General features: G+C 56.8%; 57 protein-coding genes and 1 pseudogene (2 of these 58 only partly in view). 28 read left to right on the forward strand and 30 right to left on the reverse strand.

Annotated features, from left to right (window positions below):
- On the forward strand, positions 1-934 hold the 3' portion of the coding sequence (locus tag ACR6A7_RS04275) for an EAL domain-containing protein (protein WP_434123571.1). It extends 848 nt beyond the left edge of the window; the window shows 934 of its 1,782 coding nt (coding positions 849-1,782); the start codon falls outside the window, past its left edge; the stop codon is at positions 932-934.
- A gap of 48 nt (positions 935-982) precedes the next feature.
- Here the strand turns inward: ACR6A7_RS04275 and pdxR (ACR6A7_RS04280) are convergent, their stop codons facing one another.
- Positions 983-2,461, reverse strand: a complete 1,479-nt coding sequence (gene pdxR / locus ACR6A7_RS04280; RefSeq protein WP_434123573.1) for a MocR-like pyridoxine biosynthesis transcription factor PdxR — start codon at positions 2,459-2,461, stop codon at positions 983-985.
- 102 nt (positions 2,462-2,563) lie between these two features.
- Here pdxR (ACR6A7_RS04280) and puuE point away from each other — a divergent pair, with 102 nt between their 5' ends.
- Together puuE and ACR6A7_RS04290 are read left to right on the forward strand one after the other, a co-directional pair.
- Positions 2,564-3,829, forward strand: a complete 1,266-nt coding sequence (puuE, locus tag ACR6A7_RS04285) for a 4-aminobutyrate transaminase (protein ID WP_434123574.1) — start codon at positions 2,564-2,566, stop codon at positions 3,827-3,829.
- A gap of 259 nt (positions 3,830-4,088) precedes the next feature.
- On the forward strand, positions 4,089-5,003 hold the full coding sequence (locus tag ACR6A7_RS04290; RefSeq protein ID WP_434123575.1) for a sugar ABC transporter substrate-binding protein: 915 nt from the start codon (positions 4,089-4,091) through the stop codon (positions 5,001-5,003).
- Between the two features lie 57 nt (positions 5,004-5,060).
- Here ACR6A7_RS04290 and ACR6A7_RS04295 read toward each other — a convergent pair whose 3' ends face one another.
- Positions 5,061-5,441, reverse strand: a complete 381-nt coding sequence (locus tag ACR6A7_RS04295; RefSeq protein WP_434123576.1) for a winged helix-turn-helix transcriptional regulator — start codon at positions 5,439-5,441, stop codon at positions 5,061-5,063.
- Positions 5,442-5,539: 98 nt separating this feature from the next.
- On the opposite strand from ACR6A7_RS04295, the gene ACR6A7_RS04300 reads away from it, so the two are divergent.
- Both ACR6A7_RS04300 and ACR6A7_RS04305 read left to right on the forward strand, forming a co-directional pair.
- Entirely contained in the window at positions 5,540-6,268 is a 729-nt protein-coding gene (locus tag ACR6A7_RS04300; RefSeq protein ID WP_434123577.1) for an SDR family NAD(P)-dependent oxidoreductase, read from the forward strand.
- Between the two features lie 58 nt (positions 6,269-6,326).
- Positions 6,327-6,503, forward strand: a pseudogene (locus ACR6A7_RS04305) (transcriptional regulator); the annotation flags it as partial.
- 31 nt (positions 6,504-6,534) lie between these two features.
- Here ACR6A7_RS04305 and ACR6A7_RS04310 read toward each other — a convergent pair.
- The 4 genes from ACR6A7_RS04310 to ftrA form a co-directional block, all read right to left on the reverse strand.
- Positions 6,535-7,650 carry a mechanosensitive ion channel family protein gene (locus tag ACR6A7_RS04310; RefSeq protein ID WP_434123578.1) on the reverse strand — a complete coding sequence of 372 codons (1,116 nt, stop codon included), beginning with the start codon at positions 7,648-7,650 and terminating at the stop codon, positions 6,535-6,537.
- A 270-nt stretch (positions 7,651-7,920) separates the two neighbouring features.
- Positions 7,921-8,289, reverse strand: coding sequence for an MmcQ/YjbR family DNA-binding protein (locus ACR6A7_RS04315; RefSeq protein ID WP_434123579.1), 369 nt, complete (start codon positions 8,287-8,289; stop codon positions 7,921-7,923).
- Positions 8,290-8,437: 148 nt separating this feature from the next.
- Complete coding sequence (locus tag ACR6A7_RS04320) at positions 8,438-8,713, reverse strand: DUF2569 family protein (RefSeq protein ID WP_434123804.1); 276 nt, start codon at positions 8,711-8,713, stop codon at positions 8,438-8,440.
- 214 nt (positions 8,714-8,927) lie between these two features.
- Positions 8,928-9,920, reverse strand: coding sequence for a transcriptional regulator FtrA (ftrA, locus tag ACR6A7_RS04325; RefSeq protein WP_434123580.1), 993 nt, complete (start codon positions 9,918-9,920; stop codon positions 8,928-8,930).
- A gap of 95 nt (positions 9,921-10,015) precedes the next feature.
- Here ftrA and ACR6A7_RS04330 point away from each other — a divergent pair, with 95 nt between their 5' ends.
- From ACR6A7_RS04330 to ACR6A7_RS04345, 4 genes are all read left to right on the forward strand, one after another.
- Positions 10,016-10,450, forward strand: a complete 435-nt coding sequence (locus ACR6A7_RS04330) for a rhodanese-like domain-containing protein (protein ID WP_434123581.1) — start codon at positions 10,016-10,018, stop codon at positions 10,448-10,450.
- 152 nt (positions 10,451-10,602) lie between these two features.
- A complete protein-coding gene (locus ACR6A7_RS04335) occupies positions 10,603-11,877 on the forward strand; it encodes a nucleoside permease (protein WP_434123582.1) in 1,275 nt (424 codons plus the stop codon).
- An 11-nt stretch (positions 11,878-11,888) separates the two neighbouring features.
- Positions 11,889-12,917, forward strand: a complete 1,029-nt coding sequence (locus tag ACR6A7_RS04340; RefSeq protein WP_434123583.1) for an ADP-ribosylglycohydrolase family protein — start codon at positions 11,889-11,891, stop codon at positions 12,915-12,917.
- Positions 12,904-13,884 (forward strand): PfkB family carbohydrate kinase, encoded by a 981-nt coding sequence (locus ACR6A7_RS04345; RefSeq protein ID WP_434123585.1) that lies wholly within the window; start codon positions 12,904-12,906, stop codon positions 13,882-13,884. Before ACR6A7_RS04340 ends, ACR6A7_RS04345 begins: the two co-directional genes overlap by 14 nt.
- On the opposite strand, the gene ACR6A7_RS04350 is transcribed toward ACR6A7_RS04345, so the two are convergent.
- Together ACR6A7_RS04350 and ACR6A7_RS04355 are read right to left on the reverse strand one after the other, a co-directional pair.
- On the reverse strand, positions 13,871-14,611 hold the full coding sequence (locus tag ACR6A7_RS04350; protein WP_434123586.1) for a GntR family transcriptional regulator: 741 nt from the start codon (positions 14,609-14,611) through the stop codon (positions 13,871-13,873). The genes ACR6A7_RS04345 and ACR6A7_RS04350 overlap by 14 nt on opposite strands.
- A 265-nt stretch (positions 14,612-14,876) precedes the next feature.
- A complete protein-coding gene (locus ACR6A7_RS04355; protein ID WP_434123587.1) occupies positions 14,877-15,197 on the reverse strand; it encodes a hypothetical protein in 321 nt (106 codons plus the stop codon).
- Positions 15,198-15,374: 177 nt separating this feature from the next.
- Here ACR6A7_RS04355 and fetA point away from each other — a divergent pair, with 177 nt between their 5' ends.
- Positions 15,375-16,043, forward strand: coding sequence for an iron efflux ABC transporter ATP-binding subunit FetA (fetA, locus tag ACR6A7_RS04360; protein ID WP_434123588.1), 669 nt, complete (start codon positions 15,375-15,377; stop codon positions 16,041-16,043).
- Positions 16,030-16,809, forward strand: coding sequence for an iron efflux ABC transporter permease subunit FetB (gene fetB, locus ACR6A7_RS04365; RefSeq protein WP_434123589.1), 780 nt, complete (start codon positions 16,030-16,032; stop codon positions 16,807-16,809). The genes fetA and fetB overlap by 14 nt, the downstream gene beginning before the upstream one ends.
- A gap of 147 nt (positions 16,810-16,956) precedes the next feature.
- Here the strand turns inward: fetB and ACR6A7_RS04370 are convergent, their stop codons facing one another.
- From ACR6A7_RS04370 to ACR6A7_RS04400, 7 genes are all read right to left on the reverse strand, one after another.
- Positions 16,957-18,012, reverse strand: a complete 1,056-nt coding sequence (locus ACR6A7_RS04370) for an acyltransferase family protein (protein ID WP_434123590.1) — start codon at positions 18,010-18,012, stop codon at positions 16,957-16,959.
- Between the two features lie 623 nt (positions 18,013-18,635).
- Entirely contained in the window at positions 18,636-18,932 is a 297-nt protein-coding gene (locus tag ACR6A7_RS04375; RefSeq protein WP_434123591.1) for a hypothetical protein, read from the reverse strand.
- 179 nt (positions 18,933-19,111) lie between these two features.
- Positions 19,112-21,301, reverse strand: a complete 2,190-nt coding sequence (locus tag ACR6A7_RS04380; RefSeq protein WP_434123592.1) for a TonB-dependent siderophore receptor — start codon at positions 21,299-21,301, stop codon at positions 19,112-19,114.
- 25 nt (positions 21,302-21,326) lie between these two features.
- A complete protein-coding gene (locus tag ACR6A7_RS04385) occupies positions 21,327-22,652 on the reverse strand; it encodes a lysine N(6)-hydroxylase/L-ornithine N(5)-oxygenase family protein (protein ID WP_434123593.1) in 1,326 nt (441 codons plus the stop codon).
- Entirely contained in the window at positions 22,649-24,376 is a 1,728-nt protein-coding gene (iucC, locus tag ACR6A7_RS04390; protein ID WP_434123595.1) for an aerobactin synthase IucC, read from the reverse strand. The genes ACR6A7_RS04385 and iucC overlap by 4 nt, the downstream gene beginning before the upstream one ends.
- Positions 24,373-25,320, reverse strand: a complete 948-nt coding sequence (locus ACR6A7_RS04395) for a GNAT family N-acetyltransferase (protein ID WP_434123596.1) — start codon at positions 25,318-25,320, stop codon at positions 24,373-24,375. Before ACR6A7_RS04395 ends, iucC begins: the two co-directional genes overlap by 4 nt.
- Complete coding sequence (locus tag ACR6A7_RS04400) at positions 25,320-27,062, reverse strand: IucA/IucC family protein (protein WP_434123597.1); 1,743 nt, start codon at positions 27,060-27,062, stop codon at positions 25,320-25,322. Before ACR6A7_RS04400 ends, ACR6A7_RS04395 begins: the two co-directional genes overlap by 1 nt.
- A 164-nt stretch (positions 27,063-27,226) precedes the next feature.
- Here ACR6A7_RS04400 and ACR6A7_RS04405 point away from each other — a divergent pair, with 164 nt between their 5' ends.
- Complete coding sequence (locus ACR6A7_RS04405; protein ID WP_434123805.1) at positions 27,227-28,405, forward strand: MFS transporter; 1,179 nt, start codon at positions 27,227-27,229, stop codon at positions 28,403-28,405.
- 15 nt (positions 28,406-28,420) lie between these two features.
- Positions 28,421-29,308, forward strand: a complete 888-nt coding sequence (locus ACR6A7_RS04410) for a siderophore-interacting protein (protein ID WP_434123598.1) — start codon at positions 28,421-28,423, stop codon at positions 29,306-29,308.
- Between the two features lie 71 nt (positions 29,309-29,379).
- Here ACR6A7_RS04410 and gabP read toward each other — a convergent pair whose 3' ends face one another.
- A complete protein-coding gene (gene gabP / locus ACR6A7_RS04415; RefSeq protein WP_434123599.1) occupies positions 29,380-30,795 on the reverse strand; it encodes a GABA permease in 1,416 nt (471 codons plus the stop codon).
- Positions 30,796-30,972: 177 nt separating this feature from the next.
- On the opposite strand from gabP, the gene pdxR (ACR6A7_RS04420) reads away from it, so the two are divergent.
- The 5 genes from pdxR (ACR6A7_RS04420) (at position 30,973) to ACR6A7_RS04440 (ending at position 36,243) form a co-directional block, all read left to right on the forward strand.
- Positions 30,973-32,460, forward strand: a complete 1,488-nt coding sequence (gene pdxR, locus ACR6A7_RS04420; RefSeq protein WP_434123600.1) for a MocR-like pyridoxine biosynthesis transcription factor PdxR — start codon at positions 30,973-30,975, stop codon at positions 32,458-32,460.
- Positions 32,461-32,650: 190 nt separating this feature from the next.
- The gene (locus tag ACR6A7_RS04425) at positions 32,651-34,102 is read left to right on the forward strand and encodes a flagellin N-terminal helical domain-containing protein (RefSeq protein ID WP_434123602.1); all 1,452 of its coding nucleotides are present in this window, start codon (positions 32,651-32,653) and stop codon (positions 34,100-34,102) included.
- A gap of 49 nt (positions 34,103-34,151) precedes the next feature.
- Positions 34,152-34,601 (forward strand): YciI family protein, encoded by a 450-nt coding sequence (locus ACR6A7_RS04430; RefSeq protein WP_434123603.1) that lies wholly within the window; start codon positions 34,152-34,154, stop codon positions 34,599-34,601.
- A 612-nt stretch (positions 34,602-35,213) separates the two neighbouring features.
- Entirely contained in the window at positions 35,214-35,519 is a 306-nt protein-coding gene (locus ACR6A7_RS04435; RefSeq protein WP_434123604.1) for a hypothetical protein, read from the forward strand.
- 52 nt (positions 35,520-35,571) lie between these two features.
- Positions 35,572-36,243: a hypothetical protein gene (locus tag ACR6A7_RS04440; RefSeq protein ID WP_434123605.1), complete on the forward strand. Its 672-nt coding sequence runs from the start codon at positions 35,572-35,574 to the stop codon at positions 36,241-36,243.
- Between the two features lie 235 nt (positions 36,244-36,478).
- On the opposite strand, the gene ACR6A7_RS04445 is transcribed toward ACR6A7_RS04440, so the two are convergent.
- Positions 36,479-36,748, reverse strand: coding sequence for a hypothetical protein (locus ACR6A7_RS04445; protein ID WP_434123606.1), 270 nt, complete (start codon positions 36,746-36,748; stop codon positions 36,479-36,481).
- A 365-nt stretch (positions 36,749-37,113) separates the two neighbouring features.
- Positions 37,114-37,395, reverse strand: coding sequence for a VF530 family protein (locus tag ACR6A7_RS04450; protein WP_434123607.1), 282 nt, complete (start codon positions 37,393-37,395; stop codon positions 37,114-37,116).
- A 111-nt stretch (positions 37,396-37,506) separates the two neighbouring features.
- On the opposite strand from ACR6A7_RS04450, the gene ACR6A7_RS04455 reads away from it, so the two are divergent.
- Positions 37,507-37,815: a hypothetical protein gene (locus tag ACR6A7_RS04455; protein ID WP_434123609.1), complete on the forward strand. Its 309-nt coding sequence runs from the start codon at positions 37,507-37,509 to the stop codon at positions 37,813-37,815.
- Between the two features lie 51 nt (positions 37,816-37,866).
- On the opposite strand, the gene ACR6A7_RS04460 is transcribed toward ACR6A7_RS04455, so the two are convergent.
- Positions 37,867-38,199: a hypothetical protein gene (locus tag ACR6A7_RS04460; protein WP_434123610.1), complete on the reverse strand. Its 333-nt coding sequence runs from the start codon at positions 38,197-38,199 to the stop codon at positions 37,867-37,869.
- Between the two features lie 366 nt (positions 38,200-38,565).
- Here ACR6A7_RS04460 and ACR6A7_RS04465 point away from each other — a divergent pair, with 366 nt between their 5' ends.
- Positions 38,566-40,059, forward strand: a complete 1,494-nt coding sequence (locus tag ACR6A7_RS04465) for an alpha/beta hydrolase (RefSeq protein ID WP_434123611.1) — start codon at positions 38,566-38,568, stop codon at positions 40,057-40,059.
- Positions 40,060-40,259: 200 nt separating this feature from the next.
- On the opposite strand, the gene ACR6A7_RS04470 is transcribed toward ACR6A7_RS04465, so the two are convergent.
- Positions 40,260-40,892 (reverse strand): alanyl-tRNA editing protein, encoded by a 633-nt coding sequence (locus ACR6A7_RS04470; RefSeq protein WP_434123612.1) that lies wholly within the window; start codon positions 40,890-40,892, stop codon positions 40,260-40,262.
- A gap of 119 nt (positions 40,893-41,011) precedes the next feature.
- Entirely contained in the window at positions 41,012-42,190 is a 1,179-nt protein-coding gene (locus ACR6A7_RS04475) for a diguanylate phosphodiesterase (protein ID WP_434123613.1), read from the reverse strand.
- A gap of 413 nt (positions 42,191-42,603) precedes the next feature.
- On the opposite strand from ACR6A7_RS04475, the gene ACR6A7_RS04480 reads away from it, so the two are divergent.
- From ACR6A7_RS04480 to ACR6A7_RS04490, 3 genes are all read left to right on the forward strand, one after another.
- A complete protein-coding gene (locus ACR6A7_RS04480) occupies positions 42,604-42,912 on the forward strand; it encodes a hypothetical protein (RefSeq protein WP_434123614.1) in 309 nt (102 codons plus the stop codon).
- A gap of 289 nt (positions 42,913-43,201) precedes the next feature.
- The gene (gene ycgZ, locus ACR6A7_RS04485) at positions 43,202-43,429 is read left to right on the forward strand and encodes a regulatory protein YcgZ (RefSeq protein WP_033748467.1); all 228 of its coding nucleotides are present in this window, start codon (positions 43,202-43,204) and stop codon (positions 43,427-43,429) included.
- 107 nt (positions 43,430-43,536) lie between these two features.
- Positions 43,537-43,812, forward strand: coding sequence for a biofilm/acid-resistance regulator YmgB/AriR (locus ACR6A7_RS04490; RefSeq protein WP_434123616.1), 276 nt, complete (start codon positions 43,537-43,539; stop codon positions 43,810-43,812).
- Between the two features lie 233 nt (positions 43,813-44,045).
- Here ACR6A7_RS04490 and ACR6A7_RS04495 read toward each other — a convergent pair whose 3' ends face one another.
- The 4 genes from ACR6A7_RS04495 to ACR6A7_RS04510 form a co-directional block, all read right to left on the reverse strand.
- Complete coding sequence (locus tag ACR6A7_RS04495) at positions 44,046-44,303, reverse strand: hypothetical protein (protein ID WP_434123617.1); 258 nt, start codon at positions 44,301-44,303, stop codon at positions 44,046-44,048.
- Between the two features lie 80 nt (positions 44,304-44,383).
- Positions 44,384-44,845, reverse strand: a complete 462-nt coding sequence (locus tag ACR6A7_RS04500; RefSeq protein ID WP_434123618.1) for a YlaC family protein — start codon at positions 44,843-44,845, stop codon at positions 44,384-44,386.
- Between the two features lie 139 nt (positions 44,846-44,984).
- On the reverse strand, positions 44,985-45,878 hold the full coding sequence (locus ACR6A7_RS04505; protein ID WP_434123619.1) for a dihydrodipicolinate synthase family protein: 894 nt from the start codon (positions 45,876-45,878) through the stop codon (positions 44,985-44,987).
- A 31-nt stretch (positions 45,879-45,909) separates the two neighbouring features.
- Positions 45,910-46,512: a helix-turn-helix domain-containing protein gene (locus ACR6A7_RS04510; protein ID WP_434123620.1), complete on the reverse strand. Its 603-nt coding sequence runs from the start codon at positions 46,510-46,512 to the stop codon at positions 45,910-45,912.
- A 43-nt stretch (positions 46,513-46,555) separates the two neighbouring features.
- Between ACR6A7_RS04510 and ACR6A7_RS04515 the strand changes: the two genes are divergently transcribed.
- Positions 46,556-47,245: a B3/B4 domain-containing protein gene (locus ACR6A7_RS04515; protein WP_434123806.1), complete on the forward strand. Its 690-nt coding sequence runs from the start codon at positions 46,556-46,558 to the stop codon at positions 47,243-47,245.
- A gap of 16 nt (positions 47,246-47,261) precedes the next feature.
- On the opposite strand, the gene ACR6A7_RS04520 is transcribed toward ACR6A7_RS04515, so the two are convergent.
- The 5 genes from ACR6A7_RS04520 to ACR6A7_RS04540 all read right to left on the reverse strand — a co-directional run bounded on the left by ACR6A7_RS04520 (position 47,262) and on the right by ACR6A7_RS04540 (position 52,266).
- Positions 47,262-47,519: a hypothetical protein gene (locus tag ACR6A7_RS04520; protein ID WP_434123621.1), complete on the reverse strand. Its 258-nt coding sequence runs from the start codon at positions 47,517-47,519 to the stop codon at positions 47,262-47,264.
- 349 nt (positions 47,520-47,868) lie between these two features.
- Positions 47,869-48,054, reverse strand: a complete 186-nt coding sequence (locus ACR6A7_RS04525; protein ID WP_434123622.1) for a con-10 family general stress protein — start codon at positions 48,052-48,054, stop codon at positions 47,869-47,871.
- A 201-nt stretch (positions 48,055-48,255) separates the two neighbouring features.
- The gene (locus ACR6A7_RS04530) at positions 48,256-49,512 is read right to left on the reverse strand and encodes a mechanosensitive ion channel family protein (protein ID WP_434123623.1); all 1,257 of its coding nucleotides are present in this window, start codon (positions 49,510-49,512) and stop codon (positions 48,256-48,258) included.
- 188 nt (positions 49,513-49,700) lie between these two features.
- Positions 49,701-49,904 (reverse strand): hypothetical protein, encoded by a 204-nt coding sequence (locus ACR6A7_RS04535; protein WP_033748479.1) that lies wholly within the window; start codon positions 49,902-49,904, stop codon positions 49,701-49,703.
- A gap of 220 nt (positions 49,905-50,124) precedes the next feature.
- The gene (locus tag ACR6A7_RS04540; RefSeq protein WP_434123807.1) at positions 50,125-52,266 is read right to left on the reverse strand and encodes a TonB-dependent siderophore receptor; all 2,142 of its coding nucleotides are present in this window, start codon (positions 52,264-52,266) and stop codon (positions 50,125-50,127) included.
- 330 nt (positions 52,267-52,596) lie between these two features.
- Here ACR6A7_RS04540 and ACR6A7_RS04545 point away from each other — a divergent pair, with 330 nt between their 5' ends.
- The 4 genes in view from ACR6A7_RS04545 to ACR6A7_RS04560 are tightly spaced (at most 24 nt apart) and all read left to right on the forward strand, a layout consistent with a single transcriptional unit that may run on beyond the window.
- Positions 52,597-53,484 (forward strand): ABC transporter substrate-binding protein, encoded by an 888-nt coding sequence (locus ACR6A7_RS04545; protein WP_434123808.1) that lies wholly within the window; start codon positions 52,597-52,599, stop codon positions 53,482-53,484.
- Positions 53,481-54,407, forward strand: coding sequence for an amino acid ABC transporter permease (locus ACR6A7_RS04550; protein WP_434123625.1), 927 nt, complete (start codon positions 53,481-53,483; stop codon positions 54,405-54,407). The genes ACR6A7_RS04545 and ACR6A7_RS04550 overlap by 4 nt, the downstream gene beginning before the upstream one ends.
- A complete protein-coding gene (locus ACR6A7_RS04555; protein WP_434123627.1) occupies positions 54,400-55,161 on the forward strand; it encodes an amino acid ABC transporter ATP-binding protein in 762 nt (253 codons plus the stop codon). Before ACR6A7_RS04550 ends, ACR6A7_RS04555 begins: the two co-directional genes overlap by 8 nt.
- Positions 55,162-55,185: 24 nt before the next feature.
- Positions 55,186-55,375, forward strand: partial view of a molybdopterin-dependent oxidoreductase gene (locus ACR6A7_RS04560; RefSeq protein WP_434123629.1) — the 5' portion only. Its footprint extends 2,093 nt past the window's final position; the window shows 190 of its 2,283 coding nt (coding positions 1-190); the start codon lies at positions 55,186-55,188; the stop codon falls past the right edge of the window.

Raw genomic sequence — 55,375 nt, forward strand, 5'->3', positions numbered from 1 at the left:
GAGTACGCATACCGGGCAGGTTGATTTTACCGCAGGCTGCTGCAACGCTCAGGAAATTCTGCGCCGCGCCGCCAGCGCGCTGTATGAGGCAACAGGCAGCGGCACTCCCGCCATGGCCTATACCGAATCAGCGGATGTGCAGCAGGGTCGCGATTTTAAGCTTATGCGTGAGTTTGCTGCAGCGCTGCATCAGGAAGGGGGGCTTTATCTGGTTTATCAGCCCAAAATTTGCCTGAGAACCGGCGCCCCTGTCGGGCTGGAGGCGCTGATTCGCTGGTGCCACCCCGAACATGGCGAGCTGCTGCCCGGGGCTTTTGTGCCGCTGGCCGAGAAGACGGGACAGCTGCCGATGATGACAACCTGGGTTATCGATCGCGCCATTCTTCGCCTGGCGCATCTGCGCGATAAGGGTATCCAGCTGCCGATTACCGTCAATATCAGCCTCAATGATTTTGCGTGCGAAGGGTTTGCCGACGATCTTGAGAGGAAATTAAACCAGTATGGCTTGCCGCCTTCACTGCTCGGCATTGAGTGTCTGGAAACCGAGCGTATTCTGGAGAGTTCGCAGGCGATGCAGGGGCTTGAGCGGCTTAAGCAGCGCGGCTTTACTATTTCGCTCGATGACTTCGGCACCGGCTACAGCAATATCAGCTATCTGCGGCAGATGCCGCTGGATGTTATTAAGCTCGATCGCTCTCTGATTAGCAATCTTTCAACGGATACCGCCTCGCGAATTATCGCCTGCAGTATTATCAACATGCTCAAGGCGCTCGATTATGTCGTACTGGCCGAAGGCGTCGAGGACGCGGAAACGGGACGAATCCTCTCGGAATATGGCAGCGACCAGGCGCAGGGCTATTTTTATTCGCGGCCCATGGCTGAGAAGGCGCTGGACGCATGGCTGCTGAGGAAACGAGACGCGCTGACTGAATGAGTCGTGGCCAGCGTGCTGCGCGAGCGGTAAATCAACGCCTGGCGGGAGCTAAGGGTGTTGCGCTTCTTTGATCAGGGCGGCCAGCCGGTGGAACTGGGTAACGATTTCGCTCTCCGCCATGCTGGCAAAGCCCAGCAATAAACCGGCCTGACGCTTTTCGCCGACATAATAGCTCGACAGGGCGCGCACCAGGATGCCCTGACGATTAGCGCGCTGCGCCAGCGTAAGGTCGTCAACCCCCGCTGGCAGCTGCAAAATCAGATGCAGCCCGGCATTGCTGTTGTACTGGCCTAAAAAACTGCCGCCTAATTTGTCGTTGATTAAATTGACCAGAACCTGCCTACGTCGGCTGTATAACTGGCGCATTTTCCGTATATGCGCCGCGTAATAGCCTTCCCGGATAAAATCAGCCAGCGCTGCCTGGGTCAGCTGATGCCCGCCGCGATAGAGCTCGCTATGCACTCTTTTCAGCGGCGTTTTCAACTGCTCAGGCAGAACCATATAGCCGAGCCGGAGCGCGGGGTAGAGGGTTTTGCTGAAGGTGCCGACGTAAATCACCGGGCTGTTGGCCTCTAGCCCCTGTAATGCAGGAATAGGCTGGCCGGCAAAGCGAAACTCGCTGTCATAGTCATCCTCCACGATCCAGCTATGGGTTTTGCGCGCCTGCGCCAGCAGCTGCTGCCTGCGGCTCAGGCTCATCACCGATCCCAGAGGATACTGGTGAGAAGGCGTAACAAAAATCAGCCTGGGCGGAACGGCCACTTCGCCGTCGGGGATCAGCCCCTGCTCGTCCACCGGCATGGTGACGATCTCGACGCCGTTCATACGGAGGATATGTTTAATGCCCCAGTAGCCGGGCTCCTCTGTCCAGGCCCGCTCTCCAGGATTGCAGAGCGAGCGCGTCACCAGATCGAGCGCCTGATGAATGCCTTCGGTAATCAGGATCTGGTCCGGCGTGCACTGCACCCCGCGCGCCGTGCGCAGGTAATCGGTCAGCGCGGCTTTAAGCACCTCGGCACCGCCCGTGGTGTCATAGGTTAAAAGCGCAGGCGACAGTTGACGAGCCTGACGATCGTAGAATTTTTTCAGCACGCGGTGGGGGAAGTTCGCGACGTCGGGCACGCCGGGTAAAAAGGCTCCCCACTGTCTGGGGCTGGCGCTGGCGTGCGACAGCAACAGCAGGCCGCGCTCAGAGAGTTGGGAAGCGTCCTCTGCGGGCACCTCATCCTGACGTGCGGTCGGTCGCCCCCCGAGATTATCGAGCACGCTGTGCGTGACGACCGTTCCGCTGCCCGTACGCGAGGAGATATAGCCCTCCGCCTGCAACTGCTCATAGACCCGCAGTACCGTATTGCGCGACAGCTCAAGCTCACTGGCCAGATCGCGCGTCGGCGGCATGCGAGAAGAGGGCGTCAGATTGCCCGAAAGAATGGCGTTGCAAATAGCGCTATACAGTCGCTTATGCAGCTTTCCTTCCGTGCCGTTAAAAAATGCCTGTCTGATCACATCCCCAGCGAGTGAACGCATTTGGATCCTGCAAATAAAATGATTTGGCTCTCGAATAAGGTACCAAACGCTGACAGATTGTCTCCAACAGTTCAAATAAATTGTGAAGGGAAGGAGCTTACTATGCGTAATAACCATCTTCAGCAGCGTCGCCTGAATGCCACGCCGCGCGGCGTGGGCGTGATGTGTGATTTCTATGCTCACTCGGCCGACAACAGTACGCTGACGGATGTTGAGGGCAATCGCTATATCGATTTTGCTGCAGGCATCGCCGTGCTCAACACCGGCCATCGTCATCCTCGTGTGGTGCAGGCCATGGAGCAACAGCTTAAGGCCTTTACCCATACCGCCTGGCAGATCGTGCCTTATGAGAGCTACATTTCGCTGGCGGAGAAAATCAATGCCGCCGCGCCGATCCAGGGCGAACGGAAAACCGCTTTTTTTTCCACCGGCGCCGAAGCGGTGGAGAACGCGATCAAAATTGCGCGCGCCCATACCAGACGCCCGGGTGTCATTGCCTTCGGCGGCGGCTTCCACGGGCGCACCTATATGACGATGGCGCTAACGGGCAAAGTGGCGCCGTATAAAATCGGTTTCGGGCCTTTCCCGGGCTCGGTTTTCCATGTGCCTTATCCTGCCGAACGGCATAAGGTGACAACCGCTGATGCGGTCAACGCTATCGAGCGCCTGTTTAAGTGCGATATCGAGCCGACGCAGGTCGCGGCCATTATCTTTGAACCGGTGCAGGGCGAAGGCGGGTTTAATGTGGCGCCGCCAGAGCTGATTGCCGCGATCCGTACGATCTGCGACAAGCATGGCATCGTTATGATCGCGGACGAGGTGCAGAGCGGCTTCGCCCGCACCGGCAAGCTGTTTGCCATGGATCACTATCAGCACCAGCCCGATCTGATGACCATGGCGAAAAGCCTGGCGGGCGGGATGCCGCTCTCCGGCGTCGTGGGCAAAGCGGAGATTATGGACGCACCGGCGCCGGGCGGTCTGGGCGGCACCTACGCGGGCAATCCCATGGCGGTGGCCGCCGCACACGCCGTGCTGGATATCATTAAGGATGAACAGCTCTGTCAGCGCGCCGATGCGCTGGGCGAGCGCCTGCGCGTGGTACTGAGGGATTGTCAGGCGTGGTGCGCCGAGCTGGCGGAAGTGCGCGGTCTGGGATCGATGGTCGCGGCAGAATTCTGCGACGCGCGGACCGGCGAGCCCTCCGCCGCCGCGGCGCAAAAAGTGCAGAAGCTGGCGCTTGAGCAGGGGCTCCTGCTGCTGACCTGCGGGCAATATGGCAACGTGATCCGCTTCCTTTATCCCCTGACTATTCCAGACGCCCAGTTCGAAGCGGCGCTGAGGATCATCGAATCCGCGACGAAACAGTAGGCAAAAAGGTTATAGCGCGTTTATTCGCGCTATGGCCGAATAACAAAAAAGTGAGAGGCTGAGCTGTCAGCCATCAGGCAGCACGGCTTGTGTGAGAATCGTTACGCGGCAGCGAGTAATGTGTGCGCTTATCAGCAAAATCCACCGATATTGGTTGTCAGCATCGCAGGCGCCTCGTAGGCTGAAAACGATTTTATTAGTCCATTTTGTATCTCAATGAAAAAATCGTTTCGTTAAAAAGCTTACTCTGGAGTCCGCGATGAAAATGCTTAAGCCATTATTGTTACTGGGTCTGCTGTCTGTTTCCGCCACGGTATCGGCAGAGAAAATTGCCGTGTCGATGGCTTACTTCGATCAGAATTTTTTAACCATTATTCGCCAGTCGATTGATAAAGAGGCGAAAGCGCGCGGGCTCGACGTGCAGTTTGAGGATGCGCGCGGCGATGTCGGTCGCCAGACCGATCAGGTGCAAAGTTTTATCAGTTCCGGCGTGGATGCCATCATTGTCGATCCTGTTGATTCAGCCAGCACGCCGCAGCTGACCCGACTGGCGCAGCAGGCGAAGATCCCGCTGGTGTATGTAAACCGGACGCCGGGAGATAAAACGCTGCCGCAGGGCGTAGTGTTCGTCGGGTCTGACGAGCGGGAATCGGGCACCTTGCAGATGGAGGCGCTGGCGAAAATGGCTAACTACAAAGGCAACGTGGCGATCATGATCGGTAACCTGACCGACGCCGGCGCGCTGCAGCGTACCAAAGATGTAGAGCAGGTTGTCGCGAAATACCCGGGAATGAAAGTGGTACAGAAGCAACCTGCCAACTATGCGCGTAACGAAGGCATGGATCTGATGCTGAACTGGCTCGGCAATGGTGAAGATATTGATATCGTTGCGGCCAATAATGATGAGATGGCGATTGGCGCAGCGATAGCGCTCTCTAAAAGCAAGAAAAAGGTTCTGGTAGGGGGCATTGACGCTACGCCAGACGGGTTGAAAGCCCTTGCGCAAGACAAAATGCAGGTGACCGTTTTCCAGGATGCGGTTGGTCAGGGTAAAGCGTCTGTGGACGTGGCGCAAAAACTGATCAAAGGCGAGAAAGTCGATTCTCACCTGTGGATTCCGTTTGAGCTGGTCACCCGAGAAAATATGCAGAAATATGTGGAGAAGGGCCAGTAACGACGTAAAACAACGATCGGCTTGCCGCTGCAGGCCGATCGTTCAGGTCACCTCTTTTCACTCCGCTTCATCGGCACGCTGCGCGTCATAACCCGCCTGCGCCTGCTCAATCGCCGCGCCATATTCCCTGGCCCAGCCCACCAGCGCCACAAAAGGCGCCTGCAAGGTGCGGCCCAGCGGCGTGATGGCATACTCCACCGCCACGGGGGAGGAGGCGATCACGCGGCGGCTGACCAGACCGTTGCGCTCCAGTCGGCGCAGCGCCTCTGTCAGGGCCTTGTGCGTGATCGGATCAAGCCGGCGCCTGATGGCGTTGAAGCGCGCCGGTTCGCTGCACAGCACGGTCAGGATCAATACCGACCACTTGTTCGCCACCTGTTCCAGGACTGGGCGCGTGCTGTTGATCTCTGCCAGCAGGGCCGGGATATCGGTCGCCATCTAGTTTCCCTCTGTATATCTGGTATAGATTAAGTGCGTAATTGACACTAAATATACGAAATATATTATCTGGCTTCCACTCTATTTCTGGAGCAGCCATGTTGAAACTCAGAGGAAAGACCGCCCTGGTGACCGGCGGCGGCAGCGGTATCGGCTTTGCGGTCGCGCGCCGCTTTGTGCAAGAAGGCGCCCACGTTTTTATTACCGGCCGACGCGAAGCGCAGCTGGCTGAGGCGGTCAGGCTTATCGGCGGCAGCGTCGAGGCGATAGCCGGCGACCTCACTTGCGCCAGCGACCTGGCTCGACTGTTCGAAACCCTCCACGCCAGAGCAGGACGTCTCGACATTTTTGTCAATTCATCAGGCGTCTCCGAGCCTGCGAGCCTGGTCGATACCACCGGGGAGCATTTCGATCGCGCCTTCAACCTGAACGTGCGCGCCATGGTGTTTGCGGTACAGCATGCGGTTCAGCACATGGGCGAGGGCGGCGCTATCGTGCTGGTCGGTTCCATTGCCGGCAGCATCGCCAATCCAGGCTACGGCGCCTATTCCGCCAGCAAGGCCGCGGTACGCTCCTATGCCCGCACCTGGAGCACGGAGCTGGCGCCGCGCGGCATCAGGGTCAATACGCTAAGTCCCGGACCGACCGACACGCCGATGTTCGACCAGGCCAGCGACGATGTGCGGCTGACGCTGAGCGCCCGGATACCGGCCGGGCGTCTGGGAAATGCCGATGAAGTGGCGGCTGCCGCCTTGTACCTGGCCTCGGACGAAAGCCTTTACGTCAGCGGCGCAGAGCTGGTGATTGATGGCGGGATGACGGCGTGAGCGCCAGCCAGTGCGCAATGCCGCGCTGAGTGGAGGTTGCACGTGGAGGGCAGACCGCATCAGTAAATTACTGGCCAGTTCTGGGCGGATTGCGGTGTTTAAATGGCTGGAAAGCCCTGACGAAGCCTTTGCTGATTACGCTCAGCTCTGTTTCTGTGAGCAGTATGGCGTCTGTGCCAGTCTCATTCAGGACAAGGCGGGCCTGTCGCAGCCCGCCGTCTCGCTGTGTCTTAAGCGCGGTAAGCGGTGATATGCAGGCGGCCGCGCTAGACCTTCATCCCCCTGTTTTCAGCGCCCGCTTTGTCGCCTGCCGGGTTGTCCAGCGCGGGATCCGTCAGCGTTGCCCGCATGCGAGGGAGGCTGTGCGGATAGTTTTGCTGGACAAATTCAATCATCTTCTCCCGCACATGGCAGCGAAGATCCCAGGCCGTGGGGGAGTTTTGCGCCGTCATCAGGAGTCGGATGGTCATGGTTTTGTCATCGGCATCGGTGACCTGAAGCACCTGCGTCTCTCGATCCCAGAGCCGGGTTTCGCTCAGGATCTTTTCAAATTGCCTACGCAGCGGCTCCAGCGGCATAGAGTAATCCAGGTACAGGAAGACGGAACCTAAAATCTGCGCATTTGTCCGCGTCCAGTTCTGGAAGGGATTTTCGGTGAAGTAGGTAATGGGCAGCACCAGTCTTCGCAGATCCCAGAGACGAACGACCACATAGGTCAGGTTAATCTCTTCAATCCATCCCCACTCTTTTTCAACCACCACCGCGTCATCGATTTTAATCGGCTGGGTGAAGGCAATCTGAATGCCGGCGAAGAGGTTGACGAGCGACTTCTGCAGGGCAAAGCCGATGATGATGCCCGCCACACCGGCCCCGGCGAGAATGGTGGTGCCGAATTTTCGCACGCCTGGGAAGCTGAGCAGGATAAGAGAAAGACAGATGGAAACAAGCAGCACAATCGCCACTTTTTTGACATAAATAATCTGCGTGCGGATTTTACGGGCGCGCAGATTGTTGGAAAGATTAATATCATAGCGGATAAAAAGCATATCCTGCGCGACGTTAATCAGGCGAATTAAAACCGAGCACAATGACAATATAATAAATATATTGAGCGTGGTGGTGACAAATGAAAAGGATTCCGGGTGAATCTCGATATAATTCACGCCGACATTAATCATGATCAGCGGGATGAAGAGAAACATGGAGCCGCGTAGATGTTTTTCAAGGGATTTGAATAGCTTTCTGTCGCGACCCTGCCAGTAACGAATGAATCTCAGCAGTAAAAAACGGGAGAGAAAACCTGCGGTTAACGAGAAGATGACGAGCAATACAGCAGGCACCCATGTTGGCATGTCAGAGAACTCACCAGATAGTAAAGCCATTATTTTCCCTTATGTTCGGCTGACAGCAAGGCTGTCAGCGAAGTGGTAAATGTCAGTAACCGTTGTCATCACGGCTATCTGCTGATGACGTAATTAACTCCCTTAGTTTATGAAAAAGTGAGTCGCCTGCCTGGTTTACCTTGTTAAAAATCGAAAAGCGTCCGGAGCCGGAGGGTGTTTGCGTTCCAGCTTATTGATATTGAGGGAGAATTTTTCTGCCCCAGGGCGTGTCGCCTGAAGATGCAGCGGGTTGCGGTCAGCCGGCAATGCTCAACGCTTACGACCGCCGGCGGTCAGTCCGTGACTTTCGGACAGCAGATCGTAAATCTCCTGCGAGGAGAGCGGGCCAGAGAGGACAACGCTTATCCAGTGCTCTTTATTCATATGGTAAGCGGGCAGAATGCCCTTTTTTTGCCTCAAGGAACCGATATGTTCCGGCCGGATTTTGACCGCCAGCACGTCAATTTCCTCCTCGCTTTCAAGCCCCAGCTTGCTGCCGGGCACGTTCATCACGATACCGAACCACTTTTTCCCGTCGTGATGCCGGAGCACAGCATAGCCAGGCAGATTGCCCCATAAATATTCCGGTTCCGCCTGGTAGTGCTCAAGGGCATATTTGAATAGCGTCTCTCGTTTCATCGTATCACCTGGCGCTCTGTTGATTTTAAGAGACACAAACGCCCCTAATACGTTTTCAGTTTCGAGTGAACATACAGGGCGAGCAAGCTAAAACGCAATAGTGTTGCAGACCGGCGTTGAGACTCCCAGCCTGCAGGCGCGCTTCTGGCTAGCGAATAAAGGTTTTTTTAACGCACACCGAATAGTGAAAGTAAGGTATCCAGATACAGGCGTGAAGGATATGCCTGACAATCGGCATGATTTGCTCATAACCCAGCGACACCTCCGGGAAAAGATATTGCATGCAGGCCAGATCAAGCAGCATGATCGCCACGCCGACGGCGAGCAAGAGCGTATAGGCCAGGGGTAACGATCGCTTTTTACGTACGAAGAGAGAAACCGTGAAGATAATATAGAGCAGCGCGAAGAAGCTAACCTTTCTCATCACACTCAGCGCAATATTCCTGATACTGAGAGATTTCGTTATCGCACTTTATACATGTCCATTTAAAAGGGGCGTCGGTCATTATTCATCCTTGTAGTGATTCCGTTCTTACGGTTACCGATCGTGTCAGAACGGATAAACGTCGTGTAGATCGCTATCGGCTGGCCAGGAGGTATCCTTTAGCGTTTTTCATGCCCATTCTGAACGTGGCGCGTTAGCACGCCTCCACAGCGCTCGCTCTTCCACTACGCCTTCCGCCAAACGTTTTGCGATAAGATGAGAGGGAAATCCCCACCGATTTACGGAAGGCGGCGCGGAAACTCTCCATCGATGCAAATCCACAGCGCGTCATGATTTGCTCATTAGCAAGCTGGTTATTTTCCAGCAGCTCGCGCGCCAGATTCATTCTCGCCTGCAGCAGCCAGGCTTTGGGCGTCGTGCCTGACGCTTCTCTGAAGCGTCGCAGGAAGGTCCGCTCCGACATCAGCGCCTGCTGCGCCATCTGGCTGACCGACAAGGGGCAGTGCAAATGCTGGAGCACCCAGTCCAGCAGCGGCGCAATCTCATCGCGCGGCTTTTGCGCCACAGGAGAGGGGATAAACTGGATTTGCCCGCCGGAGCGCTGCGGCGCCATCACCAGGCGTCTTGCGACGATATTGGCGATATGGGTGCCGTAATCCCGGCCGATCAGATGCAGACAGGCATCGATGCCCGCCGCGCTGCCCGCCGAGGTGATGATTTGCCCGCTGTCGACATACAGCACGTTGGGATCGACCGTGACCTCAGGATAGCGCGCGGCCAGTTCGTCGGTGTAGCGCCAGTGGGTGGTCGCGCGCTTGCCGTTCAACAAGCCAGCCGCAGCGAGAACAAAGACGCCCGAACAGATTGACAGCAGGCGCGCCCCACGCTGAAAGGCATCGCATAAGGCGTCGAGTAACGCCTGGGGCGGCTTTTCATCGCGGTTACGCCAGCCGGGGATAATAATGGTCTGCGCCTCGCTGAGCGACGCAATGCCAAAGCTCGATACGATCTGGATCCCTTCTGCCACCTGCATCGGCGAGGCGTCGACCGAGACGATGCGGTGACGGTACCAGGGGAAATCGAATTCAGGCCGAGGCAGGCCAAATATCTCCACCGCAATGCCAAACTCAAAGGTACAGAGTCCGTTATAGGCCAGAACGGCCACTAAACCTGATTCATTCATCATTGGCGGAAAACTACCGATTATTGTCAGAACCGCCACTTTATCAGTCTGATGACGCTTCATACAATCAACATCCCTTCAGACAGGAGAGATAAACGATGACCAGTTTAATCAGCGAAGTTGCACCAGCCACCCCTGCGGAATCTTTACAGCATTTCAGCCGTCGCCTGGCCTTTGAGACCGACTGCGCTGATGTGCATCACAGCCAGAAAACCGGCGATATCGACTATGTGCTGGTGGATGTCAGAAGCAATGAAGCCTTTTTAAAGGCGCACGTGCCGGGCGCGATCAATATCCCGACGCGCGCCATCACTGAAGCGCGCATGGCTGAATATGCGCGCGACACGCTGTTTGTCGTCTACTGCGCCGGCCCGCACTGCAACGGCGTCCATCGCGCCGCCGTTCGCCTGGCTAGCCTGGGATTCTTCGTTAAAGAGATGATTGGCGGCATGACCGGTTGGGTTGACGAAGGGCTTGCGCTGCAGCAGGAAAACGGCACCGCTCCCGTTGGCGGCTTCTCCTGCGAATGCTGAATCGGGACGCCTTTTCCGTTTTTCTGCCGGAAAGGACGGTCGCTTACCCCGCAAAATTGTTGTGGGGTAGCTCAAGCTTTCCGCTAAAGGTATTATAAAGGTATTGTCATTGGTGTTAGGTTGCTTCTACCAACACCGGGGAGTCCTTTCCAATGAAAACAACAATACCCAAACTGGCTTTTATGATGTTTCTTGAGTGGTTCATATGGGGCGCATGGTTCGTGCCGCTGTGGGCCTTTCTCAGCAAAAACGGCTTTTCACCCGTTGAGATCGCCTGGTGCTACGCCTGTACCTCTATCGCCGCCATTCTGTCGCCGATCCTGGTGGGATCGCTGGCGGATCGCTTTTTCCAGGCGCAAAAGGTGCTGTCGCTGCTGACCATTGTCGGCGCACTACTGATGTTTTTCGCCGCGCAGCAAACCCACTTCAGCGGCTTCTTTCCGCTGCTACTGCTCTATGCGCTCACCTACATGCCGACTATCGCCCTGACCAACAGCATCGCTTTCTCCCACGTGGGGGATGTCGAGCGCGACTATCCGCGCATCCGCGTGATGGGCACCATCGGCTGGATCGCCTCCGGTATCGCCTGCGGTTTTCTGCCGCCGCTGTTCGGCTTCGGCGACATCTCCGCCAGCAATGTTCCGCTGCTGATCACCGCCGCCAGCTCGCTGATGCTCGGCCTGTTCGCGCTGACGCTGCCCGCCACCGAACCGAAAAGCACGGCGAAATTTAGCCTGCGCGTCGCACTGGGGCTGGATGCGCTGCACCTGCTGAAAGATCGCAGCTTTCTGGTGTTTTTTGTCTGCTCCTTTCTGTTCAGTATGCCGCTGGCGTTTTACTACATCTTTGCCGAAGGCTACCTGACCGAAGTCGGTCTGCCGCACGCCACGGGATGGATGACGCTTGGCCAGGTGTCGGAGATTTTCTTTCTGCTGGCGCTGCCCTTTTTTATTAAACGTTTCGGCATCGGCAAGGTTCTCCTGCTCGGCCTGACGACAGCGGCGCTGCGCTACCTGTTCTTCATCTTCGGCAGCGATCAGAACCTCCTGACCTTTGGCTTGCTGTTTATGGGCATTTTGCTGCACGGCGTCAGCTATGACTTCTACTTCATCACCGCCTATATCTATGTCGATAAAAAAGCGCCGGTAGCGATGCGTAACGCGGCGCAGGGGCTGATTACGCTGGCGTGCCAGGGAGTCGGCAGCCTGCTGGGCTATCGCCTCGGCGGTTATCTGATGCAGGAGATGTTCGCCTATGACCAGCCGCGCAACGGCCAGACATTTAACTGGGCAGGCATGTGGCTGTTCGGCAGCATCATGATCGTCATTATCACCGTCGCCTTTATCGTACTGTTCCGCGACGGCAAAAAGCGCAGCGACGAACTCACCACTTTCGACCATTCAGCCACCGCTGACAGCCATAAATAAGAGATGTAAACATGACAACAACAGACCAGGAAAAAAGGATTTTAGGCGCGTTTTACGGCCAGGCGCTGGGCGATGCGATGGGCATGCCGTCGGAGCTGTGGCCGCGCAGCCGCGTTAAGCAGCACTTTGGCTGGATCGATCGCTTTTTGCCGGGGCCCGCCGAGAACAGCGCCGCCTGTTATTTCGGCCGCGCGGCGTTCACTGATGATACCTCGATGGCGCTGGCGCTGGCGGATGCGATTATCAGCCATGACGGCGAAATTAATGCCGAAACCATTGGCGCCAATATCCTGCGCTGGGCAGAAGCCTTCGACGCCTTCAACAAAAACGTCCTGGGGCCGACATCCAAAATCGCGCTGAATGCGTTGAAAAACGGCACGCCGGTCGCGCAGCTTGAGAACAACGGCATGACCAACGGCGCCGCCATGCGCGTCTCGCCGCTGGGCTGCCTGCTGCCCGCGCGCCATCTCAGCGCCTTTATCGACGCCGTCGCGCTGGCGTCGAGCCCGACGCATAAGTCGGATGTGGCGATCGCCGGCGCCACGGCCATCGCCTGGGCGGTTTCGCGCGCCATCGACGGCGGCGACTGGGCGACGATTCGTGACGAACTTCCGCCCATCGCCCGCGCGGCGCAGGAGAAACGCATCACCACCTTTAGCGCGTCGATCGCGGCGCGTATCGAGCTGGCGCTGCAGGTTGTATCACAGAGCCGAGGCGTGGAATCCGCTATGCAGCAGATCTACGATGTGGTGGGCACCGGCACCAGCACCATAGAATCCGTACCGGCGGCCATCGCCATGGTCGAGCTGGCGCAGACCAACCCGAACCGCTGCGCGATCCTGTGCGCCAACCTGGGCGGCGACACCGACACCATCGGCGCGATGGCGGTGGCGATTTGCGGCGCGCTGCACGGCATCGACGCGATTGACGAGACGCTGAAGGCCGAGCTGGACGCCGCCAACGCGCAGGATTTCACCCACTACAGCCGCGCTTTCCTGCGCTTCCGCCAGCAGCGCGAGGCCGCCTGTGCTGACGCCTGACGATCTGGCGCGGCTGGAGGGGCGGCTGCCGGTGTGCGTTATCGGCGCGGCGGTGGTAGATGTGATTGCCGATGCCTACACGCTGCCGCATCGCGGCAGCGATATCGAACTGCATCAGCAGGGCGTCAACGTTGGCGGCTGCGCCCTCAACGTGGCGATTGCGCTGCATCGCCTCGGCATCCCGGCAATCAACGCGCTGCCGCTTGGCAACGGCATCTGGGCCAGTATCGTGCGGCAGAAACTCGCTGACTACGGCATTCACAGCGTGCTGGAAAGCGCCAAAGGGGATAACGGCTGGTGCCTGGCGCTGGTGGAGCCGGACGGCGAACGCACCTTTTTATCGGTGAGCGGCGTTGAGAACCTGTGGGATACGGCGATGCTGTGCACGCTGCCGCAGCCTGAGCATCGCTGGATTTATCTTTCCGGCTATCAGCTCACCAGCAAAAGCGGTGAGGTGCTGATCGACTGGCTGGAGCGGCAGGCGCAGCCCTTCCAGCTGCTGATCGATTTTGGCCCGCGGCTGGCGGATATCGGCGAGGCGCATTTTGACCGCATTATGGCGCTGCGGCCGCTGATCACCGTCAACCGCCAGGAGGCTGAGCTGTTATGGCGCGAGCGTTTGTCTCTCTCGGCGCCTTTCGACGCGCAGCAGCTGATGGCGCGCTGGCGGCAGCAATTTAGCGGCGCGATGGTGGTACGGCTGGATAGCGAAGGGGCGGGCTTTATCGACGACGCCGGTACGGGCTGGATCCCCGCGCTGGCGACCCAGGTCGTCGATACTATCGGCGCAGGCGACAGCCACGCCGGCGGGCTGTTAGCGGGGCTCGCGTCCGGCTGGTCGCTGGCGGAGAGCGTGGCGCTGGGCAATGCGGTCGCCTCATACGTGGTCTCTCGGCGCGGCGGCGACTGCGCGCCGGATCGCACGGCGCTGCGCGCCTACTGGCAGCAGCGCCTTACTCCGCGATAAACACGTACATATCGCTGCGGCAATAGCTGATGCTGTACTCCAGCGGGTTGCCCTGCGCGTCGAGCGTCAGCTGCTTAATGACCAGCACAGGCACGCTGGCAGGCAGGGCAATTTGCTGTTGCAGCGCCTCGTCCGGCATGCGTGCGCTCACTCTGCTCTGCGACTTTACCGGCAAAATCTGCTGCTGGTAAAAGTAGTCATACAGCGAAATGCCAATTTTGTCGGGGTCGGCGATATAGCGCGCCGGCACCCACGACTCTTCAACGGAAACCGCCTGCTGGTCAACGTAGCGAATGCGCTTGAGCAGATAAACTTCGCTGCCGCTCTTCACGCCCAGTTTTTCTGCGATATCCGCGCTGCAAGCGATCTTACTTTTGTTGATCCAGACGGTGTCGGGCTTTTTGCCTCGCAATACCGCCTGCTGCGACAGGCCCTTAGGCTCTTTTAAGGAATATTCAAACTGGCTGCAAATCTGCGTGCCATAGCCGCGTGAACGATGCACCACGCCCTCTTTTTCCAGCTCATCCATCGCCTTACGCACGGTGATGCGCGAAATGTTTAGCGACTGGCTGAACTCCCGTTCGCCCGGCAGGATCTCTTCTTGCACCAGAGTGCCGTCGCGCACCGCCTCTTTGATCGTGCTGGCGAAGCGTTTGTACAGCGGCGTGCGGCTCTCTTGCGCCAGCGTGGCGGTAAGCCGCGAAAATAGCGCGTTGTGATCGGTCATAACAGCTGGGCACTCATTTCAATAGGCGGCGGATGGGTCATGATACTGAATTTTCAGCGGCTGCGAAGGGCGATTGTCGGCAGAAAGCGCAACGCCTGCGTTTAACCGGTCCGCTCGTACAGCGGCCAGGCTTATAACCTGTAAAAATCAGACTAAACAGGGGCGCGTGATGCCAGTTTGCCGTATAAAAGAGAAGTCGAGAGGCGGCTTTAGTCGGCTAATTAGCAACAGACTCACCGGTTAAAGCAGTGAGCCTGCTTGTATATCAATGCGTCACGCTAACATCTTTTAGCGTCACGGGACTTTCAGGTTTATCACCTACCTGCATAGCGACCGGAACGAAAATATTAAGGTCTTGCAGCCAGGCGAGTTTGTCATGGCTTCCCGCTTGACCTTCGTTAGTTTCATGACACTCAACTAACAGATATTTGCCGCTAAACTGAGGTGAAATTTTATCTGCGTCTCCCTCGCACGTGACGTTGCAACTTAATGCTGAAGCCGTAACTTTCTTATCAGAATCGATATCTTCCCACTGCGCCTGGTATCGCTGACCAGTCACCAGCGGAAAACGCAAATCTGTCTGCAACTTATTGCACCAGGACGTTGATTGTTAGCGTGACTGTTATGCAAAGCTTCGCCTGAGGTAAGCTATTATCGCTCGTGGCACAGAGCAGACACATGCAAAAGCGAAAAGCAGACTCAATGGGTGTGCTGCAGCCACAACACACCTCTTTCCCGTTTTATAAAAACTTGAATGGTAACTATGAACAATGTTTTGCCCCTGCTTGATGTGCAAAACGTGGCTTTTTCCGTTGGTGAACGTCAGCTACTGCAACCCGTATCTGTGCAATTACATCAGGGCGATTCCCTGTTACTGACCGGCCCCTCTGGAAGCGGAAAAAGCACACTTTTGAAAATTCTTGCTTCGCTTGTCACCCCAACGGCTGGACATATCCTCTTCAAAAGCCGTGATATCACGACACTCACGCCAGAGACGTATCGTCAGCAAGTGGCTTATTGCTTTCAGACTCCGCAACTGTTTGGTGAGACGGTATATGAAAACCTTGCGTTGCCATGGCAGATTCGCCGGCAAAAACCCCAGCGGGATAAAATGGTTGCTGGGCTGGAAAGCGTCAATCTCTCTGCGGATATGCTGAATAAATCTGTAGAACAACTTTCAGGCGGAGAAAAGCAGCGTATCGGACTGCTGCGTAATCTGCAGTTTATGCCTGAGTTACTGTTACTGGATGAAGTCACTAGCGCCCTCGATGAAGAGAACAGGCTGGCGGTGCTTTCATTGATTAACCGGATCTCAGCCGAAGAGAAGGTAGCCGTGGTGCGGATCAGTCATGATGTAAATGATATTCAGCAGGCTGAGCATGTGCTTCACCTTGAGCCGCCAAAAAAGGAGAACAGGCGTGAATCAGCATAATATCAGTGATACCTCGCTAATACTGTCGCTCTCTCTGGTCATGATAGCGCTGCTTATCAGCCAGAAAGAAAAGCTCGGCATGGGCAAAGATATTCTCTGGAGCGTTTGCCGGGCGATTTTTCAACTGGTTATCGTCGGCTTTGTGCTGAAGTCAATTTTTGATGTCAATAATAGCTGGCTGACGGTGCTGATGGTGCTGTTTATCTGCTTCAATGCCGCGATCAATGCCCGTAAACGCGGTAGAAATATCGCTAACGTTTTTGCGATATCCTTTGCCGCTATTTTTAGCGGCACCGCTATCACGCTTACTATTCTGGTATTAAGTGGTGCGATAGCCTTTGTGCCGATGCAGGTCATTCCCATCTCAGGGATGATCGCGGGGAACGCCATGGTCGCGGTAGGGCTGTGTTACAGCAATCTGAACCAGCGCTTCAGCGACAACCGCCAGAAAATAATGGAGATGCTGAGCCTTGGCGCGTCGGTAAAAATGTCGTCGGGCCGCATTATTGCCGACAGTATTCGTACAGCCATGATCCCGACAGTAGATGCGGCCAAAACCGTTGGGCTGGTCAGTTTGCCGGGTATGATGTCCGGGCTGATATTCGCGGGAATAGACCCGCTAAAGGCGATTAAATATCAGATCATGGTGACATTTATGCTTATAGGGACCGCCAGCCTCTCAACCATCATCGCGGTCTACTTATCCTATCGACGATTTTACAACGCCAGGTCACAGCTAAAAATGTCCGATAAACAGGGAGATTAGCCTGATTGATTTGCCCCTGCGCATTAACATTCTTACTGATCTGAACGGGTCGATTGAGTGCTGGCTGCATGTTGTCTATAACGGTTCAGCGTCGCTTTATTGAGATGCTGATATACAATACGTAGCCAGCGCACAAAAAGAATGACGTTACGCCCTGACAGGTCTGTCAACGACATTTCCCAACGCATTCCGCAGCGCCGGCTCGGCATATTTGCTGATGAGCCAGGCGATATAATAGAGCGCGGCGACCACCACCACCGGCAGCGCTATCATCACCGCCTCACTCTTAATATAACCGTTCAGCTTAATCATCATGGCGATCATCAGGTTTTCATGAATCAAATAGAGCGCGTAACTGACAAAGCCGATGGCGGTGAAAAAGCGCACCGAAAGCCAGCGCTCCATCTGTTTTGAATAAAAGCTGGCAATAAAAAAGAGCATCACCATTAATAATGGTACCACTGAAATAACACCGTCATGCTTAACGTAGTAACTGAAGTTAATCAGCAGCGCCAGTAATACCAGGAGATAGTGATAACCTTTATCGCGTCCGTGTAAGCGTTCATACACCAGACAACCTACCATGAACCAGGCGTAATGGATAAAACCGAATTTTGAAATCACATCGATTATTAAGGGATGGCCCAGTGATTTCAGTACCGATGATGCCGAAAGTAATAACATCGGCACGAGCAGCGCTGGCAGGCAATATTTCCGTCCAAAGGTGAAATAAACGGCGCCGATAATCAGATAAAACAGCGCTTCGACATATAATGACCAGAATGAGCCCGCCATAGAGCTGAATTCAACCCCGGTAAACTGCGTCAGGGTTTCTGGATTAACAAATATCAGGCCGGGAATAAGATTCCTGCTCTCTGTGGTAATCACTGAGGATTCGGTAAAAAAACCGCCAGCGATATAGAGCAGCAGACTGGCAATCAGCATTGCCGGAAACAGGCGCAGCCAGCGTTTTTTCAGGAAATGGTTATAGCTGCGCGATTTATCCAGCGTCATAAATATGACAAAGCCAGAGATCATAAAAAATAGCTGCACGCCCACCCAGCCAAATGCCAGCAGGGGAATGTGTTGCGTGTCCGCCACGTAAGGCAAGAGTTCTGGCCATCGTGCATAAGCATGATAAGCAATAACCATTAGAATGGCTAAGCCGCGCATGCCGTCAAGATGCGTAATACGTGGGTGCATAGGTGCCCTTAATAAAGAAAAATAGTGCAAATTGTAAATGTGAAATTAACACTGACGCAAATTTACACTCAACCAGAATTATCCTGGAAACCTGGCGAACAAATAGAAATGGTTTCACCTCTGTGTGTCACTGGCGATAATATGCCCATGCTAAAACATGACTGTAATATTATTTCTGTAATAATAAGTCGGCTATGTTTTAAGAATGATAGCCTTGGCCCGGCCATTTTTAACTGCTCTGTTTTTTTAATGTCTCAGCTAAACTGCTGTTTTCTGGCTATCAACTATTAACCCTCACCATCTTGCCATGGTCTTTATTTACACTACTTTGTTAAACTAATGTGAAAATAAATCGACTATCTGGACAGGCGCGCAAGCTGGCAGCGGTTAATATTTCTGGCTTATTCCCCCATTTATTCTGCAAAGCGCAAAATAATGTCGCAGCTTGCTATCATCTTGCTTTGCCTGCGGCTACGCAGTCCGCGCCCTGAATGCACTGCGCTATTTCCATACCGGGGATCAGACGCTTGTGTCTGGTCTGGCGCAGGGATTCGCCTGAAACGGCTAAGAACCCCTTCAGTTTAAGATATCTTAAAATAGCTGTTATTCAGTACCGACAAAGCTCAGAAATCCTCAATTTCTCTCAGGCCGCGCCAGCAGCGGCCCACTGATTCGGTCACCATCACACCCGGCGCGGGCACGAACTCAGTTAACAGGTTGTAGACGGCATCCATTAGCTCCTGTTTTGAGATATCGCCTTGATAGGTAAAGACATCTCTGGGCAGCCAGTAGCTTTTGTTATTGTCGTCAGAAATGCTGTGTCGGAATCCATTGCTGTTCATCGCGTTACGAAGACGCCTGTACTCTCCAGCCGCGTCTATTTTCCCGCGGAGTTCTATTGAGATGTCATACACTGGCATGGGAACCATCCTTAAAAAGGGATTTAAATTTAAGTTTACTTTAATTCTTCCCGTTTGCCACTTTTTTGTTCGCAGCACCAGATGAAACGCGTAAGCCGGTAGCCTGCTTAACAGGCTAAAACTCACGCGCCGCGTCACAGCGCTTTCAGGCATCCGCCTGAGCAGATGCCTGACCTCAATCAGAACAGCACCGAGTAGTTCAGCCCAAAGGTGCGTCCGCGCCCTTTATAGGTATATAGAGCCGCATCGCCATAGGTCGGGCTATAGAGCCCCGGCGCGCGCTGGCCCCACACCGTGGTGTAATCCTTATCCAGCAGGTTCTCGACGCTAAAGCTGAGTTTGCCGACCGGCAGCGCATAGCTTCCCAGCAGGTCAACGGTGTTATAGCCGTTGATTTTCTTGCCGTCCGCATCGGAAACGTCAAAGGTTTGCGTGCTCTGCACGCGCAGGTTCCAGTCGCCCGGCGCCCAGTTCAGCCAGGCGCTGACCTTTGACGGGCTGGCGCTGTCGATGGTCAGCTTCTCCCATTTACCCTCGACGCGCGTTTCAGATTTAATGACGTTGAAGTTAGAACCGGTGCTCCATTCGCTGTCGTCAAAGAAGTAATCAACCTGGCCTTCCACGCCGTAAATGCGGCGCTTATCGTCATCCAGGTTAATTGTCATATCGGTTTTATTGATGCTGATGGTTTTATCCGACAGCGAATAGTAAGCCGCCAGCTGGGTACGCAGGTTATCGCCGGTATAGCGCCAGCCGAGCTCATAAGAATCGACTTTGATCCCATCGAGCTTCGAATCATTGACGTTAACGCTGTTGGTGAGGTTGTAATGGCCGTTCGCCAGGCGATAGGTGCCGGAACCGTAATATTTGGCCAGATCGGGGATCTCAAAGCCCTGCGAGAAGTTAAACCAGACCTGCTGGCGCTCGGTCAGACGACCCAGAATGCCGGCATTGAAAAGCAGGTTATTGTAGTCTGTCGATCCGCCCGGCACCGCATCCGCCGAGCTGGCCTGGCCGGTGGCGATCGCCTGCTGCTGCGCGTAGCCGACAAAATCGTCTACCTTGTTTTTCGTGTACTGATAGCGTACGCCGCCGCTCAGCGTAATGGCGTCGATGTCATAGCTCGACTGCAGGAACGGCGCAAGGTTAGTGATGCTATAGCCCGGATAGCGCCCGACGTTATAGGCGTTTCTCAGCGTCATGCCGCCGCTTTGCGCCGCGGTATTCAGGTCGAAAAACTGCTGGTTAGCGTCAAAAGTCTCATGGTCGGCGTCAACGCCGTAAGTCAGCGTCAGCGCGTCAACTGGCTGGCTGTTGAGGGTCAGCTTGCCGCCGTAGAAATCGGTCTTTTGCTGCGAGGCGCCGATGCTGGAGACGCGGTTGCGGGTGAGGGTAGGGAAAGGATAGAAGGTCAGGCTCTCGTCGCGATAGTAGACCTGCGCCACCAGATCCTGGCCGAGAAAGTCGGTATTGGAGTACTGCACATTGATCAGATGGCGTTCGGTGCCGGGCAGGCGGTCAGAGTCGAGGTTGCCTGCGTTATAGGCGCTGCCCGAGCCGGTCACCGCCGAGAAATTCTCGCCCAGGTAGAGGCCGTGCCTGCCGTCCGATTCGCTCTTGAAGTACTGCGTGGTGAGCTGCAGCTGCTGGTTCTCATCAATATTGAGCGTGCCCGTGCCCATCACATCCAGACGATCGGAGTACTGCAGCCCGGTCTGGGTATTGTCGATAATCGCCTCGTTGCCTTTGCCGTCATACCAGCCGCCGTAGCGCTGATAAGCTACCGACAGACGGCCCGAGGCCTTGTCGTCACCGCCGCTCACCGCCGCCGCCACGTTCTCATCGCGATCGTTATGGCTGTTAAATCCGCTTTTGACGCCGGTTTGCAGCTCCGCCTGTGTGCCCGGCTGGCCTTTTTTAGTGACGATATTGATTAAACCGCCGGTACTGCCGCCGCCATAGAGCGAGGTCGCGCCGGAAATCACCTCGATACGCTCGATGTTAAACGGATCGATTGCGTCCAGCTGGCGGCTGTCGCTGCGTGACGAGTTAAGGCGAACGCCGTCCACCATCACCATCATCGAGCGACCGCGCATGTTCATACCGTAGTTGGTGCGTCCCTGGCTGCTGACGTCCATGCCGGGAATAAGCTGCGCCAGCACCTCTTTTAACTCCTTGCCACCCTGAACCTGCTGCTCAATTTCTTGCCGCTCGATAATCCAGGTGGTTTGCGCCATCTCCGCCACGCTGCGGTGGGAGCGGCTGGCGGAGACCACCATCTGATCTTCCTTTACCTCTTCAGCCCAGGCGCCGGAAGAGAGCATGGCAAGTAAACAAGGATTTAAAACCCACAGATACGGCTGTTTCATTTTTTATTTTTTTCCAGTGACGTGTTCAAAACTGAACGGAATTAACGGTGTGTTGAGGATCCCGATCGTGATTTTCCGGCTGCTGCGTGCGCCACTGGATCACGCCAGGGGTGGTACTCAGCTCAAACGGCTCCGCCGGGTGCGCGCGGTTAAGAATGCGGGCGGCGCGCCAGGCCATCAGGCTGAGCTGGGGTTCTGCAATGCCCAGGCGCTGCATCCCGGCATTGACGGCAAACAGGCTGTTGCTTTCCGGGCCGTCCCAGTTAAGGGTGAAGTCGGTGTTGATCTGGAAATTTTCGTCGCGGTCGAGCTGCAGGCGATGCGCGACAGGCGCCAGAAAAGCGGGCTGCGCCGAGCGGTAGCCGGTAGCGAAAATCACCACGTCGGTCGTCAGCTGCTCTTCGCCGCGATCGAGATGGTGACGCAGCCTCAGCTGCTGCGCGTCCGGCGTCCGATCGAGCGCGATCACCGAGCGCGACGGCATCAGACGCGCCCAGGGCTGCTCGCGCAGCACCTCAAAGCGGTGGTACATCGCCCGATAGATGGCGAGAAGCGACTCGCTGGTGATGCCGTCCGAGGTCATCTTCTGCTCGTTCAGCATCTGCTGGCGCGCGCTTTCGTCCAGCGTTGAGAAGCTTTCCAGATATTCCGGCGTAAAGTACTCGTTGGCGAAGGCGGCTTCATCCAGCGCGTTGTAGTTGTTCCTGCGCGACACCCAGTTCAGGGCGGCGGGCTGGCCCCACTCGCCGCGGAAGATATTGAGAAACAGATCGGCGCCGCTCTGGCCACCACCGACGATGGTGACGCGCTTGTTGTGCAGGTCAGGCCGACGCAGCATCATTTCGCTGGCGTGAAAGCAGCGATCGTTCTGCTCGGTGACGCACGTCGGCAGCCTGGCCTGCTTGCCGATGCCGAGACAGACATGGCGCGCCTGGAAAGCGTCGTGCGCGGTGTCGACCGTGAAGAGGCGCGTCGCGTCGTCAAAGCTCACGCGGGTGACAGGCTGGTTAAATGCCAGATTGCTCAAACGCTTCGCCACCCAGGCCAGATAGTCGGAAAACTCCTCGCGGGAAACGGTGCGCTGCTCGGTGGTGAGAAAACGGTAGAATTTCTTCTGCTGCACCAGGTAGTTCACAAAGCTATAGCGGTTAGTCGGCTCTACCGCGCTCACCAGATCCTTAAGGAAGCTGGTTTGCATCGCGCAGTCCGGCACCATCATGCCCGGATGCCAGGCGAAATCGGGTTTGCGCTCAAGAAACAGCGAGCTGAAACCGTCCAGTCCTTCCGCCAGCGCGGCGACGCTGAGGTTAAACGGGCCGATGCCTATGCCAATGAAATCATAAGGCTTCATTTTGCAGACTCCTGGGTCACCAGATAGAGAGGGTTATCGAGATCGGTAAGGTAGTTGGGCAGCATGCGGCTGCCGCCGTCATGCTCGGCGAACCTCAGCTTGACCGGATTAAGCACGACGCGAATGATCTGAGGCCGGAAAAGATCGAACAGGGCAAAGCGATCGGCCATCGCCGGGTGTTGCGCCATATAGCGCTGCAGCACGCTGGCGAGAAGGCGGTAAAACTGGCCTTCATCAATGCCCGACTGCAGCGTCAGGCGGGAGATAAAACGCAGCACGGTAACAAAGTGGCCTGTCTGCAGATCGTGAATAAGGTAGTCGGCGCCCAGGCGCGCGGTGACCTCTTTCACCGCGGCAGGCAGCGACGCCGCCTCCGGGAAATCGCGATCCACAAGGCGCATATCGCCCTGAAAATCCTTCAGCAGAATGCGCTGCGGAATATGCTCTTTCATCACCAGCGTGACGTTCTGACCGTGCGCGATAAGCGCCACGCCGTAGCGGCACATCAGGTGATAGAAGGGGATCACCACCACCTCAAACATCCGACTCAGCCAGCTTGCCGCATCCAGTCCCGACGCCTTAATCCAGGCGTCAATCAGCGGGCGCCCGGCGTTATCGGTTTCCATCAGCGCGGCCATCAGCACCGCCTGTTCGCCTGCCTGCAAGTAGCAGCCGGGGCTTTCGCGCCAGATCACGCCGAGCATCTCCTGATAGCGATAGGGCGCCTGCGGCAGCGCGGCGTAGCCTTCGTGAGACAGGTAGCCTGCGGCCGGCTCCGCCAGAATCCGGGCGCCGGTGGCGCGCAGCGTCTCATCCTGCGCGAACTGTCGCGCTAACCAGCCGGAGGCGAGCGGCCCGGCAGCGATATACCTGCCGGGAATGCCGCGATAGCAGGAGGTGTTATAGATGGTCAGCGGCAGTTTGATATCAAACCGCGCCGCGCGGCTGACATTGGTCAGGGTGCGCAGCGACTGCTGCGCCAGATAGCGGTCGCCGAAGGCGCCCAGCTCGACTATCTCGCCGCGCGCCAGCTGCGGCAGAAAGTGAATTGCGATTTTTTGCTGCCACTGCCAGGGATGAACGGGCAGCGGCAGCCAGCGGTCGTCGAGCCCGGCCGACTGCCAGCGCTGGTGAAAGCGCGTCAGCTCGGCGTCATCCATGGCGCTGGCGAGCAGGGTAGCGATGTCGCAGGTCTCCTCATGGCTCCAGACCAGCTTATCCCGGCGCACCGCCACCCAGTGCAGCTGAAACCGATTGCGGTACTCCGGCGCATAGGCGCGCAGCGCATCCAGCCCCCAGCCGCGACGCCCTTTATTGAAGATGAACTTGGGATGTCCGCTGAGCAGGCACTGTAGCTCATCCGCATCGAGCGCGATCAGATCGTCGGCGCTCAGCGACTGGCGCGCTTCCAGCAGCTGCAGATCGCCGCGCAGCGTGGCGTAGAGATCTTCCAGATGCTCAGCCGTCTGGGCATCGCTCATCTCCAGCGTCACGGCCAGCTGGCGCAGCAGCGCGTCCGCCTCCATCGGCCCGCCGCTGAGAGAGGCGGGGTCGATGTGCAGCCAGCCCCAGATGCCGCGGCGGGCGGCAAACGCCCAGCGCGCTGTGCCCACGGTGATTTCCCAGCGGCCTGCTGAACGCTCTACGGCGCGCAGCGCCTGCTCATACTCCAGCTCAGCGAGGATTTTGGCGATCATCTCGCGGTTGACGCGCGCCCACATCATAACCCCACCTCCGTAAAGAAGCGGTGGCGCTCGCTCATTACCAGGCGAGAGCGCTTGTGGGGAAAATCAAACTCCTTGAGGGTGTGATAGCCAGCAACCGGCAGATGGCGGAACAGACGCTGATTATCGTAGCGCGGTTCAGCGACGATGCGCTGCGTGCGCGGCTCGTCGAGAAACAGGTAGTGCGTCAGCCCGCGCAGCCAGCTGCGAATAAAGTGCGCGCCGCGCCACGCCTCTTCACCCACCAGCATATGCAGCCCGCGATCGTAAGGCTGCCAGCGGTAGTGACGGCCGATGCGATCTTCCGCCGCCCAGTAAATTTCGAAATAGCCGAACGGCTGGTCGTCGAAACAGCCAATGACCGGGCAGCAGTACGCGGAGTCGAGCTGCTTGCGCAGGTAGCTCTCCAGCTCCGGCTGCGGCGCCGCCATTTCCCAGAAGGCGTTGACGCGGGGGGCGTTCATCCAGCGCGTAAAGCGCGCGGCGTCCTCCGCCACGTCGGCGACGCGAAAGCTGAGCGTCCGCTTGACCTGTGGATCGTAGCGCCGATAAATTTCGCCTTCCGGCCTGGCGGGACGCACGGGGTAAAAGAGCTGGCGCTCGTCATTGAACTGCATCTTGCCGCTGGCCGTCGGCCGTTCGCCGCGCTGCCACAGCGGCAACTGCCAGAAGGTTTCGCGGGAAATATAGTCGCCGTTGACCGCCGCGAACAGCGCCTGCGCCTGCGGCTCATGCTGCCACTGCGCCCAGGGCAGATGTACGCCGCTCAGGTGCGGCGCGGCCACCAGCAGCTGATCGATCGCCTCGGCAAGCCAGCCGTCCGGTATCGCCGCCACAAACTGCAGCGAGGCGCTGTTGTCCAGCCCAAGCATGAGCGGCAACGCCTGGCCGGTCAGCGCGCAGCGGAAACCGCTGTCGCCATGTACGATATGCGCGTTTGGCATCACGGCTTCTCCCTGTAGAACGGATTCTGGAAATCGAAGTAGATCACCGCCGGATCGGCGATGGTATTTTCGTTATGGTCGTGGAGATAGCAGTGGAAATTGCCTTTACAGTTCCAGTACTGGCTGTCGAGCACGTAATCGAGGCTGCGGGTATCGCTGACGCGACTGCGCAACACCGTCAGCCGGTCGCGCACCTGCGCTATCAGGCGCGCTTCGGTCTCAAAGCCTGCGGCGCCCAGCGCGGCGGTAACCGCCAGCGTGGAGTTGACCAGCAGGTAGTAGGGGAAGTAGCGCAGCACCTGCTCGCGGCTAAAGCGGTTTTCCGCATCCGCTTCCTCAATCTGCGCCAGCCAGTCAGCCGCGTTCTCCGTGAAGCCGCTGCCCTGGCAGTCGCGGTAGAGCAGGCCGACCGGCAGATCCTGCTGCATCTCCACCAGGATGTTTTGCTGATGCGCCAGCAGCACCAGGCCGTAATTGGCCTCAGTGCCGAACAGCGGCAGCAGTACGCGATCGCAGTAGGCGTCCAGCCAGCACTGCGCCGCCTGGGCCAGCGTCAGCCCGAGCCGGAGGCTCAGCCTTCTGACCGCCGCCGCCAGCAGGCTGTCGCCGCCGTCTGGCGCGGCCTGCGTCAGACTGACCAGCACGTTGGTCTGGGCGGCCGGGGTAGCGAAAAGGCTGTTGACGCGAAACGCCATCAGGCTCTCTTCCTGGATCGCGCCATCCGCGGCGCGCAGCCCGGCCCAGCCATCCTCCTGCATCACGCGCATAGTGGGATAGTCCATCTGCAACGACTGCCAGCGCGGCGTCTGGGCGAGGCGCGCGAGGCGCATGCCGCGCTTGACCTCTTTCACCGACAGGGTGCGCACCGAATTGGTCAGCCGCACGCTGAGCGAGAACTTGATCATATCGCTGCTGGCAGGCGAGTAGAGCGAACGCGAAGAGCTGGTGGGCAGCCAGGCGCTGCCGCACTCGCCTAAGTCCGTCAGCGCGCCGCTGGCGACCAGCTGCTGGCACCACGCCTGCGACAGCAGGTGGCGGGCCTGCCACGGATGCATCGGGATCAGCCAGCGCCGGTCGGTAAAGTGGCTCAGCAGCGCGGGCGCGCTCTGCGCGGCAATGCGCAGCAGACGGGCGCGCAACGACAGGCCGAGGCTTTCGCCCGCCACCGCGTCGCTATCGACAGAGAGCCAGTGCAGCGGGAAGTCGGAGGCGAAGTCAGGCAGATAGCGGCGCGCTTCTGCTTCGTTGAAGGGCTCATGCGACTTCGGCGCGGGGTGAAACGCATGGCCCACCAGCAGCGCCTGTTCGGCCTCAGCAAACGAAAGCGCTTTTTTGCGAAGCTCTGACCAGCGATGACGCAAATTGATCGCCTGCCAGGTATGGGCATGGCTTTCGCCCACGCGCTGCCGGAAGCGTTCGATGACGTCGCAATCGAGCTCCGCGCGAATGGCCGGTTTGGCCAGAATCAGCGAGACCAGGGTGGCAAAGCTGATGGCTTCTCCCTCGAGCGAATCGGGGCTGATGAGCCGTGCAGGAAACTGATAGTGATGGTGCTGGGTAGGAGAGAAGTAGCGCAGCGGCAGGCGGATCGTCTGCGATGACGAAAGGGGCAGGTCAATATGTTGCCTCTGACCTGGCGCGGCATCGGCAACGTATTTCCAGTCGCGCGTTTCGCGAAACAGCGCATTGAGAAAGCACTGCGCCGCCACGTCCACGCCAGCCGTTTGAGAGAAGCCATCCATAAGATAATCTCACTTCTTAACTGATAATGATTATCGTTATGATAATTATTTAATTTACAAAGGCAATCATTTTTGCAATATTTGCATACATCTCTTGAACTCTATATCCCTGTTTTTAACGGTGTCTTTACATTTATGTGTCAGTTATTACAGAGCAGGCGCGCATGACCGGGCCGGGAAAATCAAGCTGGCCGCTGGCTTTTTGCGCCGGGCTGCTGGGGATTGGTCAGAACGGCTTACTGGTTGTGCTGCCGCAGCTGGTAGAGATGACCGGCCTGACGCTCTCCACCTGGGCCGGTTTACTGATGTTTGGTTCGATGTTGTTTCTGCCCGCTTCGCCCTGGTGGGGACGCGTCTCCGAGGTGAAGGGCTGTAAATTTGTCGTGGTGGCATCGCTGTCAGGCTATCTGGCCAGCTTCGGCATGCTGGCGCTGGCGGTCTGGCTGATGGCGGGAAAACAAATCGGCATGCCGGTCGGGCTTGCCGCGCTGATTCTGTCGCGGATGGTTTACGGTCTGACCGTCTCGGGTATGGTGCCCGCCGCGCAGACCTGGGCGATGCAGCGCGCGGGCGCCGAGCGGCGCATGGCGGCGCTGGCGGCGATCAGCTCCGGGCTAAGCTGCGGGAGGTTGCTGGGGCCGCCTCTGGCGGCGGGCGCTCTCAGCCTTTATCCGATGGCGCCGCTGTGGCTGATGGCCGCCGCGCCGCTCTTCGCCCTGATGCTGATCGGCCGCGAGTATGGCGATCCGCCGCTGGCGCAGGTTGCGCATCAGGCGGCGCGCTGGCAGAGCAGTTTGCTGCCGCTTCTGGCGCTGGCGGCGCTGCTCGCCCTCAGCATCAGCCTGATGCAGATCGGGCTGGCGCCCGTGCTGCGCGATACCATGAGCGCCCCGGGGGCCGTCAGTCGCCATATCGCCTGGCTGCTAAGCCTGGCCGCCATCGCCACTCTGCTGGCGCAGTTTCTGGTGGTCAGGCCGCAGCGGCTGCAGGTTCAGCCGCTGCTGTTTAGCGCGGCGGTGTTGATGAGCGCAGGGCTGGGTATCATGGTCGTCGGCAACCTTATTGCGCTTTATGTGGGCATCGCCGTTACCTCTTTTGGCGCCGCGATGGCGACGCCCGCCTATCAGCTGATGCTGAATCAAAAACTCTCAATGGGCAAAGGGGCGGGCCTGATCGCCACCAGCCATACCCTTGGCTACGGCCTGAGCGCCTTGCTGATCCCCCTCATCACGTGGCAGTGGGGACAGCACTACGTGCTGGCGGGCGCATGGATCGCAGCAGCGATATTTTTCATGCTGGCCTGTCGGCTGCAATTCACAGCAAGCGCGGAAAGCGCGCGCTGAACGTCAGGAAAACATATGGACGCCATTCCCGCTTACCGCTTATTCACTCTCACCCTGCTGCGCAAAAGATGGCTCTCTCCGTCGCTGGTGAGCTGCCTCTTTACGGGCGAAGAGGTCGGGATGATGAAGCGCGACGGGCCCGATCAACGCATAAAGCTTCTCTTTCCGTCGATACAGGGCGTTCCCGCCTCGTTATCCGCGCATCTTCCGTGGCGCGAGCAGCTGAAAACCTTACCGCCAGCGCAAAGGCCGATACCGCGCACCTACACGCTGCGCGCGGTTGACGTTGCCGAGCGCCGGGTTGAGGTGGAGTTTGTCATTCATGGTACAGAGGGGCCCGCTTCGGCCTGGGTTATCGGCGCCGCGCCGGGCGACGCTCTGCAGATGGTTGCGCCCAACCGGCAGCACGTCGACGACAGCGGCGGATATGAATGGCAGCCTCATCCCGAGGTAGAGCGCGGTCTGGTGGTCGCCGACGAGACGGCGCTGCCGGCGGTCAAAGGGATCCTTGAGCAGGTGGCACAAATGGCGTCGCCGCCCGCGCTGCAGATTTTTCAGGAGGTGCCGCGGACGGAGGACTGCATCGACTGGCGTGACTACGCCTTTGCACACGTTTTCTGGCTCCCGCGGGACCAAACCCGGTCAGCCCACGGCGCAGCGCTGCTGCAGGCGCTTAAGGCGAACCTCGTCGTGCCTGGCTTTGCGCTCAGCCCTTCACCGCATGCCTGCCGTGAGGTTGAGCAGCCGATGTTATGGCGCGGCGCGGCGCGCAAGGCGAATCGTTTTTATGGCTGGATCGCGGCGGAGTCTTCAGCCGTCAGGCATATCCGGCGCTATCTGCTGGAGGAGCGGCAGCTGGCGAGCGACAACCTGAGTTTTATGGCCTACTGGAGCAAAGGTTAACGGCTTCATTTAGCGTGGGAAAAGGGGCTGAAGCGCGCCGCCCTGCGTACGGCGCGCCCCAGCCTGGCCAGTCAGCCGTTTTCAGAGGAGCGCACGGGGTAGAAGCGCGCTGTTTGCTGCTGCCGCGCTCTGCGCGGCAGCAGCAGGCTGGCGATGATAATTACCAGCGTCAGGCCGCCGGTCGCCAGCAGCTCATTCTGATGCTGCGGGTTGAACAGCATGCAAACCAGCACGGTGACGATAAACAGAATGGTCAGCCAGGTCAGGCCGGGGAACAGCCACATGCGGTAACTCAGCGTTTCACCCGCCTTTTCGCGCTTTTTGCGCAGCACCAGATGAGAGAAGGCAATCACCAGGTAGACCAGCAGCGCGATGGCGCCTGAGCTCGCCAGCAGGAATTCAAACACCCTGCTGGGCGCCAGATAGTTAGCCACCACTGCGACAAACGCCGCCGCCGTTGAGAGCAGCACCGCCACCCATGGCGTACCGCTGCGCGTGGTGCGGGATGCCGCTGCAGGCGCATCTTGTCGCCGCGACAGGGAGTAGAGCATGCGCGAAGAGGTATAGAGCGCCGAGTTAAGGCAGCTGCAGACCGCGATCAGCACCACGACGTCGACGATCAGCCTGGCGTGCGGAATATTCATGGCCTGCAGCACCGTCTGATAAGATCCATGCTCAACCAGCGACGGTGAATTCCAGGGCACCAGAGCGACCACGAAGAATATCGACAGCAGATAGAACAGCGCGATACGCCAGATAACCGAATTGGTGGCCTGGGTAATCTGTTTGCCGGGGTTCTTCGATTCGGCGGCAGCGATGGTGATAATTTCGGTGCCCATAAATGAAAACATGGTGGTCAGAATCGCCGCCATCACCTTGCCGATGCCGTTGGGCATAAAGCCCTGGGTATCATAAAGATGCTGGAGGCCGCTGGCGCCGCTGTTGGGCAGATAGCCCAATACGGCCAGCCCGGCGGCGCACAGGAACGCGACAATCGCCGCAACCTTGAGCAGGGCAAACCAGAACTCAAACTCGCCGTAGTTTTTCACGCTCAGCAAATTGGTCAGGGTCAACACCAGCGTAATGGCGAGCGTAAACTGCCAGATGGCGATTTGCGGAAACCAGGCGTGCAGGATGGTGCCAGCCGCATTCGCCTCCAGCGGGATCACCAGCACCCAGAACCACCAGTAGAGCCAGCCGATGGTAAACCCGGCCCAGCGGCCGAGCGCCTTGTCAGCATAGGTCGAGAAAGAGCCGGAATCGGGCAGCGACACCGCCATCTCCGCCAGCATACGCATAATCAGCACCACCAGCGCGCCAGCGGCGGCATAGGCGATAAGCACCGCCGGGCCCGCCTCGGCGATAGCGTGGCCAGATCCTACAAACAGGCCTGCGCCAATCACGCCAGCAATGGACAACATGCGCACATGGCGCGGCTTAAGATTTTGTGCCAGTGCACCTTCATTCGCACTCTGCATTCTCGTCATCAATACCTCTCCAGAACGGCGCCGGGCTTGGGTGCCCGGGACAAGCAGGGGGCCAGACTCGCGCTAGCGAGCCGGGAAGCTGAAACGTTTTATTTACATTTCCCGACAAACGCTTTTATTAATGCGTGCGAAGAGGTAAGTTGCCAGAGCCAATTTCAGAGAGTGGGATGGAGCCAATTGCAGCTGTTATATGCCGATCACCTGTTAGAGCGACTGCAGGTTTTGCAGAGCGGTTCGCTACAGCAGCGACTGCTGGCCTGCATACAGGCCGCTATTATTGAAGGGGTTTTTCCTCGCGGCGGGCGGTTGCCGCCTACGCGCGACATGGCGCGCGAGCTGGGCGTATCGCGAAATACGGTACTGCATGTTTATGAAAGTTTGATGGCGCAGGGCTACGTGACGGCACGCACCGGCAGCGGCACCCGGGTGGTGGAGACGCTGCCGGAGATCTGTCTGCAAAGCCAGGCGATCGCGCTGCTTCAGCCGACAGCCGCGCCGCTGCCGGCCACCCTGTCAAAACGTGGCGCAACGCTCTTGGGGCATGCCACCGCCTCGCCCTATCAGTGGGGCGCCTTCGTGCCCGGCGCGCCTGATGTGACCGAATTCCCGCATAAGCTGTTTAGCCAGATCCAGGCGCGGCTCAATCGCGATCCCGACGTTCACCGGCTGATCTACAGCAGCGGCGGCGGCTGTCCCGATCTGCGGCATGCGCTGGTGGAGTATCTGCGCGTGGCGCGCTCGGTGAAGGCGGATGCCGATCAAATCCTGATCACCGAAGGGGTGCATCAGGCGGTGGACCTGGTAAGCTGCGTGCTGGGCGATCCGGGGGATCTGGTGTGGATGGAGGAGCCAGGATACTGGGGCACGCGCAACCTGCTGCGTAAAAACGGCATGAAAATTCGCGCCATCCCGGTCGATGATCAAGGCATTGTGCCCGCGTCCGGCGCGCCGCCTCGCATGGTATTCGTGACGCCGTCACATCAATATCCGCTGGGCGCGCACCTGAGTCTGGCGCGGCGTAAGGCGTTGCTGGCGCTGGCGCGACGTCACGGCAGCTGGATTATCGAAGATGACTACGACAGCGAGTTTCGCTTTTCAGGCAGCCCCTGGCCGTCGCTACAGGGGCTGGAAGAGGATGCGCCGGTCATCTATATGGGCACCTTCAGCAAAACGCTCTATCCGGCGCTGCGCATTGGCTACATGGTGGTGCCGAAGATGCTGGCGGAGCCGATGCGCACCGCGGCGACCGAGCTCTATCGCGGTGGCCATCTCTTAATCCAGCGTGCGCTGGCAGAGTTCATCCGCCAGGGGCACTATATGGATCATATCCGTCGCATGCGCCTGCTTTATGGTCAGCGGCGTCAGTTTTTATGCAGGCTGATCGAGCGCTATCTGGGGCCAGATTTTTTGCCGCCGGTCAATCATGAGGCAGGGCTGCATCTGGTGCTGCGGCTGCCAGAGGGTTGTGATGACGTTGCGATTAGCGCAGAGGCGCTCAAGCGCGGCGTAAAGGTGCGGCCGCTCTCGCAGTACTATATGCATCCGCAGCGCGCACGCGGCCTGCTGCTCGGCTACGCCTGCGTTAATGAGCGGCAGTGTCAGGATGCGTTTGGCGTCCTCAAAGGCTGTTTGATCGCGGCGGGCATTGAGGTCAACGCGCAATAGAGTATCCAGCGGTCACAACCAGCCTATTCTCTGCCCATAAATCTGTAATTTTTTTGCAACTTAAATCAATTTCCAATCAGCCACTTAAAGGCAAACGGGCCGCAAAGCAGCGTCGCTGCTGGGTAAGTGGCTAAAGCCACCTTTCGCCATGCCGATAAATCATACAGGTTCCATGAGGTATGTAGCGGCTATGTTAACAATAAACCATAACAAATTTGCCGCGCTGACGAGTAAATCGATGAATAACAGCTCGTCAGCGCTGGAGCAGGTTATAGAACAACTCTCATCAGGCTCGCGTATCAACAGCGCAAAAGATGATGCGGCGGGACAGGCGATAAGTAACCGGATGACGGCGACCGCTAAGGCGGATAGCGTGGTTTCGCGCGGCCTGAACGATGCCATCAGCCTGGCGCAGACCGCTGAAAGCAGCCTCAGCACCGTTAGCGACAAACTTATTCGCGCCAAAAGCCTGGCGATCCAGGCGGCGAACGGTACCCTCTCGGACGCCGACCGCGCCAGCGTCAACAATGAGTATCAGCAGATTCTGGCAAGCATCACCGACATTTCTCAGCAGACGGAGATATTTGGTCAGTACCCGCTGGCAACAGACGATCCGGAGCTGCCGCCTGCGCTGTTGGGCAACGTGCAGCCGATCAAAAATAAGTTCCCGGTGGCGAATCAGAGCTATTCGTTTACCTCCGGCGTGATACCGCTCGCTTATATTCCGGCAGGCGCGACCAACATTACTATCAGCATCGACTCGCTGGCGCAGGATGACGACCTGCAGCTGTTTACGCGCGACGGCAAGCATCTGGTCGGCACCCCGATCAACGGCAGCGATCCAGACTTTACCTGGGTGAGCAAAGGGATCATCGATAACGCTACCGCGACAACGTCACTGCTGACCAGCGCCAACGGTTTTGACAGCGGCGCCACCTATGACGATTCCCAGCTGCTTCAGGGCGGGGCGAGCTGGTCGCTGAGCGGCAGCGCCTCGATGAGCTATAACGGCATGAACATTAGCTACAGCGGCGATGGCGATCGTTATGAGGACACCGCAACCGGCGACTATAACAATGGCACCATCAAGAGCAATCCGCTGGAGCGCATCAGCCTGGATAAGGTGACGGAAGATCTGATTGTGGTCGTGGTGGGCAACGGCTCTTTTACCAGCCAGCTTACCTGGGGCGATCTGCCGGAGCCGGTGACGCAACCCGCAGTACCGCCCATTAAGAGCCAGCATTTTGACGTCGTGACCAGCGCCGATTTTGGTCAGCAGATGCAGTTCGATACCCTGAAGCCGACGCCCGCTGACCTGAAAACGCTGGGGCTGAAGAATACGACGCTGTTAACCAGCAGTGATATTTCCGTTACCAGCAAAGCGCTGGATGCGGCGCTGGAGAAAGTGAGCGCTTATCGCTCCTACTACGGCGCGAAGATTAACCGCTATGAATCGAACAGAACGGTGCTGGCGCAGCAGAGCATTGATACACAGTCGGCGAGCAGCCGCATTCAGGATGCCGACTACGCGCAGGAAGCGAGCCGCCTGGCGCAGGCGCAGATCCTGCAACAGGGTCAAAATGCGGTCATGAAAATCGCCAATCAGACGTCGGACATGGTGCTGGCGCTGCTGCGCAGCTAAGGTTCTCCTGCTTTTTCTCCCCCCTCACGCCGGTTTTTTTCTCCTCTGTATGACCAGGGATGGTTTCTTTCTTATTTTCACTAGCGGCCACCGAGATAAAGCGCCTGTAGCGGGTGAATCTTTAGTAGAGTGTGAAGCACTTATCCCGATCTGTTTCAAGGCGCTGGAAAAAGGGCAAACCATGCTATTCGCCATTCGATTTACCGATAGTTCAGCACAGTTAAGCGTCAGAGAGCGCTATTTCGACGCGCATATTGCATGGCTGAAAAGCAAAAGAGACGTTATCAGGCTCGCCGGATCTTTACGTGAAAAGCATAGCGATCGGCCCATTGGCGCTTTATGGGTTGTTGAAGCCGCTACTGAAGAGGATGCCTTTGATCTTTTTGCTGAAGATCCTTTTTGGGTGCACGGATTAAGGGCTTCCGTAGAGATCCACGCCTGGAGTCTGGCATTTATTGACATGCTTTCTGACGCCGCTTCCCGATCGTCTGTTGGGTAAAGGCTCAGGCATGTTTGACTTTTTTACTCTCCCGTAAGCAATGACAGCGCGAAACAGTTGCGTATAAACCTCAGCCCTGTTGCCTGTCAAAGCAGCTGGTGAAAGCTGTGTCGCATCAGCGCTTCGGCGACATTGAGCATCCGCCGCTCAGGGGAAATGGCCAGTACATGCTAATTTCTGTGTGTCGCCAGGCGATACAGAGCCGTCATTGCTTCGGCCCGCGTTGCGCCAGCGCCAGAGGCGTTAATGAAATTGACACGCATAGACATTGCAACCGCCCGCAACAAGCACAACTGTGCCCGTGTAGAGGGCGTGTTGATAGCTGCCGCAGCAAGCAGATCTGCAGCTACGAAATCGGGCGTCAGGCCGCTGAGGAGGACCGCACCGACATGGCGGGAGCGGTTCAAGGGGGGTTCTTCTGGGCTACGGGCGCTGAAGCCCGGCAGCAGGTTACTTTCTGGAAGGATAGGCATAGTCGTTCCAAATAGTAGGTCTAGGCGGCCAGTTGAGGGAAAATTGCATTTGGTGGAATGGGGGGATCTGAGGCGGCAAAAGACTTTTGAGTAAAAGCTGTACAGCGTGGTAAACTGATAGAAAGTTAAGGGGGATCAAATGCCAGATTTAATCAAATTCCCAGGTTTCAACCCAGAAGAAATGGTCGCGAAGGCACGCTTGACAGTAGCGAGTATTAACGATAAACACATCCTTTCAGCTCTTAATATGCGGGCGATAGAAATGATGGCCCAAGGCCATGATGTCAGGATTGACGTGAAATCCGATGGCTCAGCGGATGTTACTGTCGAACTTATGGAACTGAAACCTCAGGTAGGTATCGACGAAGCCAAAAGCGAAAGTGGTTTAAGTTATGCCGCTGGGTTAGACGTTATTAAGCGGGCGCTAAAAGCCGCCACCTTATAATTCAGTCTGAACAATGGAGCCCCTCTTTGGGGCTTTTGTATATGGAAATGCTATGAACGGCCATCCCAGAAAATATGCTTTTACTGAGATTGTAAAGGATAGTGAAGATCCGGCTCAGTTAATGGCTTACGCCTTATATAAATCTCATAAAAGTGAAAGGGCCGTTTTTTTTGCATCTGAGCCTGGAGCCACAGAAGCGATTGTTGAAGCAAAATTAAAGGGCTGGCATGACGAGCTTGTAAGTGATCCTATCCGGCTTAAGCAGTTTCGCGATTCTGGCGAATCGGTTATCAAAGCCCTAATCGATGCCGCTAATGCTGTTGCAAGGCAAGATGCGAAGCAGCAGCATGAGCAGGATTTTAAGATGCAGGCTTCAACCTATATAGCTCAGATAACCCAGTTGAATGCCGACTTGCAAGATGCCTCAAAGATTGCTCGTCAAGAATGGGCAGAACATATTGCTAAATGGACCCAACAGCAAAATCAGCCCCAAGGCATTAAAAAATTTGTAATAAATGCTTTTAAATGGATTGGCGGGAGTATTTCGGGCGCGCTTGGTGTCGTATTTGTAGCAATGATCATTGGTGGGATAGTTATTGTCTGTGCAGATGAACCCCGCAAAGCAGCTAACGAATCTCTAAAACATCTCGTAGATCTTACTTTGCCAGCAACGTTAGTCGATACGGGTGTTAATACGGACGATGAAAAACCATTGCCCAAATAAGTATTATTCTGGTCTGGAAAAAAAACCAGTAAGGGGACTTTTTTACGCCTGTAGAAATTCCGCCAGTAACCGTCGAACGGTAAAGCTCCGAATCCTCGCCGCTCTGCTCGCGGGCCTTTTTAGCTTCCAGGGTAAAAAACTTACCCAAACGGCAGGCGTCGATTGTCATCAGTATAAAGGCCAGTTGTCACAGCGCGCTTAAACGCCCCCCGTGCGCACATCGGGACATGGGCTATCAAAGCCGCCGCTGAGGGTAAATCGTCTCTCTCAGCGCCTCCAGCAGCTCATTAGCGCACCGATGTGCCTGATCCACGACCACGAAGGAATAGCAGCCCTTCATCTGCTCGATTTTCGCGTTCGTCAGCGTGTTGGGATGCATCCAATCAATCCGGCGTTCTGACGCAGCCTTTAACCGAACGGAAAGAGCGTCGAATTCAAGCGCAGAGCCCTGCGTTGGGTTATCCAGCGTCATCAGCCGGATAATTCCGCGAACAATGCTCAGCATCGCAATGTCCGGGAGAAAATGAAAGCGCGGCCCATATGCGTGCACAACAAGAACCAGACTGAGCGTGCGGGCGGCAGCCGCTGGGGCGCGCAAGGGCAATGTGTTTCTTACCTGACGGTATGAGCAGCCAGCTAAGCACCTCTTCCCAGCCCGGATTCACTTCGCGTTGTCCGGCGTGCGGTAAAGTACCGCACTTCAAGCCGCGCGATTCATTCAGCTTTTGAATGCGTAGGGCGCTGTTATTGGTGACCACAGCGCGCGCCGGGATGGTGGGCAGTTACCAGGGCGTCGGCCAACTGGATCTGCTGCTCCAGGCTGAATGAGCCTTTCTCATAGGTGGTAAACCCGTTTTTGCCCGGCCCAGATTACTTATTCTGACCGGCCGTCCAGGGATTAAATGCTGGCTCGGCGCTGGCTTCAACAGCCGGTTCATTCAGCGAATCGAGATAGAGGGCTTCCACTTCGGCGCGCGCCCAGGGCGTACGACGCAAAAATTTCAAACTCGACTTAACGCTCGGATCGTTTTTGAAGCAGTTGATAGCGATCCGTTTACTCAGTTCCAGCCAGCCAAAGCGCGTCACTAATGCATTCACCTGCATTTCAAGCGTGACGCCGTGCAGCGGGTCTTTTGTGCGATGATCGGTCATATAAACTCCTTCTGTCAGGGAGCGGGAAGGGTACAAGAAAGCCGAAGCAGCAGCAATCAATCACTATTCAGCGTACACTCACCGCTGTGAATTCACTCAGGACGCGACGCTATGAACGATAAAAAGATGATTTCCATCGACCAGTTCAACCCGGATGAGCGGCTGGCGGTAGAGGGCGTTATAAAAGGATTGATGGAAAAGTATCGCCAGCGTACCGGCAAAGAGCCGGACGTCAAAAAAGAGAAAGAGTTTACCGCCGAAGCCCGGCAGCAGATTATGAGCGTGAAACTGGCGAAACAAAAAGCGCAGGCTGAAAAAGCCAAAAAGACGCCGACGCGCAGAAAGAAACCTGAAGCGATGAAAGAGAGCGAAGTTCCCGATTTCAGCTGGAAAGCCTCGGTAATTAAAGGCCGTCGCTAACATTAATTAACGGATGATCGGCTGGCGTCGGCCAGCCGATATAAATACGCGTCAGGCGCAGCGTTTCACTATGCGGCTGCGATCCGCGAGCACTTCCGGCCCCATGGTAAAGGTTTTATAAAAATGCACCTCCGATCCTGCGCCGCGTTTATACACATCGGCGAACATTGAATTTTCCCAGGTATAGACCGTCACTCTTTGGCTTTCATGCTCAAGATGGGTGGTGTTATCTTTTTGCACAACCTCGGTGGATGACCAGCCGCGATAGATGCATTCACTTAACTGTCCGGCGCTTCGGTTGCTAACCTGATGAAAGTCAGCAGATTTCATTCTTGCTTCCTGCGGCGTCATCTGACAGCCGCCTAAAAGAGAAAGGGCAATCAACAGCGGTAACCTGAAATTACGCATTGGAAAGCTCCCCGTCAGTTTTCAATAATGCTCAGGCCGGATAAGCCGGTTTGCAGCCTAATTAATGCTTCGGGCTCTATAAGTTGAGTATATAAGTAGGGCGATGATTTACCACATAACCCTGTTATTATTATTTATGGCAGGGTTTATTTGAAATGAACCTGTCACTATGGTCGATTTAAAAATTGCTGCTGTGCCGCTGCGCACATTTTTATGCGACGGCTTGACGGCTACGTTTTTTTAAAACCTGTTAAGGCTGCATTTTAGTTAAGGGCGATGTCGGGCTGGTGGCGCAGCGGCTTTTAGGACAAAATCGCCGTCAGCTTACCGGAGGACCAACAGATGGCACGGACTCAGACTCTCTTAACGCTGACCAGACGGGCGCTGGTCGTCAGCGCTGTTCTGCTGCTGGTTTTCTTTACCGGTCGTATTTACCAGTCAGAGCAGGGATCGCCGCTGCATCCCTGGCACAGCTGGGTGGCCGATGAGATGTCCGCCGATGAGATTGATCGCGCCAGCTTCGCCGACTATCAGCAGCGTGAAGCGCGCATTTTCCAGGAGATGAAAACCGAGCTGAGCGATGCGCTCAGCGATGAGGATAAAAACGCGCTGAACCGCTTTTATCCTGGCAGCGCAGTTTATCCGGCGCGCTTCGATACCGACTGGAATCGCTCGTTTATTCTGATGCCCAAAGGCGACATTCGGGGCGCGGTAGTGCTGCTGCATGGCCTGACCGACTCCCCCTACAGCGTGCGCTATCTGGCGCACGATTATCAGCAGCGCGGCTTTGTCGCGGTTGTGCCGAGGCTGCCCGGGCATGGCACGGCGCCGGGATCCCTCACCGCCGTTAACTGGCAGAGCTGGATGGCGGCGACCCGGCTGGCGGTGCGGGAGGCAACCCGGCTGGCAGGCGCGCAGCGGCCGCTGCATCTGGTGGGCTACTCCAACGGCGGCGCACTGGCGATGAAATATGCGCTGGAGAGCCTGAGCGATAAAACGCTGCGCGCCCCGCAGCAGATCGTTTTACTGTCGCCGATGACTGGCGTTACCGGCTATGCCCGTTTCGCCGGTGTTGCAGGCTGGCCTGCGCTGTTTCCTGCCTTCGCCCGAACCGCCTGGCTCAACGTTGTACCGGAATATAACCCCTTCAAATACAATTCGTTTCCCGTGAACGCTGCGCGCCAGTCCTGGCTGCTGACTCAGTCGCTGCAGGGGCAGATTGCTCAGGCCGCGCGTAGCGGCCAGATTAGCGCGCTGGCGCCGGTGCTCACCTTTCAGTCGGTCATGGACGCCACGGTCAGCACGCGCGCGGTGGTCGATGCGCTCTATCGCTATCTGCCGCGCAACGGCAGCAGCCTGGTGATTTTTGATATCAACCAGGCGGCCAATATGAGTGCGCTGTTCCGCGCGCCGCTTCCCTCAGCGGTCAGTCGTCTGCTGCCTGCCGCGCCGCGCGCTTACGCGACGACCGTCATTACTAACCGAACGCCAGCCACCTATCAAACTGAGGCGCGCACCATCAATGCGGGCGAGGTCGACGAACGGATTGAACCTTTAAACCTTGCCTGGCCGCAGGATATGTTCTCTTTGTCGCATATCGCCGTGCCTTTTCCATTGAGCGACGATCTCTATGGCACGCAGCCAGGCGAGAAGAACCGCTATGGCATCTCGCTGGGTACCCTCTCGCTACGTGGCGAAACCAGCAGCCTGACTGTTGGCCCGGAGACGTTTATGCGCGCCACTTCCAATCCTTTTTTCAGCGAGATGATGGCACGCATTGATGCACAGATTGCCTGCAGTGGCGCAGCGGATTATCGCGCCTGCATCGGCCGCTAGCCAGGGCAGGGGATGCCGTCCACAAAAAAGCCCGCACGGGGCGGGCAACAGAGCGTGTCTTTAGCATCTTGATTTCGTAGGCAACACGTTGCTGTGTGTTACCCCTTCATCATAGTGCAGCGTAAGGAATGTCCTGGGTGAGATACGCACCGTTTTGCCGATATCTCTGAAAGGTAAGATTAATCGAGATCAGGGCAAACTCAGGCATCCAGCTCGTACTGAACGGAGAGCTGCCCTTTTTTCTCTTTGAGCTTAAGGATACGGATGTTGCCGATTTCCAGCGTATTCTGCACGTGGGTGCCGCCGCAGGCATAGGGTTTGAGATCGCCCCAGGTCACCATACGTTTCCCCGCCGCGTCAGTGATAACGCGACTGTCGCCGCGCTGAACCAGCGCCGCCGCATCGGCATTAAGCTCATCAAGGGTGAGGGGCGTCAAAGGCGCGACGGCCTCAAAAACGATGCGACCTTCGCCCGGCTTGTGGTTTCCTTTTACGCCCAGCCAGCCATATTTCTCTCCCGCCAGGCCGATAAGATGGCCGGCGGAGTGGTAGCGGGAGTGGAGCGCGCGTAGCCCGGCGTCAACCTTTAGCCGTGCCGGACCCGGCTCCAGCGGCCCATCGGTAAAGTGAAGTACCTGGTCGCCATCCTGCACCACCTGCAGCACGTTTACGTCGTTAATGGTGCCTCTGTCAGAGGGCTGACCGCCGCCCTGCGGATGGAACAGCGTGGCAGAAAGAATGACGCAGTAGCGATCCTCGTCCTGTGGCGTGCAGCTTATTACCTGGCTTTCAGTCTCCAGCGCATCGCTGGCGTAATAGCGTTTTTCAGTCACGGCAACTCCTGTAAAAAAGAAAGACAGGAAGCAGCATACTGACTCTGCATGCAATAAAAAAGGGCGAGGGAGGGGAAGTGATGAGAGTGAACGAGCATCCCTGCTCGACGGGCAATCCGTTAAATCGCTTCGCGAAGCTCCGGCCAGGCGACGGCGGCGCCGGTATCGCTGAACAGACGGCCCTGGAAGTTGATAACGCCTGCCGCTTCCAGCCACATCCACTCTTCCGGACGTTCAATGCCGGCGGCGATGACGGTAATTTCCAGCGCGGAGCAGCACTTGATAATTGCCTGAACCACTGCCTGTCTTGGGCCGCTGCGGTGGACGTCGCGGATAATGCCCGCGCCGATGCGAATACGATCGGGCTGAATGCGGGTCAGCATGGAAAGCCCTGCAGAACCGTCGCCGAAGTTATCGATCGACAAGCTGATGCCCGCTTCCTTGAGCTGCCTTACCGCAACCGAAAACGCATCAAGCTGAGAAATCACCTCTGTTTCGCTGACGCCGATAATCACCTGCTCTGGCACCAGTCCGGCGCTGCGGATCTCATCCACAATCACGCGCACCGCCTCAGGGATGACCACCAGCGTCATCGGCAGCAGGCTGACGTAGAGCGGCATGCCTTCCGGGCAGGCTCTGCCCGCCTGGTTGAAAGCCTGTCTGGCGGCGTTCAGGCTGGCCTGATATTTCAGCAAACCTTCAGGCGCGACTTCTCCCTCTTCATTCAGCGTAGCGATAGCCTCAATCGCCGTGACCTGGCGACCCAGCGGATCGATAACTGGCTTAAAGGTCACGCCGTGATTGGCGGGCCAGGCGTCTGAGGCGCCTGTCTGGTCGGCAATAAAGTCCCAGTATTCAACCGGCGGCACTTCAAAATAGTTCTCTTTTTCGCGCGATTCGACAAAGGTGCGTAAGAACTGTAAGCCGCGATCGTCGTAGGTGAGGCGATAGCGCGAGGTGCCCTTATCCAGCACCGCCTGCAGGACGGTGGACCGCTCATGCTCGCGTAGATCAAAGAGCTCCATACCGGCGTTGCCGAAACGGCGCGCTGGCGAGTAGTCGCGCATCAGCTCTACCACGTTGTGATGGCGCTTGTCGGCGCAGATGCGGCTGTAGATATCCAGCACGCCTGCTTCCGGCCCTTCCAGAATCTGAAAAAAATGCGTGCCGTTAAACAGCAGGATGCCGGTCACTTCATGGGATGCATTCAGCTGGCTGGCTTTATCCACCATGCCAGGAAGGGATTTCACAGGTACATCGTCAGAAAGATGGCTGCGGTAAATTATTGTTGTAAGCATGAATGCTCCGGTTCTGGTGATTGTCGCCGCCACATTAACAGTTACAGGTAGCCGAACGCCAATTTACGCTGAGGTATTTGTGCCCTGACGAGATGAATTTTGTTAATTCAGGCGGAAAAAGAGGAAAAATAATAGTTATCTGCATCGACTTACGCGGTAGAAGGGATCATGATTATGATTTTTAAAATTTTAACCTTATGTATTTAAAAGGATTAAAAATTCAGCAGCGATCTTTTTTTTAGTCTACCGCTTCGCTTGAAGGTAAGTTACAGTTTTTTTTTGGGGGGGGCCAGCGAAGGGCGCTTTTTTTGCGTTACAGAGGTGCCCTTTACAAAATTAAAATTCTGTCCAGGTTTGTGGTTACTAAACTGACAAATGAGGTTATGTCTAATTCGCAAACAAAAGGAGACTACGTGTTATTTCACAACGACGAGAAAGGTAACGCCATTATTGGCGAAGCTGTCATTAGCCTGGCTCTCGGTGAGAAAGAAATAAGCGTTGAGACACTCATCGCTGAGCTGGGTCGGATGGCTGAAAATGAAACCCACGCCGCAAGGCTAACGGCTATCTCGGAGGCCAGACGCTGGCTGAAGAGCTATCAGCATCATGACATCCGGGATCGATCCGAACTGCACTGGCTAACAGTCGCAGGGCGGGAAGATGATGGAAAACACAGCGAGGACGTCATCCGGCTCCGGCCGGAAAACGACGATGAAAGATAACCTCATTATCGGGCGCGTCTGACGCGTCCCGGCCGGAGATCGTTGTCAGGGACGACACCTGTCTATCTGCGCCAGATTGCCCTACCCGCAAAGTTGTACAACTTTATCTGAACGTTTTAACCTGCTCAAACCCTGTAAATACGGGCTTTTTCAGCGATTCAGCACTTTTTGCACAAAAATAAGACCTGTACAAGCTCGTCAGGGCTGTACAAGTTTGCAAGATTTGTATAACTTTACTGCAGGTTTTGACGACCATAATTTAATCGCTTGTTAACGCAGAGGGTTCACCATGCGCCAGAATGTCGTAATCGCAGACACAGTTCGCTATATCAGCACCACCGCGCTGCCTTCGCAGCAGGAAACCCTGGGTCAGGTTGTGACAGAGATTCTGCGCGCTGGCCAAAACCTGAATCGCAAGGCGTTGTGCTCACGTCTGATCCGTCGGCTGGAGCAGGCGACGGGACCAGAGGAAGAGCAGCAGCTTCATTTGCTCATTGGCATGCTGTTCAGCCGCTAATCGCCGGATGTCGCAACTGGTTCAGGCCGAGCCGCGGCGCTCAGCCTGAGCAGCCATTATTTAACGGCGCTGCGCGATGATCGCAGGCCATACTAAAAGAACATACTATGTCAATTCAACCGAATACTCAGTACAGCGCGTCTGCAGAAGCCGACATTATTCATCACTTCCGTGAAGCGGGCGATCGCCTGGAAGCAGAGTCTCGCGTACTGGATGGCGTGATTCGCGACATTGTCATCCATGGCAAACGCGTTACCAGCAAAGCGATTATTCTTTATCTCATCGCTGAACTGGAGAGCACCACCGATGTGGTGCAACTGGATGTGCTGCGTCACTGCCTGGAGATCGTGGTAGGACGCACGCCGGACGACGAAGGTATTTAATCAGTGATGCGCCGTCTGACCTGCGGGCACCGGCGCAGTGGTTTCAAACTGCCCCTGCGACGCCATAACGGAACAGCTCAACGCGGCGGCAAGGGAAACGGCAATCCAGATTTTCATCGCTCTCTCCTGTTCTAAGTGCTTTCACTCTCTTCAGCCTGGCATGGCAGCGCGTCAGCGAAAGTCTCAATGATAAGAAAAGGAATTTTCTGAGAGGCTTAACGGTGACTGCCGCATTAGTGCAGCAGTCTCTCTGGCAACGGACGACCGGTTACTGCGCCATGCACGCCATAGTGGGCGCGCAGTTCGTTATGCACCTGATTGATCGCATGGCGCATCGCCATCAGACGCTCGCTGTCCTGTTCCATTTTAAGCTGAAGCTGCAGCGTTTCCGTCACGGTGCGCCACGAGATATCGACACCCGCGCTCACCAGCAGCATAACGGCTTCGCCAATAACGATATTGGTCATTTTCTCGTTTGGGTTATTTTCCATATTTCCTCGTCTCGCCTGAAACCTGGAAAAAGCTTAGCACAGGAATAGCGGACTGCAGGCGATTCTCTGCTCGCTTTCACCTAGCGTCTGAGGCGGGAGATATCCGCGAAGTAAAGATAGCCCTTTTTCTCGTACTGGCTTTTCAGGCGCGCCTTTTCGTCAGCGCTAAGCACGTTGCCAGCAAGCAGAGACTGAATAAAATCGTCGCGCACGTGGCGTTCCATATACCAGTCGCCGGTATAGCAATTTTTCAGCGCGCCTCTGTCGATATCCTTAACCCGGTAGGCAGGATTGATATGGAAAAAGAAGAAGAAATTACAGATGGCGAAAATAGCGCAGCAAACCATATATTCAATGGTGCCGAATGAGGAGGAATAAAGCAGGACACCCATGGTAATCACAAACAGAAAGCACATCAGGCCATACAGCCCCGGATATTGCTTAATAAACGAGATATCAAAATAGGGTCTGTCATTGCGATTTTCAGCGCGGTTTATTTGATCCAGCTCTTGCTGCAACAGGCTCTCTAATTCGCTATACATGTCACCACTCTCTGCTAAAAAATAACGCCGAAAGTATAGAGGAATCGCGTTTGATTAGACACTGCTAACAAAGCGTAATGGCAGCCAGGTGAATCACGCCCTGGCTGCACCTGAGTGAAACGGCGTCAGGAGGAAAGGATCAGGAGAGTTCCAGCGCCGTAATCACCTCGGCGATTTCAGCCCGATGTTCGACCGAAAGCGGCAGGAGCGGACGAGGGAGAGAATCAGGATCGGTCAGGCCCAGCACGCCGGCCGCCGCCGCCATTACGCGAATGCTTCCGCCGTGCTTACGGTAGAGCGCCCACAGCGGGCTCAGGCGCGCGGAGAGCTGGGTGACGCGCGCACAATCGCCCAGTGCGGCGGCGACGGTAATCGCCTTCGCCGTCTGTGGGAAAAGGCCACCACAAACGGAATACCAGAGATCGCAGCCCGCATTGAGCGCCATCCCGGCAACGGCGTCTACGCTGACGCCAATAGAGATTCGCTGAGGCAGCAGGGCGCGCAGCTGATTAATATGGCTGCGCGCCTGTTCCGCCTCATCCGGTACGCCTGGGATTTTTACCGATTCAAGGTGAGGAAGCTTGCCGATACGCCGGTAAAGATCAGAAGAGAAGTTAAAATGTGTTGTGGCGGGATTGTCATACAGGCAAACAGGCACCGAAACGTAGCGAGAGACCGTTTCAAACAGGCTAAACACTTCATCTTCACTCAGCTTTTGGTAACTCACCGGCGGCAAAAGCAGCGCGCTGGCACCTGCGCGCTGCGCGTCATCGGCAAGATGCAGCACTTCAGAAGTGCTGACGGCGCCGATACAAATCATCACTGGAATTTTTTCTGCCTGCTCAACCGCCAGCGTCGCGACGCGTGATCTTTGCTGCCGCGTCAGATAAGCGTAGCTACCCGTCGACCCCAGCGCACAGATAGCGTCGACTTTGGCCGTCGTTAGCCGCGCAAGAATGCGGGCAAATCCATTTTCATCAATGCCTGACGCGGTCACGGGTGTCAGGGGAAAAGCGCTCAGTCCGGTAAACATAGCGAGCTCCAGTTTATTACGTTCACGCGCGTCAGCGCGCTTTTTCATGCACCGTCATAGTAAAAATAAGCGGCTCATCGCTGGCACAGGCGTAGCTGTGTGCCGTATCGGTGGCAGCGACGGCTGAATAGCCAGCTTCAAGGGTATAAGCGTCGCCATTTACCGTTAACAACAGCGTCCCGGCGGTCACATGCAGCAGCTCAGAGGTTTCCGATGGATGTCCTGGAGAGGTAAATATCTCACCTGGATAAAGTTCCCATCGCCACAGTTCAACCATATCGGGCCCACGGGTGCCCGCCAGTAATCTGGCGCTTCCGCCGTGCTCTCCCTGCCACAGCAGAGGGATCTGTTCAGGCTGAAGAACATGTACTTTTGGATCGCTGGCGACGTCAACGATATCGGCGACAGAGACGCCCATCGCCGCGGCGAGCCGACAAAGCAGCGCAATGCTGGGATTAGCCTTGCAGGCTTCAATCTCCACCAGCATTCCCTTACTGACGCCCGCCCGGCGCGACAGCTCATCCAGCGATAATTTTTTTTGGCTGCGGTAAAGCTTGATTCGTGCAGAAATCGCTTCGTTCACCATCGCTGCATCGGCGCCAGTGCTGGTCGTTATATTGACTTTTTTGGTCATCGGTCGATATTATGCAATAAATTAGTCATTACTGGATTATGAGATCTCTTCAATGGTGCCGTCAATCAGTTCAGATATCCGTCATGTCGCGCCGGGTTTCCGCGCATTAAGCATTGTGGTGAAGGTCGCCGCCGTACGCTCTCCGCAGTTCGGTACTGAGGCGCTGCGCGAAGCTTGCGCAGCGGTGCTTGCGGGTAAACCAGACTGGGCGGATGCGCATTTAAACGCCTGGAGCGAGGTGTTTCGAACGTTTGGCGCAAAACCTAAACGCACGCCATGCTCAGCAGAGGCACTACGTAAACGCGTCGTTCGTGACGGCGGCATGGCATCGCTTGATCCCGTCGTCGATCTTTATAACGCGGTCAGCCTGCGCTACGCCATTCCGGTTGGGGGAGAGAACCTCGCCGCGTATGTCGGCACGCCAGAGTTGGTTATCGCTGACGGCACAGAAATGTTCGATACCCTTAAAGATGGACAGCCAGCCGTTGAAACGCCAGAGGCAGGCGAAGTGATCTGGCGTGATAATCAGGGTGTTACCTGTCGCCGCTGGAACTGGCGGCAGGGAGTAAGAACCCGACTGAGCGTAACGGATCGGAGAATGTGGTTCATTCTTGAAAGCCTGCCGCCAATGCCGCTTGAGGCGCTCTACGCTGCCGGACAGATGCTGACCGACGGATTAAATACAATCATGCCCGGTGTGGAATGCGAGCAGAAGCTGTTAGGGCCGATTTGAAGGCTGAACTGCGCCCTCAGGCGCGAGAAGCAAAGATAAAATGGGTGTCGGTTTCGCTGATCAAGTAGAGATTTTTCGCTTCGCCGCTGGGCGAAACGAAAACCATCTCCTGACCGATGCTGAGCGGCGCAAACACCTCAACCGGCTGGTTTTCCTTCTGGATCTCAAGCAGCATGCGCGACTCGAATGCGCGATCGGCAACGCTGTCGAGATGATAGCTGCAGCTAAAAGTCAGTTCAGGCTTATCGAGTATATAGAACTGTCCGGACGGCATAGGCTTGACCTCATCAGGGGGAGTGCGGCGCGGCAAAAAACGCCCGCGATGACTTAAGTGTAGCGATAAAAGGAGAGGGGCGTGAGGGAAGCAGAAACAAGGCGCTCACCTGATCATAATTTGTTAGCAGGCTAATAGTTGCCTGAGCAAGAAAGGTTAAAGCGCCTGACGCATTTTGTGAGACTCTTCTTCCGCCCCTTCAAGAGCTAAGCCATTGCGAGTGCCGGAGATAAGCGCCGGATGGGGCACGCGTATTCTGTCAGGTCGCCTTCAGGCGGCCTTTTTTATGCGCATTCGTGACGATAGAGGAAACCGCCACTCCCTGGCGAACAACAGTCCAAAAGGTACCTTACTCAGAACTACCAGGCGGGCGACGGCTTTTCTGCCCTCCTTTCCGGCCGGCTTCCCTGGCTCTGTCAGGATTGTTTCTGAAATTGCCTCCGCTGGCTTTGCCTCCTGCGCTGCCCGCTTCTTTGGCTCGATCCGGATCGTTAGCAAAATTACCCGCGCCACCTCTGTACTTCTGTTGTGTCATAGGTAGAACTCCTATCAGTGTTCCGTTAGATAAAAGGACTAGCTAGTCACGCTTTAAGCGTAGCCCGACGTCTCGCGTAAGCAAGGGAAGGCTTAAGCAAAAGCAGCTGATTCTATGCACATTAATAAAAAGAGGGCGGGCTTGCCGCTGCGCGCAGCGGCAGAGAGAGAAGCTAAAACCGGGTCTGAACATGCTGGCTTTTCAGGCGAAAGGCGAGCGGTTTTCCCCTGACGCCTGCGCGCGGTCGCGCGAAAGACGCCAGAAATCGGAGCCGGAAGGGTGCTGATAGATGCGCAGCGAAAATATCCCGGCGACGGCGTAGATATACTCGAAAATCGCCGACTGCGAATTTTCATAGTCGGCCCACAGCGTTGACGAGGTAAAACAGTAGACCTCGATCGGCAGTCCGTCCGGCGAGGGCTTGAGCGCGCGCACCACGATATACATATCCTTGCGAATGTCGTCGCGCTGCGCCAGCCAGGCGGTCAGGTAGTGGCGGAACACGGTAAGATTGGTCATGCCGTTTTCAATAAACCAGCGATCGCCTACGGCGCTGATGTCGCGGCCGTCAAGCAGTACCGACAGCGGTTCGCTGACGCCGCGCAGCTGCGTCATCGACTGCAGCATTTCCTGATTCACAAAGGTGACGGAATCGAGATCGAGATAAAAGCTGCGCATAATGCGCCGCGCGCCCGACGAAAACATCGCCTGCCAGTTGGTGTAGGTTTCCGTCAGGAAATTTTTGGTGGGAATGCGGGAGATGGTGTTATCCCAGTTGCGGATAGTAATGGTATGCAGGGCGATATCAGTGACTTCACCGCTGAGATTTTTATCCGGCATCTCTATCCAGTCGCCAAGCTGCAGCACATCGTTAGAAGAGAGCTGGATATTGGCCACCAGCGACAGCAGCGTATGCTGAAAAACCAGCATCAATATCGCCGCCGCGGCTCCAAGGCTGGAAATAATAATCACCGGCGATTTATTCGACATAATCGCCAGGATCATAATGGCCGATAAAATATGCACCAGAATTTTGCCGACCTGAATATAGCCTTTAATCGAATGATTTTTACGCTTCGATTTCTTCGAATAGGAGTTATTGACGATCTCCAGTACTTCATTAAAAAAGATCGATAAATAGACAAAGAACAGAATGCCGCACAGCGTCCTGATGGCGATTTGCAGATGTTCCGGCAGTTCGGGCATAAACTGCAGCAGATAATAGACGGTGATAACCGGAATAAAGTTAGAGAGCTTCTCCGATATCCTCACATCCTTATCCAGCGGCACGTCACTTTTATGGGTGCTGAAAAAGACTTTGCGTACCACCTTGACCACGAAAAATTTGCAGACAAGATGCGCAACCATGCCGGCGAGGACCAGCAGAATAATATTGAAGGTGGCGGAAAGCGCGATGTTCCCCTCAATAAAGCCCATTACATCGTTAAAATAGTGCATTTTTACCACGTACTGAAAAAGGTAGAGCGAAAGTTAAGCATAAAACAGAGGCGGATGATAAGCGACGAATGCGTCGCTAAGGTGCTGGTGCAAGGGGACAACGCCCAGACGGAGCCGGGCGAAGGGCGCCAGGACAACGGGGTAAGAGTGAGGGAGAAGCCGACCCTCTTATCCCGCCACACGGCGCGTCAGAGCAGAGAATCGGGATTGGCTTTTGCCGCTTTTTTCTCCTCTTCGACAGCCTGCACCGGATCGGCGGCGCTCAGCCAGCGATCGAATTTCTGGTAGGTTTCGATAAAGGATTTAAAGTAGACGGTAATGCCGGTGACGTTCTCTTTTCGCTCCATATACGCCACCGCCAGTTTAAACGCATCCTGATTTTCAAATTTCACGGGCTTTACTCTCCTGAATTACGGGTTTATTCAGCGTAGCCTGGCGTCGAAATCCGCGCCTGTGCATCTGTCTGCTTTTTCCCGCAAGGCGCGGCGGAGTGTGACGACGCATGACCCGCAGCGGCAGCATCATAACCCCACGTGCCTCGCTTTACATCAGGTTAAATCAGCAATCTTTCTTCGCCTGTCCGCCGCCGCGCAACGGCGGCGGCGGGACCGGTCAGAAGTTGTACGTTACGCCAGCGTACCAGGCACGGCCAGGCTCGTTATAGGTCGACGCGCCCGCGTTCTCGCGATAGACCCGTTTGTCGAGCAGATTGCTGACGCCCGCGTTGGCGCGCAGGTTTTTTGTCAGGTCGTAGTTGAGGTTCAGGCCCAGCACCGAGTAGGCGCCGACCTCGCGCTGCGAGAGATTGTTCACTTCCAGACGCGACTCGGAAAACTGGCGCGGCTTCTGGCGACCGTACATCGTCCAGTTGATATTGCCGGAAAGGTCGCGGGTCATCTGCCACTCCAGCTGCGAGTTGATGGTGTACTCAGGAATAATCGACAGCGGATTGCCGGTCTCTTTATCTTCCGACTTCAGCATATAAGTGGCGTTGCTGCGCCACTCCAGCGTATCGGCGATCAGCGGCACCGTCAGGTTGCCTTCCAGCCCTTCGACTACCGCTTTGCCAGCGTTTTCCCAACGCAGAATGTTATAGCCGTTAGAAGCGATGCCCACGCGCTCGCGGCCAGAAACGATTTTGTTTTTATAATCGTTGCGGAACCAGGTGATGCCCGCCACATAGCCCTGATGGGAGAACTCAATGCCCAGCTCCTTATTCACGCTGACTTCCGGCTCCAGATCGTCGCTGCCCAGCAGATAACAGCTGCCTGACGCGATATTTTTCGGACAGCCGTTGCCGCGGGTCGAGAGCAGATAGCCTTCGGTGGACTGATAGAGGTTTGGCGCTTTGAAGGCGCGGGCGATGCCCGCCTTAAGCGTAAAATCGTCTCCCAGACCCTGCGACAGGTTCAGACTCGGGCTCCAGTTGGCGCCGAAACTGTTGTGATAGTCGAAGCGAATGCCGGGAATAATTTCGGTCGAGTCGGTCGCGGCGATATTGTCCTCGAAGTAGAGCGAGCTGAGGGTCGCGCTGTTCTTGCTGCTGCGATCCGCCGCGTTGCCGCTGACGCCGCCGATATTCACGCCCGCCTGATTGGCGGCCTGCATCGAGGCGGGATCGTTCAGCCTGTCATGGTTCCACTCCGCGCCCAGCGTCACCGTCTGGTCGCGCAGCCAGTCGAGCGGGAAGTTAATCTCCGCGTTGCCGCGATAGCTCTCCAGTCGGCTGGTGGCGAAGGTGTTGCTGTTGATCATCCCTTCCACGCTGCCGGCGGTGCCTTCCTGCAGGCGCGTGTTGTTGGTTTTCTCGTAATTGAACGTCAGCTTCGACAGGCCCCAGTCCCAGATGCCGTTGTGCGCCAGGCCGTAAGACTGGCGGTAAAGACGGTTGGTTTCGCTGCCGACCAGCGACTCGACCAGGCCGTTGGCGCTGTTATTGCCGTTGCTGTTTTGCGTGTCGCCCGCGTATATGTTGCCCTGGCGGCTGTAGCCGTATGAGAAATCAAGGATCTGCTCTGGCGTTATTTTCCAGGAGAGCACGCCGTTAATATCTTTATTACGCACGCCTTCGCGACCCGCGGCCCAGGAGCCGTTCTGCGCGGTATTAATGTCCCAGGCGTCGGCGTCGGTTTTATTGAGGTTGCCATAGAGGCGCATGGTCAGGGCTTCGCCCGCCAGCGGCCCGCTCAGGCTAAAGTTGGCGCGTTTGGTCGCGCCCTCTTTGCTCTCTTCAGGCTGGTTGGTATACAGCGAGAGCGAGCCGTGCCAGTCATTGGTTGGTCGTTTGGTGATGATATTCACCACGCCACCCGCTGCGCCGGAGCCATAGCGCGCCGCCGCCGGGCCGCGGATCACTTCGATACGCTCCACCATTTCTGGCGGCACCCAGTTGCTGTCCCCGCGCGAATCGCGTTCGCCGCGCCAGCTGTAGCGCACCGCGTTGCGCGAGGAAACCGGCACGCCGTCAATCAGGATCAGGGTATTTTCCGGCCCCATGCCGCGAATATCGATCTGGCGGTTGTTGCCGCGGCTGCCGCTGGCGCCGTTGCCGGTCAGATTAACGCCAGGCATCTTACGGATGATGTCGGAGAGGTCGTTTACCGGCGGGCTTTTTTCAATATCTTTGGCGGTAATGGTGGAGACGCCGGGCTGCTGCTTGAGGATCTGTTCGGCGGTGACCAGCATCGTCTCGTCGTCAGCCAGCTTTTCAGTCTCTTCCGCGCCGACGCCGGTGGCGCTCAACATGCCGACCATCAGCAGGGCGCAAGGGCGCTTTCTGAAATCTACCGTTACATTCACTTAAACTTTCTCCCTGATACGTTAATGAGTGTAAGTAAATGCGCATGATAGTGATAATGATTCTCATTGTATAGTTGATGTCAGCATATTTACATTGCTGGACAATAGGTTAAAAAACGGCCTATACGTCACGCTAATGCCTGTTACGGCAATGCTTAGCTTTTTTTCGCATTTGTTAAGCCAGCCCCTTCTCCTTGAGAATGAAGCCGTCTGGCCGTATGGATACATATCCACTTTTCCCGCAAGGGATTTTATTTGATCAGGAGAAAGGTCCCCGTGAAACTCATGCAACGTGTCACCCTTATTGCTCTCGCTCTGGCCGCACAGGGCGCGATGGCCGCCGACGCCTCGGTGCCCACCGACAGCTCGCTGCATGTGCAAGCCGATCCCGCGCTGAAAAGCCTGGTGCCTGCCGCTATTCTGCAGCGCGGCTATATTGTCGCCGGGACTAACCCCAATACGCCGCCGACCACCTTCTATAAAGAAGACAATAAAACCCTGGCCGGGCGCGAAATCGACGTGATGAACGCCGTCGGCGAACGGTTGGGCGTCGCGGTACAGTGGCGCGACACCGGCGGCTTCGACAATATCATTCCCGGCCTGAAAACCGGCCGCTACGATGTGGCGCTCTCCAATATCAACGCCACTCAGGCGCGCCTGAAGCAGGTCGATTTCGTCGGCTACTACAACGCCAGCCGCCTCGGCATTATCTCTCTGAAAAGCGCCAGTATCGCGCCGTTCACCACCTTCGACGCGGTCTGCGGCAAAGAGGTCGGCGCGGGGGCGGGCACCACGCAGATCACCCGTCTGGAAGAGGCGAGCAAAGCCTGCGAAAGCGCAGGCAAACCGCCGATTAAAATCGCCGTTTTCCCGGATCGTCCTGCTGGCGTGCAGGCGGTGGTCAGCGGACGCGTGCCGATGTTCTTCGGGCCTTACGAAGGGCTGACCTGGCAGGTGAAGCTGATCAAACCGCTGACCATGAGCGGCGAGATCAGCGTCAACGATGCGCCGGTTTCCGTGGCGTTCCCGAAAGATTCACCGCTGGAGCCCGCAGTACAGGCGGCGCTCAATTCGCTGATCAAAGACGGCAGCTACCAGAAGATCCTCGATCGCTGGGAGATCGGCTTCGGCGCGGTGAAAGAGGCGAAACGTAATCAGGAGATCTTCCAGTGAACCCGGAACCGCATCGCGCTGACGAGCTACGCATCGTCGGCAAACGCTACTATGGCCGCTGGCTGAGCGCGCTGCTGGTGCTGCTGTGCGTAGTGGCGATGGCCCACTCGATGATCAATAACCCACGCTTCGAATGGGGCGTTATCGCCGACAACTTTACCGAAGTGTCGATTCTGCAGGGCGTTTTAATGACCCTGCAGCTGACGGCAATTTCGGTGGTGCTGGGATTCGCCTTCGGCACGGTGCTGGCGCTGATGCGCCTCTCCTCGAATCCGGTACTGGTGGCGGTAAGCTGGGCCTATACCTGGTTTTTTCGCGGCGTGCCGATGCTGGTGCAGCTGTTTCTGTGGTACAACATCGCCGCACTCTATCCCACGCTCTCCCTGTCGCTGCCGGGCGTCGGCGAACTCTGGAGCGCCCAGTCCAACGCGCTGGTCAGTCCGTTCAGCGCTGCCGTTATCGCGCTGGTGATGCACCAGTCCGCCTACGCGGCGGAGATCGTGCGCGCCGGCATCCAGAGCGTTGGCAACGGGCAGCTTGAGGCGGCGCGCGCGCTCGGCTATCGGCCGGCGCAGATATTCCGCTTCACCATCCTGCCGCAGGCGATGCGCGCCATTCTGCCGCCGGCAGGCAATGAGGTGATCGGCCAGCTAAAAACCACGGCGGTGGTGTCGGTGATCTCGCTGCAGGATGTGCTCTTTTCCGCGCAGATCATCTATCAGCGCACCTATGAGGTGATCCCGCTGCTGCTGGTGGCGACGCTCTGGTATCTGCTGATGACCTCGGTGCTGTCGGTCGGGCAGTTCTATGTCGAACGCTATTTCTCGCGCGGCGTGTCGCGCGGTCAGTCGCGCACCCTGTGGCGCAGCCTGCTCAACGGCTTTACGCCGACGCGCAGCGAAAGGAGTATCACCAATGGCTGAGGCAATCGCTCTGCGTAACGTGACCAAACGCTTTTCCGGCGTCACCGTTCTTGACGAGGTTGATCTGGATATTCCCGCCGGTTCGGTGACGGTGATCCTCGGGCCGTCCGGCTCGGGCAAATCGACGCTGCTGCGCTGCATCAACCACCTGGAAAAGCTGGACGGCGGCACTATCCGCATCGGCGGCGAGCTGGTGGGTTACCGACAGAAAGGGCAGGCGCTGCATGAGCTGAGCAGCGGCGAGGTAGCGCGCCAGCGCCGCGACATCGGTATGGTATTTCAGCAGTTCAACCTCTTTCCTCATCGCACGGTGCTGCAAAACATCGCCGACGCGCCGATACGCGTGAAAAAAGCGCCGCGCCAGCAGGTTATGGAAAAAGCGCGCGCGCTGCTGCAGCAGGTCGGGCTGGCGGGGCGCGAAGAGGAGTGGCCGCAAAATTTGTCGGGCGGACAGCAGCAGCGCGTCGCCATCGCCCGCGCGCTGGCGATGGATCCCGGCGTGCTGCTGTTTGACGAGCCGACTTCCGCGCTCGATCCCGAACTGGTGGGCGAGGTGCTGCAGGTGATTAAGCAGCTGGCGCATTCCGGCATCACCATGGTGATCGTCACGCACGAGATCGGCTTCGCGCGCGAAATCGCCGACACCCTGGTGTTTATGGAGAGCGGCCGGATCGTTGCCGCCGGGCCGACGCAGCAGGTGCTTGACGATCCCAACAACGGACGCGTGCGCAACTTCATCGCAACGGTGCTCTGAGCGCCATTTCTCCGCAGGACGATCATGACCGACAGTATGCACAGCGCCCACTGGGGCGCATTTCGCGCGCGCCGCGACGGCGATAGCCTGACGATTACCCCTTTCAGCGCCGACCCCGATCCCAGCCCGCTGCTGGCGAATCTGCACAACGCGCTCGCGCATCCGGCGCGCGTGGCGCGCCCGATGATACGGCGCGGCTGGCTGGAGAACGGGC

Origin of the sequence: Pantoea phyllosphaerae, from assembly GCF_051025595.1 — a bacterium.
Lineage (GTDB): Bacteria > Pseudomonadota > Gammaproteobacteria > Enterobacterales > Enterobacteriaceae > Pantoea.

What these genes read in the sequence shown, in the direction of transcription:
- pdxR (WP_434123573.1), bottom strand. Translation starts at nt 2,461, where the DNA reads ATGCGTTCACTCGCTGGGGATGTGATCAGACAGGCATTTTTTAACGGC.
- puuE (WP_434123574.1), top strand. Translation starts at nt 2,564, where the DNA reads ATGCGTAATAACCATCTTCAGCAGCGTCGCCTGAATGCCACGCCGCGC.
- ACR6A7_RS04290 (WP_434123575.1), top strand. Translation starts at nt 4,089, where the DNA reads ATGAAAATGCTTAAGCCATTATTGTTACTGGGTCTGCTGTCTGTTTCC.
- ACR6A7_RS04295 (WP_434123576.1), bottom strand. Translation starts at nt 5,441, where the DNA reads ATGGCGACCGATATCCCGGCCCTGCTGGCAGAGATCAACAGCACGCGC.
- ACR6A7_RS04300 (WP_434123577.1), top strand. Translation starts at nt 5,540, where the DNA reads ATGTTGAAACTCAGAGGAAAGACCGCCCTGGTGACCGGCGGCGGCAGC.
- ACR6A7_RS04310 (WP_434123578.1), bottom strand. Translation starts at nt 7,650, where the DNA reads ATGGCTTTACTATCTGGTGAGTTCTCTGACATGCCAACATGGGTGCCT.
- ACR6A7_RS04315 (WP_434123579.1), bottom strand. Translation starts at nt 8,289, where the DNA reads ATGAAACGAGAGACGCTATTCAAATATGCCCTTGAGCACTACCAGGCG.
- ACR6A7_RS04320 (WP_434123804.1), bottom strand. Translation starts at nt 8,713, where the DNA reads ATGAGAAAGGTTAGCTTCTTCGCGCTGCTCTATATTATCTTCACGGTT.
- ftrA (WP_434123580.1), bottom strand. Translation starts at nt 9,920, where the DNA reads ATGATGAATGAATCAGGTTTAGTGGCCGTTCTGGCCTATAACGGACTC.
- ACR6A7_RS04330 (WP_434123581.1), top strand. Translation starts at nt 10,016, where the DNA reads ATGACCAGTTTAATCAGCGAAGTTGCACCAGCCACCCCTGCGGAATCT.
- ACR6A7_RS04335 (WP_434123582.1), top strand. Translation starts at nt 10,603, where the DNA reads ATGAAAACAACAATACCCAAACTGGCTTTTATGATGTTTCTTGAGTGG.
- ACR6A7_RS04340 (WP_434123583.1), top strand. Translation starts at nt 11,889, where the DNA reads ATGACAACAACAGACCAGGAAAAAAGGATTTTAGGCGCGTTTTACGGC.
- ACR6A7_RS04350 (WP_434123586.1), bottom strand. Translation starts at nt 14,611, where the DNA reads ATGACCGATCACAACGCGCTATTTTCGCGGCTTACCGCCACGCTGGCG.
- fetA (WP_434123588.1), top strand. Translation starts at nt 15,375, where the DNA reads ATGAACAATGTTTTGCCCCTGCTTGATGTGCAAAACGTGGCTTTTTCC.
- ACR6A7_RS04370 (WP_434123590.1), bottom strand. Translation starts at nt 18,012, where the DNA reads ATGCACCCACGTATTACGCATCTTGACGGCATGCGCGGCTTAGCCATT.
- ACR6A7_RS04375 (WP_434123591.1), bottom strand. Translation starts at nt 18,932, where the DNA reads ATGCCAGTGTATGACATCTCAATAGAACTCCGCGGGAAAATAGACGCG.
- ACR6A7_RS04380 (WP_434123592.1), bottom strand. Translation starts at nt 21,301, where the DNA reads ATGAAACAGCCGTATCTGTGGGTTTTAAATCCTTGTTTACTTGCCATG.
- ACR6A7_RS04385 (WP_434123593.1), bottom strand. Translation starts at nt 22,652, where the DNA reads ATGAAGCCTTATGATTTCATTGGCATAGGCATCGGCCCGTTTAACCTC.
- iucC (WP_434123595.1), bottom strand. Translation starts at nt 24,376, where the DNA reads ATGATGTGGGCGCGCGTCAACCGCGAGATGATCGCCAAAATCCTCGCT.
- ACR6A7_RS04395 (WP_434123596.1), bottom strand. Translation starts at nt 25,320, where the DNA reads ATGCCAAACGCGCATATCGTACATGGCGACAGCGGTTTCCGCTGCGCG.
- ACR6A7_RS04400 (WP_434123597.1), bottom strand. Translation starts at nt 27,062, where the DNA reads ATGGATGGCTTCTCTCAAACGGCTGGCGTGGACGTGGCGGCGCAGTGC.
- ACR6A7_RS04405 (WP_434123805.1), top strand. Translation starts at nt 27,227, where the DNA reads ATGACCGGGCCGGGAAAATCAAGCTGGCCGCTGGCTTTTTGCGCCGGG.
- ACR6A7_RS04410 (WP_434123598.1), top strand. Translation starts at nt 28,421, where the DNA reads ATGGACGCCATTCCCGCTTACCGCTTATTCACTCTCACCCTGCTGCGC.
- gabP (WP_434123599.1), bottom strand. Translation starts at nt 30,795, where the DNA reads ATGACGAGAATGCAGAGTGCGAATGAAGGTGCACTGGCACAAAATCTT.
- ACR6A7_RS04425 (WP_434123602.1), top strand. Translation starts at nt 32,651, where the DNA reads ATGTTAACAATAAACCATAACAAATTTGCCGCGCTGACGAGTAAATCG.
- ACR6A7_RS04430 (WP_434123603.1), top strand. Translation starts at nt 34,152, where the DNA reads ATGACCAGGGATGGTTTCTTTCTTATTTTCACTAGCGGCCACCGAGAT.
- ACR6A7_RS04435 (WP_434123604.1), top strand. Translation starts at nt 35,214, where the DNA reads ATGCCAGATTTAATCAAATTCCCAGGTTTCAACCCAGAAGAAATGGTC.
- ACR6A7_RS04440 (WP_434123605.1), top strand. Translation starts at nt 35,572, where the DNA reads ATGAACGGCCATCCCAGAAAATATGCTTTTACTGAGATTGTAAAGGAT.
- ACR6A7_RS04445 (WP_434123606.1), bottom strand. Translation starts at nt 36,748, where the DNA reads ATGCTGAGCATTGTTCGCGGAATTATCCGGCTGATGACGCTGGATAAC.
- ACR6A7_RS04450 (WP_434123607.1), bottom strand. Translation starts at nt 37,395, where the DNA reads ATGACCGATCATCGCACAAAAGACCCGCTGCACGGCGTCACGCTTGAA.
- ACR6A7_RS04455 (WP_434123609.1), top strand. Translation starts at nt 37,507, where the DNA reads ATGAACGATAAAAAGATGATTTCCATCGACCAGTTCAACCCGGATGAG.
- ACR6A7_RS04465 (WP_434123611.1), top strand. Translation starts at nt 38,566, where the DNA reads ATGGCACGGACTCAGACTCTCTTAACGCTGACCAGACGGGCGCTGGTC.
- ACR6A7_RS04475 (WP_434123613.1), bottom strand. Translation starts at nt 42,190, where the DNA reads ATGCTTACAACAATAATTTACCGCAGCCATCTTTCTGACGATGTACCT.
- ycgZ (WP_033748467.1), top strand. Translation starts at nt 43,202, where the DNA reads ATGCGCCAGAATGTCGTAATCGCAGACACAGTTCGCTATATCAGCACC.
- ACR6A7_RS04490 (WP_434123616.1), top strand. Translation starts at nt 43,537, where the DNA reads ATGTCAATTCAACCGAATACTCAGTACAGCGCGTCTGCAGAAGCCGAC.
- ACR6A7_RS04495 (WP_434123617.1), bottom strand. Translation starts at nt 44,303, where the DNA reads ATGGAAAATAACCCAAACGAGAAAATGACCAATATCGTTATTGGCGAA.
- ACR6A7_RS04500 (WP_434123618.1), bottom strand. Translation starts at nt 44,845, where the DNA reads ATGTATAGCGAATTAGAGAGCCTGTTGCAGCAAGAGCTGGATCAAATA.
- ACR6A7_RS04505 (WP_434123619.1), bottom strand. Translation starts at nt 45,878, where the DNA reads ATGTTTACCGGACTGAGCGCTTTTCCCCTGACACCCGTGACCGCGTCA.
- ACR6A7_RS04510 (WP_434123620.1), bottom strand. Translation starts at nt 46,512, where the DNA reads ATGACCAAAAAAGTCAATATAACGACCAGCACTGGCGCCGATGCAGCG.
- ACR6A7_RS04520 (WP_434123621.1), bottom strand. Translation starts at nt 47,519, where the DNA reads ATGCCGTCCGGACAGTTCTATATACTCGATAAGCCTGAACTGACTTTT.
- ACR6A7_RS04525 (WP_434123622.1), bottom strand. Translation starts at nt 48,054, where the DNA reads ATGACACAACAGAAGTACAGAGGTGGCGCGGGTAATTTTGCTAACGAT.
- ACR6A7_RS04530 (WP_434123623.1), bottom strand. Translation starts at nt 49,512, where the DNA reads ATGCACTATTTTAACGATGTAATGGGCTTTATTGAGGGGAACATCGCG.
- ACR6A7_RS04540 (WP_434123807.1), bottom strand. Translation starts at nt 52,266, where the DNA reads ATGGTCGGCATGTTGAGCGCCACCGGCGTCGGCGCGGAAGAGACTGAA.
- ACR6A7_RS04545 (WP_434123808.1), top strand. Translation starts at nt 52,597, where the DNA reads ATGCAACGTGTCACCCTTATTGCTCTCGCTCTGGCCGCACAGGGCGCG.
- ACR6A7_RS04555 (WP_434123627.1), top strand. Translation starts at nt 54,400, where the DNA reads ATGGCTGAGGCAATCGCTCTGCGTAACGTGACCAAACGCTTTTCCGGC.